We start from the raw sequence: 56035 nt of genomic DNA on the forward strand, positions 1-56035 counted from the left end.
AGTTGTTTTTTCCCTCCCCCCCCCCCCCTCCCCCCCAACCACCCCCGCTCCCACAGGGAGATTGGGTTTCACCTTGGCATTTGTGACCATCCGAGGGATTTCAGGGGTCAGGTACTCTCGCGAATCTTCAACTCGAAGCCCATATCCTCAACCGGTCGCGCCACGCTGTTGCCGGCCATCAACGTCAACATCTGCTCCGCCGCACGCCGGCCGATTGCCTCGCGCGGGGTGTTGATGCTGCTCAGGCGCGGCACCATGTGCTCGGACATCGGCAAGTCATTGAAGCCGAGAATCGCCACCTGCTCGGGGATCCTGATCCCGTTGCGCAACGCTTCCAGCAGCGCACCCTGCGCGAGGTCGTCGTTACCAAAGAAGATCGCATCGACATCCGGATGCGCCGCCAGCAGTTGCAGGAACAGCTCACCGCCCAGGCCAACAGACGAGGAACGTGGGGTCAGCACTTCCAGATCCGGGTCGTAGCGACCGGCCTTTTGCAGGGCTTTGCGGAAACCTTCGCCGCGCAACAAAGTGCGCTGATCGAGTTGTGCGCCGATGTAGGCCAGACGCTTGCGCCCACGAGAGAGCAAATGTTCGGCAGCGGTTTCGCCGGCATTGAGCTGGGAGAAACCCACGCAATTCACCCCGGCGGCGCTGTCCAGTTCCATCATGTACACGCAGGGAATGTTGCTGGCCTCGATCATCCGCCGCGAACTTTCAGTGCGGTCGAAGCCGGTCAGCAGCAAACCGCGCGGCTGATAGGCCATGTAGTTGCGCAACAGGTTTTCTTCTTCATCGCGTGAGTAGTGGAAGTTGCCGATCAGCACTTCGAAGCCCTTGGGCGTGAGTACCCGATGAATGGCTTCCAGCGTATCGATGAACAACAGGTTGGACAGCGACGGCACCAGGACCACCACCGAATGGCTCTGCGCCGAGGCCAGTGCGCGGGCGGCAGGGTTGACCACGTAGTTGAGTTCGAGCGCGGCTTTCTGCACTTTTTCCACCAGTTCGGTGGCCACGGTGCTGACTCCGCGCAGAGCGCGAGAGGCGGTAATCGGGCTCACGCCGGCGAGGCGGGCAACTTCATTAAGGGTGGGACGGCCGGTGGTGCGAGTGTTTTTATCGTTTTTAGGGGTGGTCATCGGGCGGCTTGCCAAACAAAAATCAAGGCACTAAGGTAGCGCTGTCCTGATGCAGCTGCAAATGCGTAAGCGAGGTCCTGCCTGATCTCGCTTTTTGGCGTTGGGGCGCAAACCTGCTGCAACCCAAAAAAACGACAAGAAGGCGTCGGCAACTTCTGCCTGTGCACTAGAGTCATAGCTAGCAAAGGTAGCGCTGTCTGCGCGCTGAGGTGTTATATGAGTCATCCCATCACCGCCCTGGTCATCATGGGCGTTGCCGGTTGCGGCAAGACGTGCGTCAGCGAGGCCCTGTGCCAATTGAGCGGCGCCACTGCCATTGAAGGCGATACTTTTCATCCGGCCGCCAACATCGAAAAGATGAGCGCGGGGATCCCCCTGAACGACGACGACCGTGCCGGCTGGCTCGACAGCCTGTGCGATGAACTGCGCCGTGTCGACGCCCTTGGCGAGCGTCCGGTGCTGACCTGTTCGGCCCTCAAACACAGTTATCGCGAAGTGCTGCGCAGTGCCTTGCCGGGCCTGGGCTTCGTGTTCCTGGAGCTGACCCCGGAAGTGGCCGCCGACCGTGTATCGCATCGCCCGGGCCACTTCATGCCGGCGACGCTGATCGAAAGCCAGTTCGCCACCCTCGAATCGCCGGTCGGCGAGCCGCTGACCCTGGCGCTGAATGCTTCGATCCACAGTGTTGAAGAGCTTGCCGCGCAAGCCCACGTCTGGTGGCAGGCCCATGGTCTGAAACAGGCGGTATGAGTGTGTTCATGCAGATAGCGCAGTCCTCACGATTTCTGTTCAACCCGCTTTAATAACAACAACAAGCCAGGAGACACCCCCAATGTTTGGCATGTCCCACGACACGTTTCTGCTGCTTGATGCAGTGGTCACGGTAATCGGGCTGATTGTCCTGATTACCAAGTTCAAGATTCACCCCTTCATCTCCCTGACCATTGCCGCTGCCTTTCTCGGCCTGACGTCCGGCATGCCGATCGGCACCATCATCAAGGCGTTCCAGGACGGCTTCGGTGGCGTGCTCGGTTTCGTCGGGATCATCCTCGCGCTGGGCACCATGCTCGGCAAAATGATGGCCGAATCCGGTGGTGCCGATCAGATCGCCCAGACCCTGATCCGCGCCTTCGGCAAGGAAAGGGTCCAGTGGGCGATGATGTTCGCCGCGTTCCTGGTGGGTATTCCGCTGTTCTTCGAAATCGGCTTCGTGTTGCTGATTCCGTTGGTGTTCATCGTCGCCCGGCGTACCGGTGTGTCGATCATCAAGATCGGTATCCCGCTGCTCGCTGGCCTGTCTGCGGTACACGGTCTGGTGCCCCCGCACCCGGGCCCGCTGCTGGCGATCGGGGTATTTGGCGCCGACATCGGCAAGACCATTCTCTACGGTCTGATCGTCGCGCTGCCGACCGCAATCATTGCCGGTCCGATCTTCGGTACGTTCATTGCCAAGCATATTCCCGGCACGCCGAATCAGGACCTGGTCGATCAACTGGCCCGTGAGAACGACGAGTCGGCCAAGCTGCCAAGCTTCAGCATCACCCTGATCACCGTGCTGCTGCCGGTGTTCCTGATGCTGCTGAAAACCTTCGCTGACGTGGCGCTGCCGGACGGTCACTTCTTCCGCACCTGGATGGACATGATCGGTCACCCGATCTCCGCACTGCTGCTGGCGTTGCTGCTGTCGCTGTACACCTTTGGCCACAAGCAGGGCATCGGTTCGCAGCAGATCCTCAAGTGGCTGGACGCGAGCCTGGCGCCGACCGCCGCGATCATCCTGATCATCGGTGCCGGTGGTGGCTTCAAGCAGATGCTGGTGACCAGCGGCGTGGGCGACGTGATCGGCCACATGGCGGTCAGCGCGCAGATCTCGCCGATCCTGCTGGCGTGGCTGGTGGCGGCGGTGATTCGTATCGCCACCGGTTCGGCCACCGTGGCGACCATCACTGGCGCGGGCATCGTGGTGCCGGTGGTGGGGATGATCCCGGGCGTCAACCGTGAACTGCTGGTGCTGGCCACCGGCGCCGGCTCGCTGATCCTGTCCCATGTGAACGACGCCGGTTTCTGGCTGGTGAAGCAGTACTTCAACATGACCGTGGCCGAAACCTTCAAGACCTGGACCGCGATGGAAACCATCCTGTCGGTGGTTGCGTTGGGCTTTATCCTGCTGTTGTCGCTGTTCGTCTAAGCAGCTTCTTGCAGACACAAAAAAACCGCAGCGATGCGGTTTTTTTGTGGGTGACGGTATCAGGCTCAATACATTACCCCTGTGGGAGCGGGCTTGCCCGCGAAGGCGTCGTGTCAGTCGACATCAATGTTGTCTGAACCACCGCATTCGCGGGCAAGCCCGCTCCCACAGTGTGACGTGTTGTCAGACGGCTTTCGGTGCTAATCCATCCGCCCGGAACATCCCGCGAATCCCGCGCACTGCCTGACGAATCCGGTCCTGGTTTTCGATCAGCGCGAAGCGCACGTGATCATCACCATACTCACCAAAACCCACCCCCGGCGAGACGCAGACCTTGGCCTCGGCCAGCAGCTTCTTGGCAAATTCCAGCGAACCGAGGTGCGCATAAGCTTCGGGAATCTTCGCCCAGACGTACATCGAAGCCTTCGGGTTCTCGACCATCCAGCCCAGCTCATGCAGGCCTTTGACCAGCACGTTGCGACGCTGGCGATACTGCTCGGCGATGTCGCGCACGCATTGCTGATCGCCTTCCAGCGCGGCAATCGCCGCCACTTGCAGCGGAGTGAAAGTGCCGTAGTCGTGGTAGCTCTTGATCCGCGCCAGCGCGTTGACCAGCTCCGGGTTGCCGACCATGAAACCGATGCGCCAGCCGGCCATGTTGTAGCTTTTGGACAGGGTGAAAAACTCCACCGCGATGTCCTTGGCGCCGGGCACCTGCATGATCGACGGGGCTTTCCAGCCGTCATAGACGATGTCGGCGTAGGCCAGGTCGTGCACCACCAGTACGTCGTACTGCTTGGCGAGGGCGATCACCCGTTCGAAGAAATCCAGCTCCACGCACTGCGCGGTGGGGTTGGACGGGAAGCCGAGGATCATCATCTTCGGTTTCGGGATCGAGCCACGGATGGCCCGTTCCAGCTCAGCGAAAAAGTCTACGCCGGGCACCAGCGGTACCGAACGCACCTGGGCGCCGGCAATCACTGCGCCGTAGATGTGAATCGGGTAGCTCGGGTTCGGCACCAGTACCGTGTCGCCCTGATCCAGGGTCGCCAGCATCAAGTGCGCCAGGCCTTCCTTGGAACCGATGGTGACAATGGCTTCGCTTTCCGGGTCGATATCGACCGCGTAGCGTTCCTTGTACCAGTTGGAAATCGCCCGACGCAGGCGCGGAATGCCCTTGGACGTGGAGTACCCGTGGGTGTCTTCGCGCTGTGCAACCTGCACCAGTTTTTCGACGATGTGCGGCGGTGTGGCCCCGTCGGGGTTGCCCATGCTCAAGTCGATGATGTCTTCACCACGACGCCGCGCGGCCATCTTCAGCTCGGCGGTGATGTTGAAAACGTAAGGGGGGAGTCGATCAATGCGCGCAAAGCGGCGCGGCGAACCTTGTTCAGCCATTGTTGCCTCGGATAACGTAAGCGCCCGGAACCGTCCGAGCGACGCTGGTCACTGCGGTGACCTGTGGCGGAAGATAAGGGCAGCGATGGCGGACTGTCCAGCGTGCACGACAATAATTTTTCCAAGGAAATGCTTAATGGAATTCACCAGCGGCTTCTTGCTGAGCCTCTCGCTGTGCCTGGATATCGGCGTGGCCAACATCGCAATGATCACGTTGGCGATGCAGCGCGGATACTTTCAGGGCTTCGCGCTGGGCCTCGGCACCTGCGTCGGCGACCTGATCTACGCGGTGTTGGCGCTGGCCGGGATGACCGTGCTGTTGCAGTACGAAATCGTGCGCTGGGTGCTGTGGATCGGCGGGTCGGCGCTGCTGATCTACTTTGCGGCAAAGATGATCTATTCGGCTATTCACCACGAGGCGCAGTTGGCGGCGACGGCGGAAGTGGGGCAGAACTCGCATCGCAAGGAGTTCTTTCGCGGGATCTTCCTCGCCATGTCCTCGCCAAGCGCGATTCTGTGGTTCGCCGCGGTTGGCGGCACCTTGATCGCCCGCTCCGGTGGCGGCGGCCCGCTGAGCTCGGCGTTGTTCCTCGGCGGTTTCCTCTGCGCCGGGCTGCTGTGGTCGGCCGGTCTGTGCTTCGCCGCGAGCCACGGCGGCAAGCTGCTGGGTGACAAGCTGTTGCGCTATTCCTACATGGCATCGGCGGCGATCTTCTGCTATTTCGCGGTTTACGTGATCGTATCCGGTTATAACGAGTTCGTTGGCTCCGGGGCCGCCGACCAGTTGCACGCCCTGTAACATTGCGAATCGGGTTTGGCTTCTATACTCAGCAGCCGAACCCCTTCTTTTGTTCCAGGAGTCGAGTCATGGATGAGCAAAAACGCGTCGAAGTGGCTGAACCTCGCTTCGAACATGGACACTTCCTGCTGATCGCAGGATTTCGTGGTCGATTTACCCAGGACACCGCCAAGGACATCCCCGCGCTGTGGGAAAAGTTCTTGCCGCACCTGGGAAAGATACAGGGACAAAAAAACGAAGTGACCTACGGCGTCTGCAGCAATTTCGACGGCAAGGGTGGCTTTGATTACATCGCCGGGGTGGAAATCAGCAAGCTTGATGACCTCGACCAGAAGATCTACCAGTGGGTTGAAGTGCTGCCCCGGCAGTACGCGGTGTTCGAGCACAAGGGCCCGCTCGATCAGTTGCCGCAGACCCTGCAATACATCTACAAGACCTGGCTGCCGACCTCCCACTACGTGGAACTGAATGCCCCGGAGCTGGAACGCTACAGCGCCGATTTCAATCCGCGACTGCACACCGGCAAACTGGAAATCTGCGTGCCGGTCGATACCAAGGCCTGAGCCATAAAACATGAGGCGGATCACTGATCCGCCTCATGTTTTCAACCGCGTTTACCCTTGCCCACCCGTCGCGCCCGCAACAGGTCAATGCCCAGGGTGATAAAGCCGAAGGTACTGATGCCCAACACCATCAACAGGCCGATTTCAACGCTGCTCATAAGCGGTTCCCCTCAAGGGTGATCAGAGACACACCGCAGAAATAGCTCGCCGTCCGCACGAAGAAAAGCGCTTATACGCAGGCTTTACGCCGCCCGTGCGGATCGATATGAACACCTTATTCCTTTATGCTTTGCGCACTTTTCTCCGCTGATTTTCGAGCTGCCATGAACACCGTCATCCGCAACGCCACCGCCGCCGACCTGGATCGCTGCTACGCCATCGAAACCGTTGCCTACGAAGGCGATGAAGCCGCCACCCGCGAAAAGATCGCCACGCGCATTGCCACTTGGCCAGAGGGTTTCATCGTCGCCGAAGTGGACGGCGTGGTCGCCGGTTTCATCAACTCGGGCGCGGCGTTTGAGGTGCAGATGTCGGACGAGGCGTTCAAGGAACTGATCGGCCATGATCCGAAGGGCCCGAACGTGGTGATCATGTCGGTGGTGGTGCACCCGGACTATCAGGGGCAGGGCCTGGCCAAGCGGCTGATGGCCGACTTCATCGAGCGCATGCGCGGGATGGATAAAGCGACGATTCATCTGATGTGCAAAGAGAAGCACATTCCGCTGTATGCCGGGTTTGGCTTTGCCTATATCAAGCCGTCGGAGTCAGACCATGGCGGGATGGCGTGGCACGAGATGATCCTGACCCTATAAGCCAACACCATTCAAAACTGTAGGAGCTGCCGAAGGCTGCGATCTTTTGATCTTGCTGTTAAGAAGATCAAGATCAAAAGATCGCAGCCTGCGGCAGCTCCTACAAGGGGATCACGTACTTTTTTCGGTCGTGGGCAGGCCGTAACATCGTCGTGCATCCCTTGATGATTTTAGAAAAACAGCCCCATGCGCCGCTCGTACCCGATCCGGCCCTTGTACGCTTCGCCGCTGTCGACGAAACCGTATCTGGCGTACAGCGCAATCGCCGCGTCGTTATCGGCGTCCACCGACAGTTCCAGCCCCTTGATCTCCGGCCATGCTTCGCGTGCCACGTCGGCCAGCGCTTGCAGGCAGGCCTTGCCGTAACCCTTGCCTTGCGCGCGGTGATCGACCTGCAAGGCGTGCAGGGTGGCGCTGTGTTCATTGGCCCAGGCCGGCAGCACGGGCGGGCGCTTGAGCAGCAGAAACGCCACCGGCACCTGATCGGCCAGCAGCGCGAAACCCTTTACGCCAGGACCGGGTTTGGACAGCAGCGTGTGCAACGCGCCGTGAATGTCGCCGGAGAATTTGATCTGCTCGGGATGAATTTCAATCGCCTCGACTTGCTGACGCTGCAAGGCGTTCAGGCTGTCGTACGGCACGAGTTGGGCTGACACGGGAATTTCCTTTTTCCTACAAAAGATGAGCCTCGGATTCTAGCGACTTTGTGTCCGGCGCAATTTATTTGTTTGGCCTGTCGATCAGCACGTCGACCGAACGACTAAGGATGTGCCCACGAACATGGACGGCACCGTTCGATCCGATGAGCGGCGCCACGCTGTTCGATGTGCAGCCCTGATCTTCAGCCATAGTTGATCCGTTCGATTCAGGAGAAAACCATGAAGTATCTATGCCTGGTCTACAGCGATGAGCGCCTGCTGCACACCTCGCCCGACAGCCCGGAAGACGCCGAATGCTGGGCCTACGCCGAGTCGATTCAGGGCAGCGGGCGGATGGTCGCGGCCGAAGCGCTGGAGTCGGTGCAGACCGCGACCACGGTGCGTATGCGCAACGGCAAGCTGTCGATCACCGATGGCCCGTTCGCTGAAACCAAGGAGCAACTGGCCGGGTTTTACCTGATCGACGCCAAGGATCTGAACGAAGCGATTCAGGTCGCCGGGCATATTCCGGCGGCCCGGGTCGGCAGCGTCGAAGTGCGCCCGGTCCGGCAGTTGAATGTCTGACGTCCGGGCGCGGGTCGAGCAGGTCTATCGCGAAGACTCGCGGCGGATTCTGGCGACGCTGATTCGTCTGCTCGGCGATTTCGACCTCGCCGAAGAAGCCTTGCACGAGGCGTTCTTCGTCGCGGTCGAGCGCTGGCAGCGCGATGGTGTGCCGGACAATCCGCGTACCTGGCTGGTGTCCACTGGGCGCTTCAAGGCCATTGATGTATTGCGCCGCCGTGCCCGCTTCAAGGCCTCGCAGCCGCTGTTGCTGGCGCAGCTCGAAGAACTGGAGCAGGCCGACTGGAGTGGCGAAGACGTGGAAGACGACCGCCTGCGGCTGATCTTCACGTGCTGTCACCCGGCGCTGGCGGCGGATGCGCAAGTGCCGCTGACCCTGCGTGAAGTCTGCGACCTGACCACCGAGGAAATCGCCCGCGCGTTTCTCTCGGCACCGGCGGCGATTGCCCAGCGCATCGTGCGGGCCAAGGCCAAGATTCGTGATGCGAAAATCCCTTATCAAGTCCCCAGCCTGAGCGAGTTGCCCGAGCGCCTCGACAGCGTGCTACGGGTGATTTATCTGGTGTTCAACGAAGGCTATTCGGCGTCGATGGGGGCGGAGGTGACGCGTGAAGAGCTGACCCGCGAGGCGATTCGGCTCGGGCGGTTGCTGATGGAGCTGCTGCCGGAACCGGAGGTCATGGGCTTGCTCGCGCTGATGCTGTTGCACGAGTCACGTCGGCCGGCGCGCACTTCGCCCAGTGGTGAACTGGTGCTGCTGGATGACCAGGATCGTTCGCACTGGGATGCCGGGTTGATCGCCGAAGGCTGCGCGCTGGTGGAGCGGGCGCTGACCACCCGACGCTTCGGGCCGTATTGTCTGCAAGCGGCAATAGCGGCGGTGCACGCCGAAGCGCCGTCAGCGGCGGAAACGGATTGGCAGCAGATAGTGGGGCTGTATGACGTGCTGTTGCGGGCGTCGCCGTCGCCGGTGATCGAGTTGAACCGTGCGGTGGCGGTGGCCAAGCGCGATGGGGCGTTGGCGGGGCTGACGCTGATCGAGGGGATCCTGGATCGCGGCGAGTTGCAGGATTACCACCTGGCACATTCGGCGCGGGCGGAGTTTTGTCGGCAGTTGGGTCGGGTGGAGCAGGCGCGGGCGGCTTATTTGCGTGTCCTGGAGCTGACCCGGCAGGAGCCGGAGCGGCGGTTTATCGAGGGGCGGCTTCGCGAACTGGATTGATCCGAGATGTTCATTCGCAGTGCCGGCCCTTTCGCGAGCAAGCCCGCTCCCACAGTTGACCGCGTTCCAACTGTGGGAGCGGGCTTGCTCGCGAAGGGGCCAGTGCAGCCGACCTCAAACCATCAGGCCTGCTGCCGGGTCGCAGCCAGCACGATCTCGCGAATGCACACGCCCTGCGGCTGCTCATACGCATAGGCAATCGCCGTCGCCACATCCTCGGCACTCAATACCGTGCCGCCCATCTCCTGCTTCCACGCCTGATAGCCGGTCTTGATCGCCTCATCGGTGGTGTGGCTGAGCAATTCGGTCTCCACCGCACCCGGTGCAATGGTGGTCACGCGCACGTTGTGCGGCGCCAGTTCTTCGCGCAGGTTTTCCGACAAACCATGCACCGCGAACTTGGTGCCGACATACGCGACGTGATTCGGGAAAGTCTTGCGCCCGGCCACCGAGCTGACATTGATGATCGTACCGTGCTTGCGTTCGACCATCCCGGCGACGACGGCATGCACGCCGTTGAGCAGACCCTTCACATTGACGTCGAGCATCTGCTCCCACTGCGCCGGATCCTGCTCGCTCATCGCCCCCAGCAGCATTACGCCGGCGTTATTGATCAGCGCGTCGGCCGGGCCGAACTCTGCTTCTGCTTCGGCGACTGCCGCGAGCAGGGCGGTGCGATCAGTGATGTCGACCTGACGGCTGAGGCTGTTCGGCAGCTCCAGTGCCTCCAGGCGTTCAATACGCCGCGCCAGCAGCAGCAACGGATGCCCGGCAGCGCTGAAACGGCGGGCGGCGGCTGCGCCAATCCCCGAACTGGCGCCGGTGATGATGATCAAGGGCTTGCTCATACGTGAACTCCTGAAATAAGAAAATCAAATGACTGAATGCTGGGCGCAGTATATTTAGCGCGTTCTCGGCTGAAAAATGCCTTATTCCTCTGTCTGTCATCGGAATCACCTATGGATATCCGTCACCTCAAAGCCTTCCTCGCGGTGTTCGAAGAACGCAATATCACCGCAGCGGCACAACGCTTGTTCATCAGTCAGCCGACCCTGTCGGTGACCATCAGGCAGCTTGAAGAAGAACTCGGCGCGACGCTGTTCGTGCGTCAACCGCGTGGGGTCGAGGTCAGCGCGGAGGCGCGGTTGCTGTACCCGCAGGCGCGGCGCATGGTCGCTGAGGCCGAAGCCTTGAGCCGGATGTTTCGCGGCGGCGAGAACCGTGCGCCGCTGACCCTGGGCATCGAGGGCGACATCGCCGCCAGCCACATCGAAGCCTTCGTGCGCATGGCCCATCAGGCCTTGCCGAATCTGCTGCTGACGCTGGAGGAGGGCTGTCACGGTGACGGGCGGCTGGCGGTGGAGGAGATGTGCTGCGAGGACGAACTGTTCCTGCCGCTGTGGGAAGAACCCTATGTGATGGCGCTGCCGCTGGAGCATCCGATGGCGGTGGCGCAGGCCGGATGGGCGCCGATTGAAGACTGGATCACCTGCCCGCAACATCCGTCGCATCAGCGCTTGATGGCGTTGTACGGACGTTCGCCGGAGGCGGTGGCGGGGCATGCCGGCTCGTTGCAGCAGGCGCTGCACATGGTCGCGGCGGGTGTCGGCGTGGCGATGTTGCCGCAGTCGCTCGTCAGCGGGCATGCACGGGTGGTGGTACGTGCGCTGCACTTGCCGGCGCCGACTCGCCGGGTCGGCTTGTGCTATGCGGCGCAGGCGCTGGAGTTGCCGGCGATGCGTGGGTTGCAGGGGTATTTTCAGGAGAATCGGCCGGTGGACATTGCAGCGGCCTGACCGATCGCTTTCGCGAGCAGGCTCGCTCCCACATTGGATCTGTGGTGTTCACAAAATCCTTGTGGAAGCGAGCCTGCTCGCGAAGGGGCGCACCACCTATTCCAGCATCTTGCTCAGTAGCCAACTTCCCGCCGGCCCCGGCGGATAAGTCCGCGACCACAATGCATCGACATACACCGGCCGCGGCCAGCCACGCACCGTCAACTCCACCAGCGTGTCGTTGCCGAAGCGCGCCACCAGCCAGCGCGGCAACGCCGCCCAGCCGAAACCCATTTCCGCCATTTCCATCAGCATCAGGTAACTCGGCGCCGACCACACCCGGCCCTTCGCCCGGCTGTCATAGGGATTGACGATGGTCGCCAGGCGCAACTCGCGATGCTGCTCCAGCACTTGCTGGTCGACACATTCGATGCCGGTCAACACATGATCACGTTTGACGAACAGCGCCAGGTCCGTGCGCTCGGCGACGGTCGAGGTCACCAGATCCGGCGGATAGGTGTCCTGCATTTCGGCAAACGCCAGGTGCGCGCGGCCACGCTGGACCAACTCGATCAGGTCGTCGCACTCGGCGATCAGGCATTCCAGTTCCAGATCCGGATAGCGCTGTTCGAAGCCGACCAGCGCCGCCTCGAAACGTGCCGATTGATAGGTGTCGGAAATCGCCACGGTCAGCTTCGGCTCGACGCCTTCGGCCAGTTGCCGCGCGGTCATTTGCAGACGACTGGTGGCCGCCAGAATCGCCTCGGCCCGTTGCAGCATCACATGACCGGCCGGGGTCAGCGTCGGTTTGCGGCTGCTGCGGTCGAACAGCACCAGATCCAGATCGATCTCCAGGCTAGCCACTGCCGCACTGATGGTCGACTGACTGCGCCCCAGTTTGCGCGCCGCCGCCGAAAACGAACCTTGAGTGGCCGCTTGGACAAACGCCAGCAGCACTTCTTGCGAAGCCATGAACTATCGCCTTGATCGATGGTTATTGGTTATGAAGTATCGGTGTGAGGGCCGATCATGGCAACCTTCTTCACTCAAGGAGTCAGGCCATGACGGCTAACAAATCCATTGTTGAACGTATCTTTCAGGCCATCGGTTTCGAGTTTCTGGCGATCCTGATCTGCACGCCGTTGCTGGCGTGGATCATGGACAAGCCGCTGTTGGACATGGGCGCCGTAACCGTGCTGATTGCTCTGCTGGCGCTGGCGTGGAACGTGCTGTTCAACGGTTTTTTCGACCGCATGCTCAAGCGCCTGAACGTCGCGCACAACGCCTGGACGCGGGTGGTCCACGCGCTGTTGTTTGAAGGCGGGTTGATCGTGATGGGCGTGCCGCTGATTGCCTGGTGGCTGTCGGTCAGCCTGTGGCAGGCGTTCTTGCTGGACATCGGCGTGCTGCTGTTTTTCCTGCCATACACCTATGTGTATCACTGGGGGTATGACGTGGTGCGCGAGCGGTTATTGATGGCCCGTGCTGCTTAAGTCTGGAACACAACCTGTGGCGAGGGAGCTTGCTCCCGCTCGGCTGCGCAGCAGTCGTAAACCCGATAAACGCGGTCTGTCTGTCAGACCGCATTGGCCGGTTTTGGGGGGCGCTTCGCACCCCAGCGGGAGCAAGCTCCCTCGCCACAATGTTTGGGTTTAGAGGAACATCCCGCCCGATGCCTCGACTCGCTGCCCGTTGATCCACTGCGCGCCCGGCGCCAGCAACATCGACAACGCACCACCAATATCATCCGGTTGCCCGGCGCGACCCAGTGCGGTGTTGCTCGCGACCATCGCGTTCAACGCCGCGTTGTCGCGCACCGCGCCGCCACCAAAATCGGTCTCGATCGCGCCCGGCGCGAGAATGTTCACGCCGATCTGCCGCGCGCCCAGCTCCTTGGCCTGATAGCGGGTCAGTACTTCCATCGCGCCTTTCATCGCCGCGTAGGCAGCGTAGCCCGGCAGGCTGAAGCGGGTGAGGCCGCTGGAGATGTTGATGATGCGCCCGCCATCGTTAATCAGCGGCAGCAGTTGCTGAGTCAGGAAGAACGGCCCTTTGAGCTGGATGTTCATCAGCAGGTCGAATTGTTCCGGGGTGGTCTCGGCGAACAGCGCGTGGACACCGATCCCGGCGTTGTTGATCAGGAAGTCGAAGCGCGGACGCTCCAGTTGCTGCAGCGCTTGCGCAACCCGCGAGGCGAAATCGGCAAAGGTTTCGCTGCGGCCGACGTCCAGTTGCAGCATCACGGCTTTGGCGCCGCGTTGTTCCAGTTCTGTAACCAGTGCCTGGGCTTCATCGGCGCGGCTGTTGTAGGTGCCGATGATGTCCACGCCCTGCGCGGCGAGGTGCAGTGCGGCGTTCTTGCCAAGGCCTCGGCTGGCGCCGGTGATCAATGCGATTTTGCGGCTCATGTGAAATCCTCGATTGCGGTGAGTGGTGATGAGCAAAGTTTATTTATCCGCCATTGGGTGATAAACAGACTGAAACCGGAATCACTGATCGACTCCGCCGAACAATCAACGGGTGTCCTGATGAACAAACTGGAACTGCTGCGCACCTTCGTCCGGGTCAGCGAACTGTCGAGTTTCACCCTCGCCGGGGAGAGTCTCGGGCTGCCACGCTCGACCGTGTCCGAGCACGTTCAGGCCCTGGAAACCCTACTCGGCACACGCTTGCTGCAACGCACCACGCGCAAAGTGCAGGCGACTCAGGACGGCCTGGTGCTGTACGAACGCAGCAAGGATCTGCTGTCGCACATGGACGAGATCGAGGGTCTGTTTCGTCAGGATCCGGCATCGCTCATCGGGCGGATTCGCGTCGACATGCCGAACATTCTCTCGCGCCGCTTGATCATGCCGCTGCTGCCTGAGTTCATGGCGCGCCACCCGAATCTGGAATTGGAGATCAGCAGCACCGACCGCCGCGTCGATCTGCTCAGCGAGGGCTTCGATTGCGTGGTGCGCATTGGCGCGCAGCCGGATCAGTCGGTGGTGGCGCGGCATCTGGGCGACTTTCCGATGATCAACTGCGCCAGCCCCGCTTACCTCGAACGCCATGGCGTACCGCAGACGCTGGAGGATCTGGCGCAGCATCGGCTGGTGCATTACGTCGGCGTGCTCGGGTCGCGTTCCGAAGGCTTTGTGTATGAACAGGACGGACAGGTGCGGCGCCTGCCGATGGCCGGCAGTGTCACGGTCAACAGCACCGATGCCTATGAGTCGGCGTGCCTTGGCGGTTTCGGCCTGATCCAGGTGCCGCGCACCGGCATGCAGCCGCATCTGGACAATGGTGAACTGCTGACTGTGCTGCCGCAATTCACGGCGCCGGCGATGGGCATTTCAATCCTGTATGCGCGGCAACGGCACTTGCCGCTGCGGGTGCGGGTGTTCATGGATTGGTTGGGGGAGGTGATTCGTTCGACGCTCTAGCCAACAACACAAATCCAAATGTAGGAGCTGCCGAAGGCTGCGATCTTTTGATTTTGCTTTTTAAAAACAAGATCAAAAGATCGCAGCGTGCCGCAGCTCCTACAGGGGATTTGTGGGGTCAGAAAATCTGGGTGAACAGCCAGTACAGGCTGCCCGACAGCAGAATCGCCGCCGGCAAGGTCAGCACCCACGCCATCAGCAGATTGCGGATGGTCTTCATCTGCAAACCACCGCCATTGGCAACCATGGTCCCGGCCACGCCCGATGACAGCACGTGAGTGGTCGACACCGGTAAACCGAACATGTCCGCCGCGCCGATGGTCAGCATCGCCACGGTTTCCGCCGAGGCGCCTTGGGCGTAAGTCAGGTGGGTCTTGCCGATCTTCTCGCCGACCGTCACCACAATGCGTTTCCAGCCGACCATGGTGCCGAGGCCCAGGGCGATGGCCACGGCGATCTTTACCCACAGCGGAATGAAGCGCGTGGCGTTGTCGATCTGCTGCTTGAACAGCTGCAGTTTGTCAGTGGTGTCGGCGTCGAAGTTGCCGACCTTGTTCTTGTCCATCAGGCGGATGCTTTCGCTGGCCAGGTACATGTCATTACGCACGTTGCCCATGGCTTCGGCCGGGACTTTCGACAGCGAGCCATAGCCTTTGACCTCTTCGCCAATGTGTCCGGTGAGGGCGGCGAGGGCGGGGATCAGTTGCGGGGTGGCTTGCTTGCTGCGCACGTAATCGGACAGCACCGGGCGCGGATCGACCGGGGCTGGCAGCGGGGTATTTTTCACCAGCGCTTGCTGGGTGACTTCGGCGACGGCAGCGAATTGCAACGCCTGATCGGCCGGCATGGTGCGGTTCAAGGCGTAGGCCATCGGCAAGGTGCCGACCAGAATCAGCATGATCAGGCCCATGCCTTTCTGCCCGTCGTTGGAGCCGTGGGCGAACGACACGCCGGTGCAGGTGGCGATCAGCAAACCGCGAATCCACCACGGTGGCGGGTTGTTGCCTTCCGGCGCCTTATACAGCGCGCGATTCTTGATGAAGGCACGCATGGCCAGCAGCAACAGCGCCGCACAGCCGAAGCCCACCAACGGCGACAGCAGCAGGGCGTAACCGATCTTAGTCGCCTGCGCCCAGTCCACGCCGCTGGTGCCGTCGCGCCCGTGCATCAAGGCATTGGCGACGCCGACGCCGATGATCGAACCGATCAGCGTGTGGGAAGAGGAGGCCGGCAGGCCCAGCCACCAGGTGCCGAGGTTCCACAGGATCGCCGCGATCAACAGGGCGAAGATCATCGCGAAACCGGCGGACGAACCGACCTGCAGAATCAGCTCCACCGGCAGCAGGGCGATGATGCCGAACGCCACCGCGCCGCTGGACAACAGCACCCCGAGGAAATTGAAGAACCCCGACCAGACCACCGCCACATTTGGCGGCAGCGAGTGGGTGTAAATCACTGTCGCGACCGCGTTGGCGGTGTCGTGGAAACCGTTGACGAACTCAAAGCCCAGCGCAATCAGCAGCGCCACGCCGAGCAGCAGAAACGGGGTCCAGGTGGTGACGGTGGTGCCCAGCTCATGCATGTCGTGCATCAGGCTGTAAGCGGTGAACAGCATCCCCATGGCGAGCACCGCGAAGAACACCACGTAAGTGAACGGCCCGGGTTTTTTATCAAGTGCCGGCCGGCCGCCGTGGGCGGACGTGGGGCGGGCGGCGGTCAGGGAGGGAGTAGCCATGAGCGGACAATCCTGAGCGAGGGAAGGAGTGTCGGTCATGATCGTTGCTAAATATTACAGAGAGACTGCGGCAGGTCAGTGTTTGGGTTTTTAGCTCCACCACTGATCTGAAGGCTGAAGCAGATCCCTGTGGGAGCGAGCTTGCTCGCGAAAGCGGTGTGTCATTCAACAATGATGGTGCCTGATATTCCGTTTTCGCGAGCAAGCTCGCTCCCACAGGGGAACTGTGCTGGACATCAAGTTTGGTGGTTAGTAATCCCCACGTTTGCGAAACGCCCAACGCCCGGCAATCGCGGTAAACGTCACCACCAGCGCCACCAGAATCCAGAACCCCTCCGGATCACCTGCCAGCGGCACGCCCCCCACGTTCATCCCGAAGAAACCGGCGATGATGTTGATCGGCAGCGCCAGCACCGTGACCACGGTCAGGGTGAACAGGGTGCGGTTGCTCTGTTCGTTGAGGTTGGCGGCGATTTCTTCCTGGAGCAGTTTGATGCGCTCGCCGAGGGCGGTGAGGTCGTTGATGATCAGCGCGAACTCCTCGGTGGATTTGCGCAGCTCCTTGACGTCCTCCTTCTGCAGCCACGGCGGCGGACGGTTGAGCAGGCGCAGCAGCGAACCCGGCTCCAGCGCCAGCAGCCGTTGCAGGCGCACCAGCACCCGACGATTGGCGCCGAGTTCGGCGCGGTTGGTCGACAGGCGTGAGGAGAGCAATTCGTCCTCGACCTGATCGACGCTCATGCTGGTCTTGCGCACGATCTGCGTCAGCACTTCGCCCTGATCGCGCAACAAGTGCACCAGCAGTTCCGACGGCGAGCGAAAGCATTCGCCGGCCTTCACCGACGAACGCAATTTGTCCACCGAGTGCAGCGGTTGCAGGCGTGCGCTGACGATCAGTTTGCTGCGCACGCAAACCCACAGCGTCGACACGTCCGAGGAAACCATGCTGCTGAGGTTGAACACCACGTCGTTGACCACTGCCAATAACGCCGAGTCGACGTGCTCAATGCGTGTCGAACGCGAACCTTCGTGCAGCGCCTCGAAAAACTCTTCGGGCAATTGCAGATGACTTTTCATCCAGCGCTCGCACGCGGCGTGCGCCAGGTTCAGGTGCAGCCAGAGGAATTCATCACTGTCGCTGTCGTCTTGCAGACAACGCAGGGCGGTCGCTGAGTCGACTTCGCGGCCACGTTCACCGGGACGAAAACGGAAGCCGTAAAGCAAACCGAACAAATCAGGATCGCGATGACTGATATCGAGGCTGTGATTCATGGAGGCTCGCTGCGAGGAGGGGGTGTCGGTCGCGGAATGGCAGGTTCACTGAGCCGCATCATCGCAATCACGCATGACGCTTGTGTGACTGCAAAATGACAGTGATCGTGATCATTACCGGCAATCCTGTGGGAGGGGGCTTGCTCCCGAATGCGGATGATCATTGAGTGATGATGTGGATGACACGCCGCTTTCGCGAGCAAGCCCGCTCCCACCCTGTGCCATGGTCGATCACAGTCTCTTAATTCACCTACCAATGGTCGGATTTTCTTCAAGAAGCGCTCTGGTACGCCGATCACGCTTAGGTTACGTTGCGCGCGCTTGGCCATGAGCCAAGGCTCGCCGACACGGATGTCCGGCAAAATTCCACGCCTTACCGGGCGTGCCTCATCCCTGTCCTGAGTATCTCGCGATGCTGCAAAAATCCCTGAGAGCACAAATTCTCGCCCTGCTGAGCGGCAGCCTGCTGGCGATGCTGTTGATCGCACTGGCCTGCTTTCACTTCCTGTCCAACGGCGTGCAGAACTACAGCCAGTTGATCGCCGGCCCGTTGCACACCTCGCAACTGATCGACGAGGCCAACCTGCAATTCAAGGTGCAGGTGCAGGAATGGAAAAACGTCTTGCTGCGCGGCAAGCAACCGGCGGACCTGGCCAAGTACTGGGGCCAGTTCGAAGATCGTCAGCGCGATGTGCAGAACATTCTCGGTGAACTGGCCGGCCAGAAAGGCCTTGAGCCGGCGCTGAAAACCCGCATCGAACGTCTGCGTGAAGAGCACCGCCAACTCGGCAGCGCCTACCAGAAAGGCCGCGATGCCTACGTCGCTGCCGGTGGCGATCCAACGGCTGGCGACAGCGCCGTCAAAGGCGTGGACCGCGCCACCAGCGATCAGATGAGCGAACTGGTGGCCGAGTTGCGCAAGCAGGGTGATGTGTTGTCGGCCAGCATCAGCGAAAGCGCCGACCGTACTGTGTTGCTGGGGATTCTGGTGATGCTCGGTTCCGGTCTGCTGATCGGTTTGCTGAGCCTGTGGCTGGTCAACCGCAACCTGATCGACCCGATCCGCAAGCTGATCGATTACGTCACCCAATTGAGCCGTGGGCGCCTCGCCGAACGCGTCGCCAACGACCGTCAGGACGAGTTGGGCAACCTTGCCGCTGCGGCGAATACCCTGCGTGATTTTCTCGCCGAAACCTTCACCCAACTGCAACGCAGCGCCAGTGATCTGGACAGCGCCAGCGGCGAGCTGAACGCCATCGCTACAACCATGGCCGGCGGTACCAACGAGCAGTTCAACCGCACCGATCAGGTGGCCACGGCAATGAACGAAATGTCCGCCACCGCCCAGGAAGTGGCCCGGCATGCCGCCGATGCGGCGCGGGCTGCCGACGATGCCGACCAGTCCGCCCAGCAGGGTGAAAAGGTCATGCAGAGCACCATCCACAGCATCACCCGGATGCGTGGCGAAATCGCCAACACCGCAGAGGTGATCCGTCGTCTGGAAGCCGACAGCGGGCGCATCGGCAAGGTGCTGGAAGTGATTCGCGGCATCGCCGAACAGACCAACCTGCTCGCGCTCAACGCAGCGATTGAAGCGGCACGGGCCGGCGAGGCCGGGCGTGGTTTTGCGGTGGTCGCCGACGAGGTGCGCAACCTGGCGCAGCGTACGGCGGAGTCGATCATCGAGATCAACCAGATCATTCAGAACGTGCAGACCGGTGCCGTGGACGCGGCGCAAGCGATCGAAAGCGGTCAGACGCGCAGCGACGAAAGTGTCGAGCAAGTGACCCAGGCCGGCGCCATGCTGGAGCGCATCACCCACGCCGTGGAAGCGATCCGCGACATGAACCGCCAGATTGCCACTGCTGCCGAAGAGCAAACCTCGGTGGCCGAAGACATCTCGCGCAACCTGACCGAGATCACCTCGATCGCCAGCACCAACCTCAACAGCGTGCAGCGCACCGAAAGCGCCAGCCAGAACCTGCATGGCCTGTCCGGGCAACTCAATGAAGTCACCGCGCGCCTGAGCGCCTGACGTCAGCCGACGTGTACCGGTTCGGTTACCGAGTCGGTACACAGTCGATCTCAAATCCGTGCGACTGCCGCCGATGGCCGGTTATCTATAACCGGCATTGGAGCCATCCCATGGTCAGCATCACCTCTGTTTCAATCAATCAGACCGTCACCACCGCCACCAGCAAAACCAAGATCAGCGACGCCAGTGACGACACCTCAACCAGTGCAACCAGCAGCGCGGGCGTCAGTGCCGATACCAGCAAAGTGGCGGCCGGCGGGGGCGCGGCTCCGGCGGGCGACAGCAGTTCCGACAGCAGCGGTGAGTCGGATTCGGTGAAAGAACTGCGCAAGCAGATCGCCGAGCTGCAAAAGCAATTGCAGGAACAGCAGCAGGCGCTGCAAGCGGCTCAGGCCAAGCAGGAAGACGCTGATGCCAAGGCTGCCGACGTGGCCTCCGCCGAGTCGCAAATCTCCAGCACCTCGGCGTCGTTGCAGACCGCGACGGCGGCGTTGTTGCAGGCGTTGCAGGATTCCGGGTCGAGCAGCTCGGGTTCGCTGGTCAGCACGTCGGCCTGACAACTGCGAACCACTGCAGAACCAATGTGGGAGCGAGCTTGCTCGCGAAAGCGGTGTGCCAGTCGCCTCATGTGTGGCAGACACAACAGCTTCGCGAGCAAGCTCGCTCCCACAGGGATCCAAGGTGTGCTTTTCAGGCAGTGGGCAGGCTGAAGGTGAACAGCGTGCCGCTTTGGGCGGTGGACGCGACATGCAAGCGCCCGCCGTGGGACTGGGCGATCTGGCTGGCGATGTACAGACCCAGCCCGAGGCCGGCCTGGGGCGCGCTGCCGGCAGGGCGCGAGTAGGGGTGGAACAGGTGCGGCAGGACCGCATCGGGAATATGCCCCTGATTTTTCACCGCCAGCATCAACGCACCTTGCTCGACCTGAGCGATGACTTCGATATCCCCGGTCGGGTCGCCATGGGCCACGGCATTGGCCAGCAGATTCGACAGCAGCTGGGCAATCCGTCCACGGTCGCAGCGCACACCCTGCAAGTCGCCAATGGACGCACTGATCGTACGTCCGGGATGCACGTTGCGGATCTCCGTCACCACCTGCTGCACCGCTTCGGTCAGGTCCGTGCAGGGCTGGATATCCACCGGAATGCCTTTGCCCAATCGTCCGCGAGCAAAGTCGAGTACGTCATCCACCAGCCGCGTCGCCCGTTGCGCACTGCCGAGGATATTACGCACCCGCACCTCGATGGCCGGATCCGGGTGCTTGCGCAGAAGCATTTCGGCGCCGGCGCTGATGGCGAACAACGGGTTGCGCAAGTCATGGCCGAGCACGGCGATGAACTGTTCTCGCAGCTCGGCGGTTTCGCGCTCCTGCAACAGCGCTGTTTCGGTGCGTTGCGCGTTTTCTTCTGCTTCGATCTGCAACGCGAGCATCCGCGCGAAAGACTCCATGGTGCTCTGGATGGTGCTGGACCTGAGCTGCGCCGGGATCGGATCGAGGGCGCAGATGGTGCCGAAGAACCGTCCGTCAGTGCGGAACACCGGCACCGAAATATAGCTCTCGAATTTGTACAGGCGCGGGGTGTGGTGATCACGGTAAAGCGGGTCTTCGCTGGCTTTGTCGATCACCACCGAGACATGTGACTGGCGGATCTCGTGGCACAGGGTGGTGACCACATCCAGTTCGCCGCCGACTTGCAGGCCGAATTCCAGTTGATCGAGCACCGCACACGTGGTCCACGAGTCCTCGGTGACCCGCGCCACGGCGGCAAAACGCATCCCGGTCAGTTCGCGGATCACCTGAAGGATGGCCGGCACCGCGCTAATCCGCCCGATGGTGGCGATGTCTGTTGCTTTGCTCTGCCCCATGCCATCGTTCCCGGCTGCGTTGGTTGATTGATTGGGGGCCATACTAGCGGTCTGATGGCGGTTTTGGCATCCCTTCAGGCTGCATCCGCGTGATTTGCCGGCAAACGGACGCAAAAAAGCCGCACGATCGGTGATCGTGCGGCTTTCGGGTGGCGGTGTATCAGGTGTCTTGCTTGTTGCTCAGAACCTTGCCGGTGGTGGCATCGAAGTCGACGTCAAACTCTTTGCCATCGGCGGTTTTCAGCTCGACTTCGTATTCGTAACCGTTGAAGTGGTTATCCAGGTCGGTGTCGGTGATGGTCGCACCCGGGTGCAGTTTCAGCGCTTCGGCGTTCATCGACTCCAGCGACTTGATCTTGCCTTCCTTCACCAGTTGCGGGATCTGGTCGACGCGCACATCAGCCTGGGCCAGGCCAGCGGTCAGGGTCAGAGCAGCGGCGGTGAACAGGGCAGTCAAAGTTTTCATCGTTTCGTTCCTTGGGTATCGAATGGGGTTGATCTGTTTCAGTGGGGCCAGACTAACCAGCGCAACTTAATTCACCCTTAATTGGCCTTGTTCGATTGCGTCGTTTGTTCAATTGCCGTTCGCCGCGCGCTCGCATGCTGTGCCTTCGATCAACGGAGGTGCACATGAAACGCAGGGTTGCCGGGTTGTACGCGCCAGTGTTCTGGGGCGGATTCATCGGGTTCGGAGTTTGGGTGTCGGAGGTGTCGACGTTGTGCTTGTTGCCGCTGTTTGTCAGCGCGCTGCTCGTTTCGTTTGTTGCCGAATGGTCGCTGCCCTATGAGCCGGGCTGGAACCATCCGGCCGGTGACCGGCGCCGCGACATCCTGCACGCATTAGTCAACGAAGCACTGAATGCACTGGGCCTGCTGGCATTGCCGGGCCTGGTAACGCTTTTTGCGATTGACGGCGCATGGCCGCGGGAGTGGCCGTTATGGCTGCAGCTGGCGCTGGCGATATTCATTGCCGACGCCGGGATCAGCCTGATGCATTACGCCAGCCATCGCGTGGCGTGGCTATGGCGGCTGCACGCGGTGCATCACAGTGTCGAGCGACTGTATGGTTTCAACGGTTTGATGAAACATCCGCTGCATCAACTGCTGGAAGCGACGTCGGGGCTGCTACCGTTGCTGGTGCTGGGCATTCCCTCGCAGGTCGCGGCGTTACTGGCGTTTGCCGTTGCCATTCAACTGCTCTTGCAGCACTCGAATGTCGATATCCGCATGGGGCCACTGCGCTGGATTTTCGCCTGGGCGCCGCTGCACCGCTTTCATCACATGAAGTACGGGCGGGCCGGGGACGTCAATTTCGGGCTGTTTTTTACGCTGTGGGACTGGCTGTTGGGCACCGGTTTCTACACCCCGGACTATCAGATCCGCCAGGGTGATCTGGGAATTGGCAGCCGCCCGGATTTTCCCCGTGACTACGCCGCGCAATTGCTTGATCCGTTCGCGACGGTCACGTTGAGTCGCGAGCCAGTGGTGCCGCCAGCGTTGCGCCGTTGAGTCAGTCCAGCAGCTGCAAGTCGATACGCCGCAACGCTTGACACGCGGTGACGCCGAAGAGTTTTTTCACGCTGCGCGAGAAGTGCGCCGAATCGGCAAACCCCGCCGAATGTGCCGCAGCGGTCACCGGGCTGCCCAGCAGAATCGCCGCCATCGCCAGGCGCAAGCGGCGCCACAGCACCAGTCGGCGCACCGGCAGACCGACCTGACTGACGAACAGCCGCTGCAACTGACTCAGCGACACATGTGCGGCGTCAGCCACGGCGCGCGCCGCGACTTTGTCGATCAGCGAAGCATCGATGGCAGCCAGTGCGCGTTCGATGCGTGGATCGCTCAGCGATCGGCGCGGACATTGGCGTATCGCGCGATCAAGTGCGGGCAGCGACAGTTCGGCGGCAGACAGTCGATCGACAAGCGTCTGCGCATCAAACAGCAGCGGTTCGGCGTAAACGGTAAACAGCGGATCCGGCGCGTCGACTATCGCGTGGCGCACATTGGAAGCAATCAGCAGCGGGGAGGCGGTGACAGGCGTGCCGTCCAGCAGCACGGTGGCCGGACGCTCGGGAGCGAGGATGATCTGGTGGGCGTAGTGGGAATGGGGCGCGGTGCGCCCCGACACTCCGTGGATCAGGCCATAGTCGTGCCCCAGCCAGAGGCGGCCTGTCCACTCGGTGTGCGTGTTCACTCAGAACCCGTTGTTCTTCAACACCTGATCAACACTGGCCGCCGCCGGGCGCTTGTAGAACTTCAACAGTTCGCTGGCGCGGTTGGTGAAGATGCCGTCGACACCCGCCGCCATGACTTTCTCGAAGTCCACCGGCTCATCGACGGTGTAGACGTGCACCAGCATGCCTTGGTCGTGGGTGTATTTATTCATCCACGGTTGCACCAGATCCGAATAGCTCTGGTCGCCGCCCTTGGTCAGCTTGGCCGACGGGCCGGTGCCGATGGCGCCCTGCGACTTGGCGAAATCCACCCATTGTTTGAATTCGGCTTCGGACTTCGGCTCTTGCTTGCCGTAGAACACGTTCTTGTCCTTCTCGCCGGACTCGGCAAAGGTCACTTTCGACTTCGGCTCGATGCTGCCTTCGCCAACCCACAGCAGGAGGATTTTCGGCACTTGCGGCATTTCCTTTTGCAGCAGTTCGAGGCTGTTTTTCTCGAAGGTCTGCAGGATCACCTTGCCTTTGCCCTGGCCGACGCCGAGTTCGCTCTTGGCCAGCTTCGAACCGGCCGGGCTCAGCCAGCCGCGATCCTGCAGCTTCTCTTTGAGGTCATGCTCGATGCCGGGAAACAGCTGCGGCTCCTTGGTTTCGATGTACAGGCCCGGCTTGTGCTGCGGGTTGGCCTGGGCGATGTCGATGATTTCGTCGAGGGTCAGGATCTTCAGGCCGGCGTAGGTCGGACGCGCGCGATCCGGGTAGGCCTTGTTGTACCAGCTGCCGGCGTCGAGGGTTTTCAGTTCGGCCATGGTGAAGGCATTGGCCGGGCTGTCTTTGCGCTCAGGGAACTTGCTGGCGACATCCGTGGTGCGTTGCAGGTTGTTGTCGTGCAGCGCGAACAACACGCCGTCCTTGCTGCGTTGCAGGTCCATTTCCAGGTAATCGGCGCCGAGGTCGCGGGCCAGTTTGTAGGACGCCGCAGTGGACTCCGGTGCATCGAAGGATGCGCCACGGTGGGCGATCACGGCTGGATGCGGGATGCCATGGGCGGCGGCCAGCGCGTCGATGTTGGTCTGGGCGGCGGCGTGGGCCTGGCCGAAACCGAGCATCAGGCTCAGCATGAGAGCGCTTTTGGTGAAAGTGGCGGGCATGTTCGAGTTCCTTTCGCAGGGCATTTTCAAAGACGTACCTTTTAACAACTGAATCGATTGCGTGCTATCGCCAGACCGACATAAACGTATTAAAAGCGATTTTTCCTGCACTTTTGTGGCGCGGTTTGCAGTACGCTTGCCCGTGGCAGACGCCCCGGCAGAGGGCGGGCCGAGTCTGTTGCCCTGCGTGTAAACCATCGATGATTTTTCGTGAGGTTTACCATGCGCATCACTTCCCAACTCATCTGTCAGGCCGCCGATGACCTCAAGGGCTTTGTCGGCCTCAACCGCAAGACCGGCCAGTACATCGTGCGTTTCAGCGAAGATTCGTTCGGCATGGACGTGGCCGATGACGGCATCATTCCCACCAGCGAATTTGTCTGGGCGCGGGTTTCGGATACGACCATGACCCTGAAACGCGAGCTGATCCAGTTGTTGCTGGATCAGAACATTGATGACCGGATCAACATCACCGAGCCGTTGCGGGTGTACATGAGCAAGGTTGAGGTGCCGGAGATTGTGGCGGTGCGCAGTCTGGTGAAAGGCTGAAGTTTTGTAGTGGCTGTTGCGGCCTCTTCGCGAGCAAGCCCGCTCCCACATTGGATCTGTGGCGTTCACAAATTCCTGTGGGAGCTGGCTTGCTCGCGAAGAGGCCAGTCAGCACGCCGCCATCGTCACTGCCCAAACCGATACTCCCGCTCCACCCGACACACCCGCGTCTGAAACTTGGAATACCACTGCGCCCGCCCACGCGCCTGAATTACCCGGTGCTCGGGATGCTCGCGCCAGGCCAGAATCGCCGCCTCGCTCTGCCAGTACGAAATGGTGATCCCGACCCCGTCTTCCCCGCGAATCGAATCGATGCCGAGAAACCCCGGTTGCTCGCTGACCAGTTCCATCATGCGCTCGGACGCCGCGGCGTAACCGTTGTCACCCTCGGTGCGGGTCGAGGTGAAAATCACGGCGAAACAGGTCTCGTCCGGCTTCATGGGCGCAGCTCCACGCACGCTTCGACGAACGCCCGCACCAGTGGCGGGATCTGCCCCTTGAGCGCGGCGCGTTCCGGCTGGAACAGCGTGGCGACAAAAAACACATGGTCTTTCAATTCGATCGCCCGCAAGTCGCCCGCCGAATCGTGCCCCACGGCGTGTAGCTGATGAGTCAGCAATTCTCGTTCGAACTGCGGATTCACACCGTAGCGACAGCGATAGCCTTCATGAATCTCCGACGTTTCGTACGCCTTGGCAATCAACGAGCCGGCGACCAGATGAATGCTGTCCACCGCTTCCACCAATGAACAGGTCAATGGCGTGAGCACCGCTCGCTGCGAGTCCGGCGACGTTTCACCATGCTCGGCATCGGCCCAGCCCAGCACGTTGCGGGAAAATTCCAGCACCGCATGCTGAAAACCGCCGCAGGTGCCGAGGAAAGGGCGCTGTTGTTCGCGGGCAAAACGGATGGCCCTGAGTGCGCCAGCTTCACTCTTGTAGGGACTGGCCGGGACGCACCAGAAACCGTCGAAGTTTTGCAGCGGAGCATCGGCGTGGATCTGCTCGGTGGGCAGCCATTCGAATTGCACATCGCGGCCGCTCTGCTCGGCGATCAGGCCGAGGGCAACGGGGATCGCCTGGTGGGCGGTGACTTGGGGGTCGTGATCGCCGATCAGGGCGATGGAAATGGCGTCCATGGGATTTCCTTGATTTGAGTGAGTGATGAATCTCTGTGTGCAGTTGTCGATCACCGGGGCTCACTATAGATTGGCGTTCACGCATTCAATATTGGCGTTTCCCCAAGTGATCAATGCAGCGACGCACTATCGGCTCGACTACGCGGATCTGGCGCTGATCCTCGCTTTGGTGCGTGGCGGCTCTCTGGCCCGGGCGTCGCAGTTGCTCAGGGTCGATGTGTCGACGGTGTTTCGCGCGGTGCGTCGTCTGGAGTCAGCGCTGGGTCAGCAATTGTTCGAAAAGAGCCGCGCCGGTTACCTGCCAACCACCCTCGCGCAGACTTTGGCCGAGCAGGCCGAACGCGCCGAGCAGGCACTGGAAGCGGCGCGGATCGGCGTGGAGCAGGGCGGCGAAGTGGTCAGCGGCACGGTGCGCCTGACCTGTACCGATTCGGTGCTGCAAGGTCTGCTGCTACCGGCGTTGGCGCAGTTCATGCCGAACTATCCGGCGCTGACCATCGAGCTGAGCACCACCAACGATTTCGCCAACCTCAGCCGCCGCGATGCCGACATCGCCCTGCGCCTGACGCGTACGCCGCCGGAGCACCTGGTCGGACGGCAATTAGCGAAGGTTTCCTACCGGGTCTGCGCCAGTGCGCGTTACCTGCAAAACGTTGATGCGACGGATCTGGCGGCGCTGACCTGGATTGCTCCGGACGAGTTTTTGCCCGATCACCCGACTGTCGCCTGGCGGCGCCAACAGTTGCCCGGCGTGATCCCGAGTTATCGCTGCAACAGCATGCTTTCGGTCACTGAACTGGTGCGTGCCGGGCTGGGCGTGGCGGCGTTACCGGACTTTCTGATGACCGAGGGTCTACAGGCCTTGAGCGAACCGCTGCACGGTTATGACACCGCGCTGTGGTTGCTCACCCGCCCGGACTGCCGGGCGTTGCGCTCGGTGGTCACGCTGTTCGATGAACTCGGGCGGGCGCTGCGACTGGCGTGATCAGGGCTGGCGAGTCTGGCAAATGTGTTCGTGCAACTCGCGGGTCAAACCCTCAATGCGTTCGGTCAGGCTTTTGGTCATTTTGGTGAGCTGGGTGTTCTGCTCCAACAACTCGAGCAGTTGCGCGGTGGTCTTCGCCGCCTGCGCCTGACGTTCGGTGTTGGCCTCCGCCAGCGCTTCGCGGTGCTGTGCATCGGCATCCGCTTGCGCCTTGTCGCGCGCGGCCTGACGGGTTTGTGCCAGCAGAATCAACGGTGCGGCATAAGCCGATTGCAGGCTGAACGCGAGGTTCAGAAGAATGAACGGGTAAACGTCGAAGGTGGTGACGCCCGTCACGTTGAGTGCAACCCATAACAGCACGATCAGGGTTTGCGCGCCCAGAAACGTCGGCGTGCCGAAGAATCGCGCGAACGCCTCGGCGCGCAGGGCGAACTTGTCGTTGCCGAAAGTCGTGTTCAAGTGGGCGTGAGTGCGGTGGAAACGCAGGTGATCGACTGGGGCAGCAGCGGGCGTGTCAGTTTTTTCTGTGGTCATGATGGGCTCGGCAGGATTTGGGACTGAAGATCACTATAGTCCTGCATCAAGGCTGACGGCCCCTTCGCGAGCAAGCCCGCTCCCACCCTGGAACGCATTTCCCTGTGGGAGCGGGCTTGCTCGCGAAGGCCGCGACTCGGTCTAAAGACTCAGCACCGCGATCAACCGGGCGCCCGCTCATTGGCAAACATGCTCCCACCCTGGAACGCATTTCCCTGTGGGAGCGGGCTTGCTCGCGAAGGCCGCGACTCGGTCTAAAGCCTCAGCACCGCGATCACCCCGGCGCCCGCTCATTGGCAAACATGCTCACCGCCTGCACCGCTTCACTGGCGCCATCGCGAATCTGCAGAATCACGCTGCCGGCCTGATCCGCCAGTTCAACGCCTTGTGCTGCCCGCCCTCGGGTGCCTTCCATGCTTTTGATCGCCTGGCGGGTTTCGCTCTGGATCAAACCGATCATGCTGGAAATCTCCGCCGTCGAGCCGCTGGTACGCGCCGCCAGTTGCCGCACCTCATCCGCCACCACCGCAAAGCCGCGGCCCTGATCCCCGGCGCGCGCCGCTTCAATGGCGGCATTGAGCGCCAGCAGGTTGGTCTGGTCGGCAATCGCGCGGATCGTGTTGACGATCGCCGTGATCTGCTCCGAGCGTTCGCCGAGTTGCGCGATCAAGGTCGACGACTGTGCGATGTCGTCAGCGATCTCCCGCATTTCACTGGCCGCTTGCTGGATCACCTGGGTGCCTTGCTCGGCGACTTTCCGGGTTTCCACGGAGATGTGATAAGCCGCGCTGGCGCTGCGGGCATCCTGCTCATGTTGCTCGACGCGGGTGGTGACGTCCGTGGCGAATTTCACCACTTTGCACAGGCGCCCGGAGGCGTCGTACACCGGGTTGTAGTTGGCCTCGAGCCACACAGTCTGCCCGCGCTTGTCGACGCGCTCGAACTGACCCTGAAACAACTCACCCTGGTTCAGCCGCCGCCAGAAATCCTCGTAAGCGCTGCTGTTGACCAGCTCCGGTCGGCAGAACAAGCGGTGATGTTTACCCTTGAGTTCGGCGAGTGTGTAACCCATACGCGTCAGAAAATTCTGGTTCGCTGTGAGAATACTGCCGTCGAGGTTGAATTCGATCACCGCCATCGCCCGGTCGATTGCCTGAAGCTTGGCGTTGGCCTCGCTTTCCTGCTGCACCTTGGTCGTCACGTTCATGGCGAACTTGACCACTTTGACCACGCGCCCCGACGCATCCTTGATCGGGTTGTAGTTGGCTTCAAGCCAGATCGGCTGCCCCTTGCTGTCCACGCGCTCGAAGGTGCCGGACTGGAACTGGCCGTTTTTCAGGCGCGACCACAATTCGGTGTATTGCGCGCTACGGCCAAACTCCGGGGTGCAGAACAAGCGATGAGGCTGGCCGATCACCTGTTCGGCGCGGTAACCCATGGTTTTGAGAAAGTTGTCATTGGCCTTCAACACCACGCCATCGAGGTCGAACTCGATCACCGCCATGGAGCGGTTGATGGCTTCGAGCAGGCCATTCTGTTCGGTGATGGTGTGTTGAAGGTCGTTGAGAGCGGACTGATGGCGATTGAAGAACATGTGAGCAGTACCTGGAAGTAGGGAAAGACGAGGTTTGTGTCCCTGTTTCCGCGCTGGCAGAGCAAATGCCGGATGAACATTTGCCATTAACTGCAAAGTGCCAGCATCCAGGCTGACGCGCCAATCTTATACAAACTAATTAGTCTTGTACAAGAAAGTGCGCGCCAACATATGTAGAGCTTTTTCAAAGGCTGAATTGGCTGGCGTCGTTTGAGCTCGGTCGACCCAGCGCCACGCTGATCGTGTTGCGCCCCGTGTGTTTGGCGGTGTACAGCGCCTTGTCGGCGTCATCCAGCCAGGCAATCGCATCGGTGTAGGAAGGCTGAAACCGCGCCAGGCCGATACTCAGGCTGACCCGCAATTCCGGCACATCGGGATGACGGTACTGGTGCAAGGCCTGGCGCAATTGTTCCATCCGCGCCTCGGCCTTGAGCAGTGGTTGGTCGGGCAGGATCACGCAGAACTCGTCGCCGCCATACCGGCCCGCCGGTTCACCTTCGGCCAGCAGTTTGAGTTCACGGGCCAGATGGCGCAGCACGGCGTCACCAATGATGTGCCCGTAGTTATCGTTGATGGTCTTGAAGTGATCGATGTCGATCAGCGCCAGAATGTCCGGGACGTGCTGCTGCTGGCAGCGCTCGAATTTGCTGTGCAGCAGATCTTTCCAGGCGCCGTGATTGAGCAGCCCGGTGAGGCTGTCGGTGCGGCTCAGGGCGCTCAACGCTCGTTTGTGCTGGGCGAGTTTGATCGCCAGTTGATAAGACACCATGCCCAGTGCCAGCGGATAAAGGGTGAGCATCGGCAGGCAGGCCCAGACCTGGATCTGCGTCATGGTCAGGCTGAACTTGAAACCGAAAATTGCCCAGCCCAGCAGCACCCCGGCGAACTGGGCGAGTGCACCGAATACGAACAGACGTCGGCCCCCGGCGGCGACATTGTTCATGGTCATCATCGACAGGATGGTCACGGTGGTCAGCGGGTTGAACTGAAAACACGCGGTCCAGAAGCCGCCGCACAACGAGTCGTACAACAGATTGCGACGTTCGGCGTGGTAGGGAAAGTTCGAGCGGGTCGAAACCTGAAAGGCCAGATGCGGCCAGATAAAACCGTTGAACACCAGCAGCGCCCATAGCCAGGCCGGCATGTGCAGCGGATACAGTGCTGCCGCGACGCTGAAAAAGCCGACGCCCAGACCGATGGCCCTGGGCAGGTAGATGCGTCTGGCGAATGACAAGCCTTTGCCGCGTTGGTTTTCCATGATGTCCTGCGCCAGATTCATCCTGAAATACTTTGCAGTGTCTTTTTCAGGCTGACCGTTCGTCGGTCAAATGTCGGACATTGTCATTTATTCCAGCGGGAATAATCAGTGTCCTTCCGAGCCATTTAATCGCGGTGTCCGCAGGAGAGGGGCGGTCTAGAGATGGTATCGCGCCAGAAACATCTCCATTGCCGACTCGGCCACGGCTTGTTGTGTTGCCGCATCCAGCGGCGCCTGGCCCATGGAAATCTGTGGCCAGAAACCAAACGACTTCAACAGCCCCTGCACCTGCTGCGCGGCGAATTCCGGATCAACGGCTTTGAGCCGACCATCCGCCTGAGCGGCGCGAATCCACACCGTCAAGCCTTCTTCCCGCTCGCCCATGCGCGCCACCATATCCTGCGCGCGCTCCGGAGAATGGATGGTGGCGGCAATCGCCACCCGCGCCAGACCGAGAAAATTGTCATCGGCCATCATCTGCAGTTTAGCCAACAACATCTGCTGCAGTTGCTCGCGCAGCGGCTGATCCGGGCGATAGGTCACGGCCTGTTCGGCAGTGATGCGTGCCCAGAGCTGGTTGAGAATTTCGGCGAACAGTTCTTCTTTGCTCGGGAAATGGTTGTAAACCGTGCGCTTCGACACCCCGGCGGTGGCCGCGATCTTGTCCATGCTGGTGATCTCGAACCCGTTGGCACGGAATTCGGCAATCGCCGCCTGAATGATGGCTTCGCGTTTGCGGTCGGTGAGGCGCTTTGGAGCTGTCATAAGTACGCTTCGGCAGAGAAGGGGGGGGAATTACACTTGGCAGTTTACTTGTCATCCGGTTTGATGCAACCTAGAAACTACACCGCCCAGTGTAATGTTGCGTTAATCCGCGCAACCTAAAAACCAGACAGTTCGGCTGATGCGTGCGTGCCTTGGCCATTTATCGTCCCACCGTGAAAAACCGTGAATTGCGCGGTTTTTCTGGAGTCTCTCAGTCATGGCCAACCCAGAATTCCCTGCGGATCAAACTTCCACGCCTGAAGCCTCTCGCCAGGATCAAGGACTGTTCCGTAACCATGCGCCGGTGCAACGCGAAGGCCTGCGCAAAATGCTGCGGATCATGTGGAACATGATCTTTCACAAGCCACGCAATACCCGTCCCGCCGCGGCGATCCCGGTGCATGCGCTGACGCGTGAAGACCTGCTGGCAGCCCCCAACCACAGCGTCTACCGCCTCGGACACTCGACCTTGCTGCTGAAGCTGCGCGACAAATTCTGGATCACCGATCCGGTCTTCGCCGAGCGCGCCTCGCCAGTGCAATGGGCCGGCCCGAAACGCTTTCACCAGCCGCCGATCAGCATCGACCAGTTGCCGCCGATCGAAGCGGTGATCCTGTCGCACAACCACTACGACCACCTCGATTACCAGGCGGTACTGAAACTGGCGGCTAAAACCAATTACTTCCTGACCCCGCTGGGCGTCGGCGATACCCTGATCAAGTGGGGCATCGACGCCGGCAAAGTCCGTCAATACGACTGGTGGCAGGGCACTGAAATTGCCGGTATCCGCTTCGTCGCCACCCCGTCGCAGCATTTCTCCGGCCGTGGCCTGTTCGACGGCAACAGCACCCTCTGGGCCTCGTGGGTGATGATCGACGGCGACACGCGGATCTTCTTCAGCGGCGACAGCGGCTACTTCGACGGTTTCAAACGCATCGGCGAACAGTACGGCCCGTTCGACCTGACCCTGATGGAAACCGGCGCCTACAACGTCGAATGGCCGCACGTGCATATGCAACCCGAAGAAACCCTGCAAGCCCACATCGACCTCAAGGGCCGTTGGCTGTTTCCGATTCACAACGGCACCTTCGACCTGGCGATGCACGCCTGGCACGAACCGTTTGATCGCATCCTGTCACTGGCCTGGGAACGCAGTGTTGCGATCACCACGCCGCAAATGGGCGAGGCGTTCAACCTGATGCAGCCGCAGCGCGGGAGTGCGTGGTGGTTGGCGGTTGAAGGGGAGAGTGAGGGCGTGGTTCAGAACGCCTGATGAGTTAAAACCGGTTCGCCTCTATAGAGGCGAACCTTATTTTTCGAGATTGTTTTCCGACATCAAGTCCCCATAGCTCACCAACGTGGAAACGTTTATGTCGCGGAATTTCCCCCGGAGAATCTCTTCCAGACTTTCCGGATTCAAACCAAGTCTTTGAGCTACGTCGGCTTTGCTCATGGGAGCTGTTTCGATGAGTGCAGCTAATCGTGTGACATGCCGGGCCTTATTTTGCATGTCACCCGCATCCACGCCTTCCAGATCCTTATAAACGCAACCTTTGCTTTCTTCGATTTCACTCAATTTCCACGTCCTTATTCAGCCATCGCATAATCCTCACGCCCCACTGCTTCCGATGGTGCGCCCATACTCGCACTGCGACCCGGCGCAAACCCCGGAAAGAACACCAACCCCTGCGCCTCAAACCGATACGCGAGCGCCAGCCGCGCCGCATCCGCCACGTCCTGCTGCGCTTCAAACCGCTGAATATCGTCCACCGCAACCTGCGCCTCGCGCGACAGCTGTTCCACGCTCCAGCCCAGCATCGCTCGGGCCTGGACGCAGTGCGTCGGGGTGAACTGGAAAAGGGCTATGCGTTCGAGGATGTGGTTCATCGCAAGAGAGGCCATGGTGTGCTCCGGGCTCAAGAGTGCTGATTGAAAATGTACTGTGTTTTTGTACAGTTGTTTTCGGCCGGGATCAAACGCATTTTTTGATTTGCCCTAATTCGCCGCCTCCAACCAGACGGACGGTGCCTGTCCGAGGATGCGCCGGAACATCGTCGAGAACGCCGCCGGGCTTTCATAACCGAAATCCAGAGCGATCCGCGTCACCGCCTCACCGGCGGCCAACCGCGCCAGCGCCAGCACCACGCAGGCCTGTTGCCGCCATTGGCTGAAGCTCAACCCGGTCTGCTGCCGAAACAGTCTGTTGAAGGTGCGCAAGCTTATGTGCAACTGCTCGGCCCAGTATTGCGGCGACTGATGGGCGTTCGGCTGAAGCAGAAAGGTCTGACACAAAGCCAGGAGCTTTCCGTCAGTCGGCAGCGGAATGTGCAAGGGCAGGGGCGCACTGCGCGCCAGTTCATGCAGCAGCAGGTCGATCAATACCCCGTCGCGTCCTTCGAGGTCATAAGTCAGCGGCACTTCCACGGCTTCCATCAACAAGTGCCGCATCAACGGCGAAACGCTGATCACCTGGCAGCGCCCACCCAAGTCCACCGCCCCCGGCTCGATGTACAAACTGCGCGTACTCACGCCGAGCATCAGCACCTCATGCGCCACTCCCGGCGGAATCCACACTGCCCGTTGCGGCGGCACCACCCAGTTGCCGTCATGGGTGCGAACCTGCATGACCCCGGTCGCGCCGTACAACAATTGCGCCCGTCGATGCGTATGAAATGGCAACAGATGGCCGTGGGAATAATCCGTACAGATCGCCACCACCGGGCGCGGAGTGTCATCCAACTGACTGATCGAAATATTGCGCATCGAGGGCGTCCCGGTGATTGGCGTAAACGCAAACATTATTGGCTGAGTTGCTGAAGCAGGCCAAGCCGCGTCGCTCTATCGTCGACAGCTCGCCATCACCGGAAGACGCGCCATGTTCTACCTACTGCTGACTCTCTTCGGCTGCCTGACCGGCGTCACCGCCGTCCTGTTCGGCTTCGGCGGCGGCTTCGTCGTCGTGCCGTTGCTCTATCGCATGCTCAGCGCCAGCCACGGCACCGACGACCCCATCGGCCAATCGGCCATGCACATCGCCGTCGCCACTTCGACCTGCGTGATGATCGTCAACGCCCTGATCGCCACCGACAAACACCGCCGGGCCGGCAACCTGATCCGCCAATACCTGTGGCCCCTCGGCGGCTTCATCGCCCTCGGCGCGATCATCGGCGCGATCGCCGCGGTGTGGGTCAGCGGCGAGGTCATCCGCTACGCCTTCATCGCCTACCTCGGCGTGACCATCATCGACTGCCTGCTCAGACGCGGCTTCCTCACCCGCAGCGAAGGCGTCATCCCACGCCGACTCAGCAGAACAGAAACGTCCGCCGGCGGTGTAGGCATCGGCGCCATCGCCACGTTCCTCGGTGTAGGAGGAAGCGTCATGACCGTGCCGCTCCTGCGCCGCTGCGGACTGAGCATGTCCCAGGCCACATCCATGGCGAACCCGTTGAGCGTGCCGGTGGCAGTGGCCGGAACGCTGACCTACATGGCACTGGCCGGTTTCAGCAAGATGGATCTGGGCGCATGGTTTGTCGGGTATGTGGATTTGCTGGCGTTTGCGGTGCTGACGGCGGGGTCGTTGGTCGGGATTCGATTGGCCACGCCGTGGATCGGGCGGATACCGGATCGGGTGCATGCTTGGGTGTATATCGCACTGCTGATCATCGTGATGTTGGGCATGCTGCTCAAGTAGAGCCTCGATTCCTGCGCGCATCCTCTGCATACTTCGCAGCCTCATTCATTCAGGGATCGATCCATGCTCAAGGGACTGCTGCGCCTGGCGCCATACGCTGCGGCGCTGTTCACACTGATTTCCACCACCACCCATGCCGAAGATGGCAGGCGCGTGTTCACCGGTACGCTGGGCAAGATGCCGATTGTGGTGGAGCTCAACACCACGCGGCAGGACGAAGTCACCGGCCGCTACTTCTACGAGAAGTATCACCGCGACCTGGAACTCAGCGGCTCGCTGCAGAACAGCACGTTGAACCTGGTTGAAGGCAACAACCGCTATGGCGACGACAAACCGCTGCCAACCCTGAAGTTGAAATCCACCGCCAATGGTTGGCAGGGCGAATGGCAAAACCCCAAGGGCAAGAAGCTGCCGGTGCAACTGACCGAAGCCAAACTTCCTGCGCCGAGCGCAACTACGCTGCCCTTTATTGCCACTTTGCCGAAGAGCGATCCCTACGAGTATTTGCGCTTGCAGGGACTCAAGCTCAAACCGGAGAAGAAAGAAAACTTCATGGGCTACGACCTGCAATGGTGGACGGAGCCTGAGTCGAAGATATCGTTGTTCAGTGTCGAGTCTGGCTATACGAAAGAAGAGCAGCAGCGGATTAATAACCACCTGCTCGGACGGCTCTGGACTGAAGTCATCGACTATCACCGCTGCATGATGAATGGCGGGGAATACGCCGAGTTCGATCAAGGTGCTGCCCCTGAGTTTCTCTCGCCGGACGTGGTCAGCCTGGACATCTCCACCGGTTACAGCTGCGGCGGTGCCCACCCGGATTTCGGCAGTTCGCCAATCAACCTGGACGTCCACACCGGCGAATTGTTGAAACTCAAAGATGTGCTGTGGATTGGTGAACCGAATAGCGCGGCCACCGAATACGATCAGATGAAAGTCATGGCGCCGTGGCTGGTCAAACAGTTCACCACGCTCTATCCCGAAGAGATGAAGAAGCCCGCCGAAGACGACGGCAATTGCGATTACACCGATGAAAGCGTCTGGGGCTATTCCAACTGGCACTTCACGCCGAAGGGGATTTACCTGGGCGCTTACTTCGCCCGTTACCAACGTAACTGCGACAACCCCGATTGGTCAGTGCTGCCGTACACGCTGGTCAACCAGCACCGTGGTGCAGCCAAACTGCAATTGCCCAAAGGCTAACCGTCACGCCAACCCCGGCGCCTCCCGCACAATAAAGTGATCCAGGTTCTCAATGTTGGCACTGAACACCCCGAACGTCTGTTCGGGGTTCTTCTTGCTCGGCACCTGCTTCAACTCCGGCGTCACGCCATAGAAGAAACAGAACAACTCCTTGTCGCTGTCGATCGCGTGCTTGATCTCTTCCAGAAACGCCTTGCGCTTGCGGTAGTTGTCGATCAACTTCTTGCTCAGATACACGTTCACCGAATACGGCTTCTTCTTCGCCTCATCCGCCTGCTTGAACCAGACCTTCTGCTCGAAATCGATGCGAAAACTCTGGGTGTAATCCTTGATCTCCTTGATCTTGCCCCAGTAAATCAGCCCCTTGTTGTCCGTCAGATACTCGATCTTCTTGAAGAACGAGCCATAAGGCGCCGTGTGCTCGCCGATCTTCAACGGCATACGCTTGAGCAACTCCTTGTCGGCGAAGTTCGACACAAAACACTCCACCGGGTGCGCAAACACACTGGTCTTGTCCGGCGCCGTCTCACGCCCCGGCGACTCCTTGGAACTCACCTGCGCCACCCGCACCGGATCATCCCGCAACACATCCGCCGCCCCCGCCGGCGCAGCAGGCTTGCGCACATATTCACGCCGCGTCAGCAACAACTCCGACGGAAAATGCTCCTCCCGCCCGTCATCCACTTCGCCATCCGCCGTCTCAACCCCGGACGCCGACGCCTTCAAACTCACATACGGACAACCCGCTACATGCTGCGTACCGGGCAAGTTCTTGAAGTGCGGCGTGCGCACGTAATTCACGTTCTTGGCGTTGAACGTGCCCAACTCGTTGGAGGCATCAAACGCCGAACGACAGGCATCGTTGGGGCACTGGAATTGCTCCTTCGCGGAGTCGAACGCCACCGTCTCATCGAAATTGAGATCGCGAACGTCATAGATCGACAACTTGTCGTCGAGGCTGAGGCAGTAGGCGAGATCGAATTTCATGGTGGGGCTCGGATCCTTGAGTGGGGGAGGGGTATTAATAGCGGGAGGCGCGGCGGGTTGCACTGATTGTTTTCAGGATGATGCGGAATCTGTGGGAGTGAGCCTGCTGGCGATTCCAGGCATCAACCAGATTTCAATCCTCACCCCGCCACTGCGGGCAGCACATCACCCCTGTGGCGAGGGAGCTTGCTCCCGCTGGGCTGCGAAGCAGCCCCAAGATCAGCCAATACGGGTAGTCAGATAAACCGCGATTATTCCTTTTCGAGTCTTCCAACGTTGTCATACAGCCAAGCAGTGAAAGCCTCTCTGTCGTCAGAATGGTGGCAGCGTCGATGACAGTTTGGGCACAGCGCTACGGTGTTGGTCTTGAAGTCCGTCCCGTTGTCCGACAAATGCTTAACGTGGTGAACCTCAAGGTAAGGTTCTCCATTCATTTCAAACGGACCTGGTTGTCCACATCCCTCACAGATACCCTTGGCGTTGAACAGAATCCAATCTTTGACTTTGGATATGCGGGCGTAGGTTTTGGTTGTCCTGACGATTTGCTGAGGTATCTGCACACCCTCTGGCTCACTTACGAAATCACGTTGTTTCGCTCGTTGTACATTTCGAAGTGATGATTCTTCTTGCGTGGAAGGTGTACCGGAATCCAGCGTAATGAGGCCTTTCGATTCTAGGATTTTGATCAGGCGCGCAGTAATCCCTGAACCGAGATTCACCTTTGGTTTGTAGCTAGAGATCGTTTTCAGCCCAAGATCTTCGAACAGAGCGGTAATGTTCTGCAGTCGATAGTCAATTGACTTGGTGTTTCGCCCGGCGAGTACGCCGTTCTGCAGACGCTTGTGCTCCAAGGACTTATTAAATTTTTGATCATTTGGGTAGCGAGCCTGAATATCGAGATAGCCATCAACCGAAGCTCCAAGCTCCTCATCCGTCCAGCCACTATTTTCCTTTTCCGTATCCATAAAATCGCCGAGGGTTGAAAACCCTCGGACGATACTGAGTGGCCATTACTGCTGTCTACGAAAATTCCTACAAAAAATAGCGACGGATCTCGCATGTAATCCTACAAGCGCATCGTTTACCCCATCGAATGCTTCGACGACTGAAACGCCTGAGCTACCCTTCGCCACCAAGGCTTCGTGGCCAACGCTTTTCGTGGTGTCTGATCGCTCAACAGATAGGGCATGTCTCGCAGCCGAATCCAACACTCGTTCTGCCAATGCAACAGACTCAACGACATCTCCGGCCAATCCAACAAACTCAACATCGGCCGATCTGAATGTCCCAAGTGTTCTGCATCGCGCAAGGCTGGCACCACCTGATGAGTCAGCCACTCACGCAACAACCGATTCCCGGGCACGTAGTGATACACCAATAGAGCGTACACACCGGATTCGCTGAGCATTAGTTGCTTTTCGGGTTGCCGGAAATACTCGATCCACAAAACACGACGCTGATCCTTGTCCAGTTTGTTGACCATGCGTTCGCTCAAATGGATACCCATCAAACGGCCGATATCGCGGGCGCAGAACCATGGTTGATTTTCAAGGAGAAGGGCGTGGAGAGAGAGGTTGTGGCGGGTGAAGAGTGTGGGATTGTGTGAATCAGACATGATCTACCTCCTGATGCGGAAGCAGAATTTCAGCAGTGAAGCTGTAGGTGATTTCCTTCAATGAGAAGGGAAAAGTCTTAGGCATATCCATTACCTCTACTTGATAGCTTTCTTAGGGCTAAGGCGCCGGGAGTTAAGAAACCCCAAGTAGAAGGCCGGACATATTCCCCTTACGGGTCTTGTATTAGCCCACTCCCGACATAGCAAAGGTTTTTTCACGCCCACGAGAAATCCATAGGCACAAAAAAGCCGCATCTTTCGGGAGCGGTCAGGCCGCTACTTGAGGCGTTTCTTAGGCGCCGGAGCAAAAGAGGATATGGATCAAAAACCTTCTGGTCAAGGCTTGAAATATCAAGTTGTGTTTGCGCGAATTGGGGGGGCGAAACTATTTGCTCTAAGCTTTTGATTGCGTTAGGGATGGGGTGGTTTTTTGTAAAATGTCCGTTGTTTAGTTGCGGAAGCTTTAGGTTTTACGGTTTTTTTTCAGATTTGGACTTTAACTCTGTGCATATTTGGTCAATTTTTTCGGTTGTAACTGTTGGAGCGATAACTAACCCACTTTCGCTGATTTCAGCTAGCCAAAAGTCTTTTACTTTGAAAATGTATCGGTTATCTTCTGTTTTTGTAACCTCTTGCCCATATTTCTCCCGAAAAATCTTAACCAGCGTTTCGATTTTGCTTTGCCTGAGATTACTGAGTTCTTCGGTGGTTGGTATGGGCGTTGAGGCCTTAATTGCTTCTGAAATGGGGTCGTTTAATTGAAAGAGTACGTGGGAAACTAAGCTGTGTTTTTTACATTCCAGCTGATAATAAGTGGCGGAAGAAAAAAGCTGGTCAATAATGTCTACATGTATCCAGCCACCTTTCTTAGGTTTTGCTGAGTCTTTATACACTTCTTTTACTTTTTCAAAATCTTGAAAAACTCCAATTTCCCTAAAACCTTTGGGGAAAGGAGTGTCAGGCGAAAATCTTTCTTCTTCTTGAAGTTTAAGGATTTTTTCGTTCTTTTGAGCTATTTCATTTGAAAGTGATTGCTTGCTTTTTTTGAGGGTGCTGATTTCTTTGTCGTTGTTATTGTTTGTAGTTTTTAGGAGCTCGATTTTTGCCTCTAGTTCGCCAATAGTATTTATGTTTTTCTTTTCATAGATGGGGACGATGACACTGATAAAGAAAACACATGTGGATGCGCAACTAACACAGGCAATTACGAGTGGGTGATTTTTCCAGTCCAATACCGATTTTCCTTGGGTCTATTTAACTGGGGACGTGAGATAGCTCACGTCCTTCGTTATATAAAAACTTAATCCCAGCTCAACGCACCACCAGTCTGATACTCAATCACTCTCGTCTCAAAGAAATTCTTCTCTTTCTTCAAGTCCATAATCTCGCTCATCCAAGGGAACGGGTTAGTCGTCCCTGGGTACTCTTCTTTCAAACCAATCTGCGACAAACGACGGTTGGCGATGAACTTCAGGTAGTCCTCCATCATCGCCGCGTTCATACCCAGTACGCCGCGAGGCATGGTGTCGCGCGCGTATTCGATCTCCAGCTGCGTACCCTGCAGGATCATCTGGGTCGCTTCTTCCTTCATTTCGGCATCCCACAGGTGTGGGTTTTCGATTTTGATCTGGTTGATCACGTCGATACCGAAGTTCAGGTGCATGGATTCGTCGCGCAGGATGTATTGGAACTGCTCGGCGACGCCGGTCATTTTGTTGCGGCGGCCCATGGAGAGGATCTGGGTGAAGCCGCAGTAGAAGAAAATGCCTTCCAGTACGCAGTAGTAGGCGATCAGGTTGCGCAGCAGTTCTTTGTCGGTGTCCGGGGTGCCGGTTTCGAACTTCGGATCGGAGATCGAGCGGGTGTACTTCAGGCCCCAGGCTGCCTTTTTGGCGACCGACGGGATCTCGTGGTACATGTTGAAAATCTCGCCTTCATCCATGGCCAGCGATTCGATGCAGTACTGGTAGGCGTGGGTGTGGATCGCCTCTTCGAAGGCCTGGCGCAGGATGTACTGGCGGCATTCCGGGTTGGTGATCAGGCGGTACACGGCCAGCACCAGGTTGTTGGCAACCAGGGAGTCGGCGGTGGAGAAGAAGCCGAGGTTGCGCATCACGATGCGGCGCTCGTCGTCGGTCAGGCCTTCCGGGTTTTTCCAGAGGGCGATGTCGGCGGTCATGTTGACTTCTTGCGGCATCCAGTGGTTTGCGCAGCCGTCCAGGTACTTCTGCCAGGCCCAGTCGTACTTGAAAGGTACGAGTTGGTTGAGGTCGGCGCGGCAGTTGATCATGCGCTTTTCGTCAACGGCGACACGGGCGGAGGCGCCTTCGAGTTCGGCGAGGCCTTCGGCGACGTCGAGGGAATCCAGTGCAGCCTTGGCGCGGGCCACGGCGGCCGAGTCGTCGGCGGTCACGGCGCGGGCTTCCAGCGCTGCGGCACCGCCGGCGCTGTCGAGGCGGTCCATGTTGGCTTCAGTAGCGTGGCCGGCGTTGGCGCCTTTCACGGTTGCTACTTCACTGTCTTCTTTGTCGAATTCGTCCCAGCTCAGCATGACGTGTCGTCTCCTGCGTGAGGGCCTGTCGCCCCGTGTGAAACCTGATTGGTTGGTTGTTCACACGGTCGTACAGACCGCGTTGGATCTTAAGGAATCGTTTTTTGCAGCAGCTAAGGCAGGCAATAAAACAGAATTTTGTACGGGTTTCCGAGAGCCTCTGACGGGCGCAGATCAGCGTTGACGCTGCTGCGGGGCTTCAGAATGGCTTTTGTTCCCTGTAAGGGAATATTGCTGACCCGATTAGGGCGGCATTATAGGGAAAAAAACACGGCTGTGCTGAGGCGAATCCGCGCATGGAGCGGTCGAGGAGGCTGGTTTTTCGATGAGAGTGCGGGTTTACAGGGCTTTGCCGGGGATAGATTTTTTTTCGTAAAAATCTCGCGATTGTGGATTTGCTCAAAAAACGAACAAAAAAACCGGTTTTTCACTACATCTAGTGTTTTGCAAGCATTTTTGACGACTCCAGACACAACTGAGCCCGACCGAAGCCGGGCTGGAATCGACCCTCAAATGAGGCGCTGAGCGGTCCGATTCGGTGCAGTCTCACTCATCAATTGGTGCAGCCGTTACCCATGACGCTGTAGCGCAGGATGTGACGCTGACCCTTGGAGTCGTCGTATTCCATTTTCATCGGAACAACTTCGCAGACGTTTGGAACTTCGCTCATGGAAACTACGTTGGCGATGTCCAGGTGAGTCGAGTAAGTGTATTCCTCGATAGCCGGTTGTTGCTGTGCGACATCAGTCGGGACCTCGTCTGCCATGGCGGTTGCGCACAGACTGCTGAGGGCCAGAACCAATAAAGCTTTCATTTCAGATTTACCTTTTTGAGGTCGAGTGGGGTCACGCAACCTTTTTAGGGTTGCGTGTGGAACTTCATCACTTGGATAAGTTGATTAACGGCCTTCGTGGGGGCTGTAACGTTGTTAATCGGTTTGCCTTGTCGGCGATGCGGATTTTAGGGAGGTGGGGTGGGGGTAAACAGGTGGGGTTTTGATAAACACTTTTCGCGGTTTTGGTAACAATCGCCGCAAAACACCAAAAATCCCCTGTAGGAGCTGCCGAAGGCTGCGATCTTTTGATCCTGTTTTTAAAGGGCAAGATCAAAAGATCGCAGCCTTCGGCAGCTCCTACAGGGGTGGGGGTCTTGAGGGCGCAGGGCTTGTTACTACCATCGTCGAATGGTTCTATGGACCCGGCCCGGCTACAACGGGGTCATACAAAAACAACTATTACACCGAGGTAGGAAAGATGAGTGCGGCTTCTCTGTATCCCGTTCGTCCCGAGGTTCTGGCCAATACGCTGACTGACGAGGCGACCTACAAAGCCATGTACCAGCAGTCGGTCGTCAACCCTGACGGTTTCTGGCGCGAGCAAGCCAAGCGCCTCGACTGGATCAAGCCTTTCACCACGGTGAAGCAGACGTCCTTTGACGATCACCATGTCGACATCAAATGGTTCGCCGACGGCACCCTGAACGTTTCCTACAACTGCCTTGACCGTCATCTGGCCGAGCGCGGCGATCAGATCGCAATCATCTGGGAAGGCGATGCCCCTTCCGAAAGCCGCAACATCACTTATCGCGAACTCCATGAACAAGTCTGCAAACTGGCCAACGCCCTGCGTGGTCAGGACGTGCATCGCGGCGACGTGGTGACTATTTATATGCCGATGATCCCCGAAGCCGTGGTCGCCATGCTGGCCTGTACCCGGATCGGCGCGATTCATTCGGTGGTGTTCGGTGGTTTCTCGCCGGAAGCCTTGGCGGGACGGATCATCGACTGCAAATCGAAAGTGGTGATCACTGCTGACGAAGGCATCCGTGCCGGCAAGAAGATCTCGCTGAAAGCCAACGTCGACGATGCGCTGACCAACCCGGAAACCAGCAGCATCCAGAAAGTCATCGTGTGCAAGCGCACCGGTGGCGACATCAAGTGGAACCAGCATCGCGACATCTGGTACGAAGACCTGATGAAAGTGGCGGGCACTGTCTGCGCGCCGAAAGAGATGGGTGCCGAAGAAGCGCTGTTCATCCTTTATACCTCCGGCTCGACCGGCAAACCGAAGGGCGTGCAGCACACCACCGGCGGTTATCTGCTGTACGCGGCGATGACCCACGAGCGCGTGTTCGACTACCGTCCGGGCGAAATCTACTGGTGCACCGCCGACGTCGGCTGGGTCACCGGTCACAGCTACATCGTCTACGGCCCGTTGGCCAATGGCGCGACCACCGTGCTGTTCGAAGGCGTGCCGAACTATCCGGACATCACCCGGGTGGCGAAGATCGTCGACAAGCACAAGGTCAACATCCTCTACACCGCACCGACCGCGATCCGCGCGATGATGGCTTCGGGCACCGCCGCCGTTGAAGGCGCGGATGGCAGCAGTCTGCGTCTGCTCGGTTCGGTGGGCGAGCCGATCAATCCGGAAGCCTGGGACTGGTACTACAAGAATGTCGGCAAGTCGCGTTGCCCGATCGTCGATACCTGGTGGCAGACCGAAACCGGCGGCAACATGATGAGCCCGCTGCCGGGGGCGCATGCGCTGAAGCCGGGGTCGGCGGCACGTCCGTTTTTCGGCGTGGTACCGGCGCTGGTCGACAACCTCGGCAACATCATCGAGGGCGAGGCCGAGGGCAATCTGGTGATTCTCGATTCGTGGCCGGGTCAGGCGCGTACGCTGTATGGCGATCATGACCGCTTTGTCGACACCTACTTCAAGACCTTCCGTGGCATGTACTTCACCGGTGACGGTGCGCGGCGTGACGCTGATGGTTATTACTGGATCACCGGGCGTGTGGACGACGTGCTCAACGTCTCCGGCCACCGCATGGGCACCGCCGAGATCGAAAGCGCCATGGTTGCGCACCCGAAAGTCGCCGAAGCGGCGGTGGTCGGTGTGCCGCACGACATCAAGGGGCAGGGCATTTATGTCTACGTCACCTTGAAGAATGGTGAAGAGCCGAGTGAGCAACTGCGTCTGGAGCTGAAGAACTGGGTGCGCAAAGAGATCGGCCCGATTGCTTCGCCGGACGTGATCCAGTGGGCGCCGGGGTTGCCGAAGACCCGTTCGGGCAAGATCATGCGGCGGATTCTGCGCAAGATTGCTACGGCTGAGTACGATGGGTTGGGGGACATCTCGACCCTGGCGGATCCGGGTGTGGTGCAGCATTTGATTGATACGCACAAGACGATGAATGTGGCGTAGGCGTTAGCTCTGTAGAAGCCCTGTCCGGTGATGCCGGGCGGGGCTTTTTTGTGTCTGGGGTGGTGTGGTGGCTGTGCTGGCCTCTTCGCGAGCAAGCCCGCTCCCACAGGTTGATGTGTGTTCTGTCTGGAAGAATGCAATCCAGCTGGGGCTTTTTTGTGTCTTGAGGGTTTGTGGTGGCTGTGCCGGCCTCATCGCGAGCAAGCCCGCTCCCACAGGTTGATGTGTGTTCTGTCTGGAAGAATGCAATCCAGCTGGGGCTTTTTTGTGTCTTGAGGGTTTGTGGTGGCTGTGCTGGCCTCATCGCGAGCAAGCTCGCTCCCACAGTTGATGTGTTTTGTCTGGAAGAATGCAGGCCCACTGTGGGAGCGGGCTTGCTCGCGAAGGCGATCTGTCAGGCGGCGGTGTACTTCGCTGTCGTAATCCAAACCCACCCAACCAATAATTATCGATTTCCTGCGTAAGCCCCTTCCCGCTGTTACCCATCCCCGTCCGAGTAACCAAATGTGTAACCGCCCGCCCCGCAGCGGGGCGAAGGGAAACGCAATGCCCCGTTTTAGAGCCTTAAAACCCCCGGTGAAAAATAAGACACAACGCTGCGCTTGCCGGATTAGAAGGGTTTGCGAATAATAGGCCCGCAATTTGCAGCATAGATCGGTTCACTGTCTTTCGCTCTTGCATGAATTTGCAAGGCTGTCAATGCGCTCAAGCGGGTTTCTCTGTGCATCTGTAATTAGTTGTCGCATTGAAGAAATATCGGCTTCGGGCCTGTCGTTAGAATGCCGATCACTCGCTCATCGTGGCTGACGTTGAAACCCCCGATGGTTTCAATGGGAAATTTCCCACCGATGCTGCGCCGCTTTCCCGATTCACCCATTCGCATATTGGGCTGTCGCTCACTCTGCCGTTTTTGCCCTTTACCGATGGAGTCCCAAGATGAAGAAACTTGTGCTGCTTGGCGCCCTGGCACTGTCCGTGCTGTCGCTGAATTCCTTCGCTGATGAAAAACCTCTGAAGATCGGTATCGAAGCGGCTTACCCTCCGTTCGCTTCCAAAGCGCCGGATGGCAGCATCGTCGGTTTCGACTACGACATCGGCAACGCCCTGTGCGAGCAGATGCAGGTCAAGTGTGTGTGGGTCGAGCAAGAGTTCGACGGTCTGATCCCGGCACTGAAAGTGCGCAAGATCGACGCGATCCTGTCGTCCATGTCGATCACTGAAGACCGCAAGAAATCCGTGGACTTCACCAACAAGTACTACAACACCCCGGCCCGTCTGGTCATGAAGCAAGGCACCGTTGTCAGCGACAACCTGTCTGAGCTCAAGGGCAAGAACATCGGTGTGCAACGTGGTTCGATCCACGAGCGTTTCGCTCGCGAAGTCCTGGCCCCGCTGGGTGCCGAGATCAAGCCATACGGCTCGCAGAACGAAATCTACCTCGACGTGGCCGCTGGTCGCCTCGACGGTACCGTGGCTGACGCCACTCTGCTGCAGGACGGCTTCCTGAACACTGATTCCGGCAAAGGTTTCGCCTTCGTTGGCCCGCAGTTCACTGACGTCAAATACTTCGGCGACGGCGTGGGCATTGCTGTGCGCAAGGGCGACGCGCTGAAAGACAAGATCAACGCGGCCATCGCGGCCATCCGTGAAAACGGTAAATACAAAGCCATCCAGGACAAATACTTCGCCTTCGATATCTACGGCAAGTAACACGTCTCTGCGACAAGTCAGAAATGGCGCAAGCAACAGGATCTCTGCGGTTTGCGCCATTTTTTCATCCCAACTTTCGAGGACCTGAATCATGTTGAAAGGCTACGGGGCTGTCATCCTCGATGGCGCATGGCTGACGCTTCAGCTCGCCTTGTCGTCCATGGCCCTGGCCATCGTTCTCGGGCTGATCGGCGTCGCGTTGCGCCTGTCGCCGATTCGTTGGCTGGCGTGGCTGGGCGATCTGTATTCCACGGTGATCCGCGGGATTCCCGACCTGGTGCTGATCCTGCTGATCTTTTACGGCGGTCAGGACTTGCTCAACCGCGTCGCGCCGATGCTCGGTTATGACGACTACATCGACCTGAACCCGCTGGCCGCCGGTATCGGCACCCTCGGTTTCATCTTCGGTGCGTACCTGTCGGAGACGTTCCGTGGCGCGTTCATGGCGATCCCCAAGGGCCAGGCCGAAGCCGGCATGGCCTACGGCATGAGCAGTTTTCAGGTGTTCTTCCGGGTGATGGTGCCGCAGATGATTCGTCTGGCGATCCCTGGTTTCACCAACAACTGGCTGGTGCTGACCAAGGCCACCGCGCTGATTTCGGTAGTCGGTCTGCAAGACATGATGTTCAAGGCCAAGCAGGCGGCGGATGCCACCCGCGAGCCTTTCACCTTCTTCCTCGCAGTGGCGGCGATGTACCTGGTGATCACCAGTGTCTCGTTGCTGGCGCTGCGTCACCTTGAGAAGCGCTACTCGGTAGGCGTAAGGGCGGCTGATCTATGATCTTCGACTACAACGTCATTTGGGAGGCCATGCCGCTGTACCTCGGCGGCCTGCTGACCACCCTCAAACTGCTCGCGCTGTCGCTGTTGTTCGGTCTGTTGGCGGCACTGCCGCTGGGCCTGATGCGCGTCTCCAAGAACCCGATCGTCAATGGCGCCGCGTGGCTCTACACCTACGTGATCCGCGGCACGCCGATGCTGGTGCAGCTGTTCCTGATCTACTACGGTCTGGCGCAGTTCGAAGCAGTACGTGAAAGCTTCTTGTGGCCGTGGCTGTCCAGCGCGACGTTCTGTGCGTGCCTGGCGTTCGCGATCAACACCAGCGCCTACACCGCCGAGATCATTGCCGGCAGCCTCAAGGCCACGCCTAACGGCGAGATCGAAGCCGCCAAGGCCATGGGCATGTCGCGCTTCAAACTGTACAAGCGCATTCTGTTGCCATCGGCCCTGCGCCGGGCGCTGCCGCAGTACAGCAACGAAGTGATCATGATGCTGCAGACCACCAGTCTGGCGTCCATCGTGACCCTGATCGACATCACCGGCGCGGCCCGTACCGTCAACGCGCAGTACTACCTGCCGTTCGAGGCGTACATCACCGCCGGCGTGTTCTACCTGTGCCTGACCTTCATTCTGGTGAAGCTGTTCAAGCTGGCCGAGCGCCGCTGGTTGAGCTACCTGGCCCCGCGGAAGCACTGATATGGAACGCATCGACCACGTATTGCCGTGGAGCCACTTGGGCAGCGAGCGCAAGATCTCGGTCTTCCGCTTCGGTCAGGGCGAGCGCAAGGCTTACATTCAAGCGAGCCTGCACGCTGACGAACTGCCGGGCATGCGCACCGCCTGGGAGCTGAAAAAGCGCCTCGGCGAGCTCGAAGCCCAAGGCCTGCTCAACGGCGTGATCGAGCTGGTGCCGGTCGCCAACCCGCTGGGCCTCGGCCAGTTGCTGCAAGGCAATCATCAGGGGCGTTTCGAGGCGGGCAGCGGCAAGAATTTCAACCGTGATTTCGTCGAGCTGAGCGCGCCGGTTGCGGCGGCGCTGGCCGACCGTCTCGGTGACGATCCGCACGCCAACATTCGCCTGATCCGTCAGGCCATGGCTGATCATCTGGCGGCACTGCCCGAAGCGAGCAGCCAGTTGCAAGGCATGCAGCGCGTTTTGCTCAGCCACGCCTGCACCGCCGACGTGGTGCTCGACTTGCATTGCGACGCTGAAGCCGCGCTGCACATGTATGCGCTGCCGCAGCACTGGCCGCAGTGGCGCTCCTTGGCGGCGCACCTGAATGTGAAGGTCGGTTTGCTGGCGGAAGATTCCGGCGGCAGCTCCTTCGATGAAGCGTGCTCGTTGCCGTGGTTGCGTCTGTCGCGGCAGTTCCCGGACGCGCAGATTCCGCTGGCGTGCCTGGCGACTACCGTCGAACTCGGCGGTCAGGCCAATACCGACCGCGCGGATGCGGTGGCCTGGGCCGAAGGCATTCTGGCGTTCCTTGCCGAGCAGGGCCTGATTACGGGCGAGTGGCCGAAACCGGCCAACGAAGCGTGCGAAGGCATGCCGTTCGAAGGCACTGAATTACTGTTGGCACCGCACCCCGGTGTGGTGAGTTTTCTGCGTAAACCCGGCGAGTGGGTTGAAGCCGGGGATGAGATTTTCGAAGTGATCGACCCTGTGTCCGATCGGGTCAGCACGGTGTGTGCTGGTACGTCCGGGGTGCTGTTTGCCATTGAACGGCTGCGCTATGCCCAACCCGGTTTCTGGCTGGCCAAGGTGGCGGGGCGCGAAGCGCTGCGTCACGGGCGCTTGCTCAACGACTGACTGACTGTTTTTGTGAGAACCGACCGCATGTACAAACTTGAAGTCCAAGACCTGCATAAACGCTATGGCAGTCACGAAGTGCTCAAGGGCGTGTCCCTGAAAGCGGCAGCCGGCGATGTGATCAGCATCATCGGCTCCAGTGGCTCCGGCAAAAGTACTTTCCTGCGCTGCATCAACCTGCTTGAGCAGCCGCACGCGGGCAAGATCCTGCTCAACAACGAAGAGCTGAAGCTGGTCGCCAACAAGGACGGCGCGCTGAAGGCCGCTGATCCGAAACAGCTGCAGCGCATGCGTTCGCGCCTGTCGATGGTGTTCCAGCATTTCAACTTGTGGTCGCACATGACCGCGCTGGAAAACATCATGGAAGCGCCGGTCCACGTACTCGGTGTTTCCAAGGCTGAAGCGCGCGAGAAGGCCGAGCACTACCTGAACAAGGTTGGCGTGGCCCATCGTAAAGACGCGTTCCCGGGGCACATGTCCGGTGGCGAGCAGCAACGTGTGGCGATCGCCCGTGCGCTGGCGATGGAACCGGAAGTGATGCTGTTCGACGAACCGACTTCGGCCCTCGACCCGGAGCTGGTTGGCGACGTACTCAAAGTGATGCAAGCCCTCGCTCAGGAAGGCCGCACCATGGTCGTGGTCACGCACGAAATGGGCTTCGCCCGTGAAGTGTCGAACCAGTTGGTGTTCCTGCACAAAGGTGTGGTGGAGGAGAGCGGCAACCCGCGCGAAGTGCTGGTCAATCCGCAATCCGAGCGCTTGCAACAATTCCTGTCGGGTAGCCTCAAGTAATCGCTCCCGTTATGCACCAAATTAGGTCATGCTTCGCGACCTGAAGACTTGCTCGGCCCTCTGTGGGAGCGGGCTTGCTCGCGAAAGCGGTGTTTCAGTCGACATCATTGGTGTCTGATCTACCGCATTCGCGAGCAAGCCCGCTCCCACAATGGATCTGCGACAGTTTCGATTACGGGCTAGCATTGGCCCATGCCTTCATCACCGTTTTTCGTTTCGGATTGCCCGCCCATGACTGCCCATCGAATTGGTTTCCTGATTTGGCCCAGCACTAAAGCTCTGACGCTGGCGCTGGCGGAGGAGGCCTTGCGTGTTGCTCAGCGGGTGCATCCGGAGGTGGTTTACGAGCTGTCGTTCCTGCAGGCTGAAGCCAGCACCGAAGCCACGGCCGAAGGCGCCTGGCAACTGCCCGGCGAGGCCTGGACCGGCAAGCTGGAAAACTTCCAGAAGCTGTTCCTGCTCGCCGACGAGCCGCCGACCACCCTGGCCCCGGCACTCAGCAGCGCGCTCAAGCAACTGGTGCGTGCCGGTTGCGTGATCGGTGGTCTGTCGGCAGGCGTGTATCCGTTGGCGCAACTCGGTCTGCTCGACGGTTATCGCGCGGCCGTGCACTGGCGCTGGCAGGACGATTTCGCCGAGCGCTTCCCGAAAGTCATCGCCACCAGTCACCTGTTCGACTGGGATCGCGATCGCCTGACCGCGTGCGGCGGCATGTCGGTACTCGACCTGCTGCTGGCAGTGCTGGCCCGCGATCACGGTGCGGAACTGGCCGGTGCGGTCTCCGAAGAACTGGTGGTCGAGCGCATCCGCGAGGGCGGCGAGCGTCAGCGCATCCCATTGCAGAACCGCCTCGGTTCCAGCCATCCGAAGCTCACGCAAGCCGTGTTGCTGATGGAAGCCAATATCGAAGAGCCGCTGACCACCGACGAAATCGCCCAGCACGTGTGCGTGTCCCGTCGACAGCTGGAGCGGATCTTCAAGCAATACCTCAACCGCGTGCCGAGCCAGTACTACCTGGAACTGCGCCTGAACAAGGCCCGGCAGATGTTGATGCAGACCAGCAAGTCGATCATCCAGATCGGCCTGTCCTGCGGTTTCTCCTCGGGGCCGCATTTCTCCAGCGCCTATCGCAACTTCTTCGGCGCCACGCCGCGGGAAGATCGCAACCAGCGGCGCAGCAGCAGTCCGTTCGAACTGTCGTCGGTGCCGCCGGAGCGCGGTTGACGCGTCCCGGCCAATTGCGCTGAACATCACTCGTCGGCTTCGGATTCTTCGGACGTCGACACCTCCATTTCCGCCCGGTCGATGACAGCCTCCACGCCAAAGTCGATGCGGTATTTTCTGAAGTAGGCGATCAGCCGTTGAATGCTGATTTCAGAGAGCGGGTTGTCCCGCAGGTTGATTTTGTCTGCGCGCTCCTCGGGCAGTTCGAGGATGTCGCTGGGGATATCGCTTATAGCGTTGCCATCCAGCGCGACGACATCCAGATGTTCGAGCTGCAGCAAGCCACGGGGCAGGCCGGTAATGCCGGTGTTGTCCAGCAGCAGAGTCGACAGGTCGCTCATCTGGCTGACATCCGGAATTTCTCCCAGTGGGTTGTCGCTCAGATCCAGATGATCCAGGCGCTCCATTTGCGCCAGCTCCAGAGCCGTTTCACGGGTCAGGGTGATGTGGCATTCCGAGAGCGACAGGTAGCTGAGGTCGGCCATCCGGAATATCGCCGCAGGAATCTGTTCGAGCCGAAACTGGTAGAGCGTCAGCGCCTTCAGGTTGGGAAAGGTTTGCAGAAACTCCGCAGTGCCAGAGGTGTGTCCCGGTCGGCTCCTCATGTAGAGATGCGTGAGGTGGGAAAAGTCGGCGTTGAGCGCGGGCAGATCACCGGTGATGGTCATGGACAGGTTCAGGTCGTAGAGCGGTTGGCTGTCCTGATCAAAATCATCCTGTTCGGTTTCCCGGCGCCAGCTCTGTTCGATGCGGTTCTTGAATTCGAGGCGCGCTTCCTGCTCGTTCAGTACCTCTTCGAGGGTAAAGGGTTCGCCACTGATCGGATGCAGCAAGGGGTGTTCGGTGCTCCAGTCGGCGAGGCTGTCGCTCATGTTGCGAAACTCGGACTCGCGGCGCGTCAGCTCGACTCGGCCCTCAGCCAGCGTGCCGGGCAGCAGGTAGAAGAGCTCGCTGGCCTGTTCCTGATCCATCTGGGTGTACAGCGCTTGCACGCGCTGCAGGTCGGCGGACTCGGCCAGTACGCCGAAGTCCTGACGGGTTTGATTGAAGTGATGTTTGATCCGTTCGCGGTCTGCGGCACCGATCGGGTTACCCCCGAGGTCGAAGCCCTCCGGAATGTTGTTGGGCAGTTCGAAAAGTGCCGGGGGTAACGCTTCGATCGCGTTGTCATTGAGCAATGCGGTGCGCAATTGCTGGCGCGACAACAGGCCGGCCGGCAGCGTCGAAATGCCGGTTTCCGAGACGTCGATGTAACTCAGCCTGGCCATTCTCTCGACGTTGGGCGCAAGGCCCAGCGGGTTGTGGAACAGGTCGAGGATTTTCAGATTTGTCTGGGCTGCCAGTGTTGCTTGAGTTTCGGGCGTCAGGGTAATGCCGCACTCGCTGAGCACCAGTTCGCGCAGTTGCGGTGAACGGTTGATGGCTTGCGGCAGTTCGCCCAGAGGCATGCTGCGCAACACCAGGCGCCGCAGGCCGGAGAAGTTGTTGAGGAACCCGTGTACCCCCCGAGTGCCGGCGACACCTTCGATCGTCAGGTAATCCACGTGACTGAAATTGACCTCCACTTGCGGCAGCTCGCCGAGAATCGGATGGGACAGGCGCAGGTCGATCGTGTGTTCGGTGTCTTCCGGCAGCACCACCTGTTGCTTCCAGCAGTCGATGAGGTCGACGCGCATTTGCCGTCGGCGCTGGCGCTGGATGGCGTACTGCTCGGTGTTGAGCTGGACCCCGGTTTCCGGGTGCACTTGGGGCACCGCATCGACCCACGGATCAAGGACTGCGACCAGGCGCTGACGCTCGGTGATCAACCGGTACAGCTCGCTGCGCGGACCACTCGGGTGGCGTTGCAGGCGGGCGACAAATTCTTCCAGCTCTTCCGGAAGCAAGTGCGGCAGCAGCCAGTGCGCGTGTGCTTGCAAGGTCGGCGTGTCGGTGGGCATGCGCCGATGGCCGGTGGCGCCTCCGCGCAAGCGCATGATCGTCGGGTCGTAGGCGGGTTTGCGGTTCGGGTTTTGTGCGAGCAGTGCCAGTAGCGTTTCCCGGGGCAGCAAGTGTTGGCGAATCAGCTGTTCGAACTCGGTCATTTCGCCAGTGCCGATGTTCAGCGCCGAGCGCTCGGTGTCTGGCAAGGCTTGCAGCAGGCTGGAGGACAGTGAGCCGGAGGTGCGAAGTGGTTGGTCGGTCTCATCGAAGGGCTGATAGTCACCCTGTTCAGTCAGCACCAGTGTCCTGCGAATGGTAGCGCTCTTCGGGCCAATGCTGTCGAGCAGGCGCCCGTCGCGGCTGTAATGCCTGACCTCAAGGCGCAACGAATCCGACCAGCCCGGCAGGCGAGGCAGTGTGTGCAGGATCAGGCGATCCGTGTCGAGATTGTGCGCTGCGGCTTTCAGCGTCAGGCCCTCCAGGGCTCGGCTTGCGCGCACTTGCAGGCCAGCCTCCTGAGTCAGTTCGACCAGGCGCGGGGATAGCGTCGAGCGCTGCAGTTGCTGGCACTCGGCGTCACTCGCGGTTTCGACGATCGCCTGGGCCAGATGCCTGGGCAGGCCGGGTTCGGCATCCATCAATGCCTGGGTCAGCGCGCCGGCACCCCGTTGCAGTTGGCGATAGCGATCTTCGAACAGGCGTTGGCGCTGCTGTTGCGCCAGTTCGGCAACGGTGTGGCGCAGGCGCGTGGCACCGGCCTCTGGCGTGGGGGCCGGTGCCTGCGGGGCTTCGCCCAGCAGTGTGTTTCTTTGTGCAGGGGTCAGACGTTGCAGCCAGGTTTTCAGCAGGTCGCCATCGTCCAGCCGTGTTCCTTCAATCTGGATGAATGGCACATCGGCGACGGGACTGCGCCACAGGGTTCGCCCCTGGCGATCAATCAGTTTCAGGCCGCAGTCGGCGGGCCAGTGGCCGTGGTCAAACAGCAGTTGCAGTTGGCTGGCGGGATCGGCCTTGAGGTAGTCCTCGGCACGGTGGCTGCCGACCTGTTCGATGAACAATTGAAGGTCCTGGTCGATCTGCCAGCGTTCGAGCGTGTCGACCAGCAGCGGTGGCAACTGACCTAGCTCGACATGCATCTGGCGCAAGGCGTTTTCTTCGCAGCCGCTGATGTTCAGCAGACGTTCTTGCAGCTCTGCGGGAAGACGCTGCATCAACGGGCTGCTGCGGCTCAGCACGGTGGCGCGGTCCCAGCCCAGTGGCTGGTCGAGTTCGGTTTGCCAGGCGCCGGCGGCGTTGTGCCGCAGGGCCGGTTTGTAGGCCTCGGGACGCGTCGGATGGTCGATGCGATGCGCGCCCGTTTCGGCGGCGCGGCTGACGGCATAGCGCTTTTGTCCCAGGGGCAGCAGGGTCTTGCCTTGGTGGTGTTGCAGGCCCAATGCGTCGGTTTGCAGGTCTTTGGGCAAGGCGCCGGGCAATTCGTAGGGGCGCAGGTCGGGCTTCCAGTAGAGGGTCTTGCCATTCGCGGCCTTCACCGGAATGAAGCGGTCGATGAACTTGACGACATCGCTCGGCAGCAGCGCGCGAAACTCGCCGGCCGTGAGGACGCCTCCGGCAGCAAAGGTGCCGACTTGCACAACGGATTCCACGGCGCCCATGAAGTGCCCGAGGGCTTCACGTGGCAGTGCTTCAGCCCAGTCGACGATACTTTCGAACGCCTCGTCGAGCATCTGGTAGGCGGTGTAGGCGAGCATCAGTTCACCGAGAAACGGCACGAATGGCAGGGCAACGAAAGCGACGATATTGAGCAGGGTCTGGGCGATTTCGGTGAAGGAATCCCAGAGTGCCCAGCGCGCTTTGCGATCGACCGTGGCGGTCGAAACGGCGACGACTCGGGCATCGTTGAGCATTTTGTCGAGCTTGCGTTGGTATAGATAGGTGAACAGCTCAGCGCGAATCGGGGTCGCGGCTACTTGCAGGAGCGGGCGTTCAGTCGAGGTCTCGCGCCAGGTGGGGCGTGGGTCGCCGGTTTGTACCGGTTGCCAGGTAACAGGGCCGAGGAGGTTGTTCAACCGGCCGAAAAAATGACCGCGCTCGGCATGCTCGATAAAGCGGCTGAAAAAGGCCTGGTATTGCGGATCGCGCAGGCGCTGGGCCAGCTCCTCGGTGAAGGCGCCGGTGCTGGCGTACTCCTTGACCGGGTGCAGCGGGTCATCGGGAATGTACACCACCACCCGCGCTGGCGCGTTTGCTGCTTCAAGGTTCGGCGCGAACAGCACGATGCCGGTCAGGCTGGCGTCCAGCATCGTCAGCGCATGGCATTGCCACGCCTGACGATTGAGGCGCAAATGCTGCAAGCCATCGAGCAGGCCGAGAAACAGGCGATGCACATCGGCACCGAGGTTTTTTTGCATGTAGGCCATCTGCAGGGCAGCGACCAGCGCGGCTTTTTCGCTTGCGTAGACTCTGGCTTGCAGCACCGCCGCGACCAGCGGATTGCTCAAGCCCAGGTTGTCTTGCAGATACACGCTGTAGCGCCGGCCGATATCCAGTTCGCGGCACAGGCGGGTGAAGGCGATGATCGGCATCGACTCAAGCATGCCCGGCAATATGCGGAACCGGCCTTCGGGTGAAGGCTGGCTGATATAGGCCGAAGCGGGTTCGAAAGCGTCATCGGTGGTCTCGCTGCTTTCAAAATTGTGCAGCGCGGCGTCCAGCAGCGAGACGGTCCAGGTGCGCGCGGCGCCCGATTTGATTCGCAGCCACGGAACATGAGCTGGCAGGTACAGGCGCAGGAAAACCTGTCTGACATCCAGCAGCAGGCCAAAGCGTTTTTGCAGCTCGGCGCGCAGTAACGGTTCGGCGAAGGTTTTGGCGTCTTGCAGGCGGGCGAGGCTTTGCTCGACTCGGTTGTGTGCAGTCCAGTGCGCGGCATTCAGCGCGCGC

Annotated in this window: 53 protein-coding genes and 2 pseudogenes (1 of these 55 cut by a window edge); 25 read left to right on the forward strand and 30 right to left on the reverse strand. The window is 59.9% G+C overall.

Annotated elements, in window-relative coordinates; genetic code table 11:
* Positions 1-107: 107 nt before the first annotated feature.
* Positions 108-1139, reverse strand: coding sequence for an HTH-type transcriptional regulator GntR (gntR, locus tag AC27VU_RS23760; RefSeq protein WP_045122601.1), 1032 nt, complete (start codon positions 1137-1139; stop codon positions 108-110).
* A 216-nt stretch (positions 1140-1355) separates the two neighbouring features.
* Here gntR and AC27VU_RS23765 point away from each other — a divergent pair, with 216 nt between their 5' ends.
* On the forward strand, positions 1356-1889 hold the full coding sequence (locus AC27VU_RS23765) for a gluconokinase (protein WP_003227379.1): 534 nt from the start codon (positions 1356-1358) through the stop codon (positions 1887-1889).
* Between the two features lie 82 nt (positions 1890-1971).
* Positions 1972-3327, forward strand: coding sequence for a GntP family permease (locus AC27VU_RS23770; RefSeq protein ID WP_201136783.1), 1356 nt, complete (start codon positions 1972-1974; stop codon positions 3325-3327).
* Between the two features lie 183 nt (positions 3328-3510).
* Here the strand turns inward: AC27VU_RS23770 and alaC are convergent, their stop codons facing one another.
* A complete protein-coding gene (gene alaC / locus AC27VU_RS23775) occupies positions 3511-4725 on the reverse strand; it encodes an alanine transaminase (protein WP_003227374.1) in 1215 nt (404 codons plus the stop codon).
* A gap of 136 nt (positions 4726-4861) precedes the next feature.
* On the opposite strand from alaC, the gene AC27VU_RS23780 reads away from it, so the two are divergent.
* The 3 genes from AC27VU_RS23780 to AC27VU_RS23790 all read left to right on the forward strand — a co-directional run bounded on the left by AC27VU_RS23780 (position 4862) and on the right by AC27VU_RS23790 (position 6899).
* Complete coding sequence (locus tag AC27VU_RS23780; RefSeq protein ID WP_262142121.1) at positions 4862-5524, forward strand: LysE family translocator; 663 nt, start codon at positions 4862-4864, stop codon at positions 5522-5524.
* A 68-nt stretch (positions 5525-5592) separates the two neighbouring features.
* Positions 5593-6087: a GyrI-like domain-containing protein gene (locus tag AC27VU_RS23785; protein WP_003227370.1), complete on the forward strand. Its 495-nt coding sequence runs from the start codon at positions 5593-5595 to the stop codon at positions 6085-6087.
* A gap of 323 nt (positions 6088-6410) precedes the next feature.
* The gene (locus AC27VU_RS23790; RefSeq protein ID WP_488725032.1) at positions 6411-6899 is read left to right on the forward strand and encodes a GNAT family N-acetyltransferase; all 489 of its coding nucleotides are present in this window, start codon (positions 6411-6413) and stop codon (positions 6897-6899) included.
* Positions 6900-7069: 170 nt separating this feature from the next.
* Here the strand turns inward: AC27VU_RS23790 and AC27VU_RS23795 are convergent, their stop codons facing one another.
* Positions 7070-7555 (reverse strand): GNAT family N-acetyltransferase, encoded by a 486-nt coding sequence (locus AC27VU_RS23795; protein WP_103486042.1) that lies wholly within the window; start codon positions 7553-7555, stop codon positions 7070-7072.
* Between the two features lie 222 nt (positions 7556-7777).
* Here AC27VU_RS23795 and AC27VU_RS23800 point away from each other — a divergent pair, with 222 nt between their 5' ends.
* Complete coding sequence (locus AC27VU_RS23800) at positions 7778-8122, forward strand: YciI family protein (RefSeq protein WP_003227360.1); 345 nt, start codon at positions 7778-7780, stop codon at positions 8120-8122.
* Positions 8115-9344, forward strand: a complete 1230-nt coding sequence (locus AC27VU_RS23805) for an RNA polymerase sigma factor (protein ID WP_488725033.1) — start codon at positions 8115-8117, stop codon at positions 9342-9344. The genes AC27VU_RS23800 and AC27VU_RS23805 overlap by 8 nt, the downstream gene beginning before the upstream one ends.
* A gap of 122 nt (positions 9345-9466) precedes the next feature.
* On the opposite strand, the gene AC27VU_RS23810 is transcribed toward AC27VU_RS23805, so the two are convergent.
* Positions 9467-10192, reverse strand: a complete 726-nt coding sequence (locus AC27VU_RS23810) for an SDR family oxidoreductase (protein ID WP_400507368.1) — start codon at positions 10190-10192, stop codon at positions 9467-9469.
* A gap of 111 nt (positions 10193-10303) precedes the next feature.
* On the opposite strand from AC27VU_RS23810, the gene AC27VU_RS23815 reads away from it, so the two are divergent.
* On the forward strand, positions 10304-11140 hold the full coding sequence (locus AC27VU_RS23815; protein WP_488725034.1) for a LysR family transcriptional regulator: 837 nt from the start codon (positions 10304-10306) through the stop codon (positions 11138-11140).
* Positions 11141-11236: 96 nt separating this feature from the next.
* Here AC27VU_RS23815 and AC27VU_RS23820 read toward each other — a convergent pair whose 3' ends face one another.
* On the reverse strand, positions 11237-12091 hold the full coding sequence (locus tag AC27VU_RS23820) for a LysR family transcriptional regulator (RefSeq protein ID WP_103486046.1): 855 nt from the start codon (positions 12089-12091) through the stop codon (positions 11237-11239).
* 89 nt (positions 12092-12180) lie between these two features.
* On the opposite strand from AC27VU_RS23820, the gene AC27VU_RS23825 reads away from it, so the two are divergent.
* Entirely contained in the window at positions 12181-12612 is a 432-nt protein-coding gene (locus AC27VU_RS23825; protein WP_201136792.1) for a multidrug/biocide efflux PACE transporter, read from the forward strand.
* A gap of 159 nt (positions 12613-12771) precedes the next feature.
* On the opposite strand, the gene AC27VU_RS23830 is transcribed toward AC27VU_RS23825, so the two are convergent.
* Complete coding sequence (locus AC27VU_RS23830; RefSeq protein ID WP_400507373.1) at positions 12772-13527, reverse strand: SDR family NAD(P)-dependent oxidoreductase; 756 nt, start codon at positions 13525-13527, stop codon at positions 12772-12774.
* A gap of 120 nt (positions 13528-13647) precedes the next feature.
* On the opposite strand from AC27VU_RS23830, the gene AC27VU_RS23835 reads away from it, so the two are divergent.
* Entirely contained in the window at positions 13648-14544 is an 897-nt protein-coding gene (locus tag AC27VU_RS23835) for a LysR family transcriptional regulator (RefSeq protein WP_488725035.1), read from the forward strand.
* 118 nt (positions 14545-14662) lie between these two features.
* Here AC27VU_RS23835 and AC27VU_RS23840 read toward each other — a convergent pair whose 3' ends face one another.
* From AC27VU_RS23840 to AC27VU_RS23850, 3 genes and pseudogenes are all read right to left on the reverse strand, one after another.
* Positions 14663-16279, reverse strand: coding sequence for an inorganic phosphate transporter (locus AC27VU_RS23840; protein WP_115989069.1), 1617 nt, complete (start codon positions 16277-16279; stop codon positions 14663-14665).
* Between the two features lie 127 nt (positions 16280-16406).
* A pseudogene (locus AC27VU_RS23845) lies at positions 16407-16496 on the reverse strand (metal ABC transporter ATP-binding protein); the annotation flags it as partial.
* A 32-nt stretch (positions 16497-16528) separates the two neighbouring features.
* Positions 16529-17551: a transporter gene (locus AC27VU_RS23850; RefSeq protein ID WP_103486050.1), complete on the reverse strand. Its 1023-nt coding sequence runs from the start codon at positions 17549-17551 to the stop codon at positions 16529-16531.
* Positions 17552-17963: 412 nt separating this feature from the next.
* Between AC27VU_RS23850 and AC27VU_RS23855 the strand changes: the two genes are divergently transcribed.
* Together AC27VU_RS23855 and AC27VU_RS23860 are read left to right on the forward strand one after the other, a co-directional pair.
* The gene (locus AC27VU_RS23855; RefSeq protein ID WP_400507380.1) at positions 17964-19586 is read left to right on the forward strand and encodes a methyl-accepting chemotaxis protein; all 1623 of its coding nucleotides are present in this window, start codon (positions 17964-17966) and stop codon (positions 19584-19586) included.
* A 110-nt stretch (positions 19587-19696) separates the two neighbouring features.
* Positions 19697-20143, forward strand: coding sequence for a hypothetical protein (locus AC27VU_RS23860; RefSeq protein WP_003227342.1), 447 nt, complete (start codon positions 19697-19699; stop codon positions 20141-20143).
* Positions 20144-20276: 133 nt separating this feature from the next.
* On the opposite strand, the gene AC27VU_RS23865 is transcribed toward AC27VU_RS23860, so the two are convergent.
* The gene (locus AC27VU_RS23865) at positions 20277-21452 is read right to left on the reverse strand and encodes a GAF domain-containing sensor histidine kinase (RefSeq protein ID WP_488725036.1); all 1176 of its coding nucleotides are present in this window, start codon (positions 21450-21452) and stop codon (positions 20277-20279) included.
* A 160-nt stretch (positions 21453-21612) separates the two neighbouring features.
* Complete coding sequence (locus tag AC27VU_RS23870) at positions 21613-21918, reverse strand: PepSY domain-containing protein (protein WP_007963131.1); 306 nt, start codon at positions 21916-21918, stop codon at positions 21613-21615.
* Positions 21919-22082: 164 nt separating this feature from the next.
* Here AC27VU_RS23870 and AC27VU_RS23875 point away from each other — a divergent pair, with 164 nt between their 5' ends.
* Entirely contained in the window at positions 22083-22961 is an 879-nt protein-coding gene (locus AC27VU_RS23875; protein ID WP_488725037.1) for a sterol desaturase family protein, read from the forward strand.
* A 1-nt stretch (position 22962) separates the two neighbouring features.
* Here the strand turns inward: AC27VU_RS23875 and AC27VU_RS23880 are convergent, their stop codons facing one another.
* The gene (locus tag AC27VU_RS23880) at positions 22963-23646 is read right to left on the reverse strand and encodes a helix-turn-helix domain-containing protein (protein ID WP_003227335.1); all 684 of its coding nucleotides are present in this window, start codon (positions 23644-23646) and stop codon (positions 22963-22965) included.
* Positions 23647-24774, reverse strand: coding sequence for a glycerophosphodiester phosphodiesterase (locus tag AC27VU_RS23885; protein WP_201136798.1), 1128 nt, complete (start codon positions 24772-24774; stop codon positions 23647-23649).
* A 222-nt stretch (positions 24775-24996) separates the two neighbouring features.
* Between AC27VU_RS23885 and AC27VU_RS23890 the strand changes: the two genes are divergently transcribed.
* Entirely contained in the window at positions 24997-25323 is a 327-nt protein-coding gene (locus AC27VU_RS23890; protein WP_003227331.1) for a DUF2025 family protein, read from the forward strand.
* A gap of 125 nt (positions 25324-25448) precedes the next feature.
* Here AC27VU_RS23890 and AC27VU_RS23895 read toward each other — a convergent pair whose 3' ends face one another.
* Both AC27VU_RS23895 and AC27VU_RS23900 read right to left on the reverse strand, forming a co-directional pair.
* Positions 25449-25763 (reverse strand): antibiotic biosynthesis monooxygenase family protein, encoded by a 315-nt coding sequence (locus AC27VU_RS23895; RefSeq protein WP_262142108.1) that lies wholly within the window; start codon positions 25761-25763, stop codon positions 25449-25451.
* Positions 25760-26461 carry a CTP synthase C-terminal region-related (seleno)protein gene (locus tag AC27VU_RS23900; RefSeq protein ID WP_488725038.1) on the reverse strand — a complete coding sequence of 234 codons (702 nt, stop codon included), beginning with the start codon at positions 26459-26461 and terminating at the stop codon, positions 25760-25762. Before AC27VU_RS23900 ends, AC27VU_RS23895 begins: the two co-directional genes overlap by 4 nt.
* Positions 26462-26504: 43 nt before the next feature.
* Between AC27VU_RS23900 and AC27VU_RS23905 the strand changes: the two genes are divergently transcribed.
* The gene (locus AC27VU_RS23905) at positions 26505-27446 is read left to right on the forward strand and encodes a LysR family transcriptional regulator (RefSeq protein ID WP_488725052.1); all 942 of its coding nucleotides are present in this window, start codon (positions 26505-26507) and stop codon (positions 27444-27446) included.
* On the opposite strand, the gene AC27VU_RS23910 is transcribed toward AC27VU_RS23905, so the two are convergent.
* The 5 genes and pseudogenes from AC27VU_RS23910 to AC27VU_RS23930 all read right to left on the reverse strand — a co-directional run bounded on the left by AC27VU_RS23910 (position 27447) and on the right by AC27VU_RS23930 (position 31597).
* Positions 27447-27980 (reverse strand): DUF1003 domain-containing protein, encoded by a 534-nt coding sequence (locus AC27VU_RS23910; RefSeq protein WP_488725039.1) that lies wholly within the window; start codon positions 27978-27980, stop codon positions 27447-27449.
* A gap of 274 nt (positions 27981-28254) precedes the next feature.
* Entirely contained in the window at positions 28255-28749 is a 495-nt protein-coding gene (locus AC27VU_RS23915; protein ID WP_371851402.1) for a methyl-accepting chemotaxis protein, read from the reverse strand.
* A gap of 51 nt (positions 28750-28800) precedes the next feature.
* A pseudogene (locus AC27VU_RS23920) lies at positions 28801-29661 on the reverse strand (PAS domain-containing protein); the annotation flags it as partial.
* 97 nt (positions 29662-29758) lie between these two features.
* Entirely contained in the window at positions 29759-30832 is a 1074-nt protein-coding gene (locus AC27VU_RS23925; RefSeq protein ID WP_201137090.1) for a diguanylate cyclase, read from the reverse strand.
* 156 nt (positions 30833-30988) lie between these two features.
* Positions 30989-31597, reverse strand: a complete 609-nt coding sequence (locus AC27VU_RS23930; RefSeq protein ID WP_103520091.1) for a TetR/AcrR family transcriptional regulator — start codon at positions 31595-31597, stop codon at positions 30989-30991.
* A gap of 217 nt (positions 31598-31814) precedes the next feature.
* On the opposite strand from AC27VU_RS23930, the gene AC27VU_RS23935 reads away from it, so the two are divergent.
* A complete protein-coding gene (locus tag AC27VU_RS23935; RefSeq protein ID WP_488725040.1) occupies positions 31815-32870 on the forward strand; it encodes an MBL fold metallo-hydrolase in 1056 nt (351 codons plus the stop codon).
* 36 nt (positions 32871-32906) lie between these two features.
* Here AC27VU_RS23935 and AC27VU_RS23940 read toward each other — a convergent pair whose 3' ends face one another.
* The 3 genes from AC27VU_RS23940 to AC27VU_RS23950 form a co-directional block, all read right to left on the reverse strand.
* On the reverse strand, positions 32907-33173 hold the full coding sequence (locus tag AC27VU_RS23940; protein WP_247868474.1) for an XRE family transcriptional regulator: 267 nt from the start codon (positions 33171-33173) through the stop codon (positions 32907-32909).
* An 11-nt stretch (positions 33174-33184) separates the two neighbouring features.
* On the reverse strand, positions 33185-33499 hold the full coding sequence (locus AC27VU_RS23945; RefSeq protein ID WP_488725041.1) for an XRE family transcriptional regulator: 315 nt from the start codon (positions 33497-33499) through the stop codon (positions 33185-33187).
* Between the two features lie 93 nt (positions 33500-33592).
* Positions 33593-34360 carry an AraC family transcriptional regulator gene (locus AC27VU_RS23950; protein WP_488725042.1) on the reverse strand — a complete coding sequence of 256 codons (768 nt, stop codon included), beginning with the start codon at positions 34358-34360 and terminating at the stop codon, positions 33593-33595.
* A gap of 112 nt (positions 34361-34472) precedes the next feature.
* On the opposite strand from AC27VU_RS23950, the gene AC27VU_RS23955 reads away from it, so the two are divergent.
* Positions 34473-35288: a sulfite exporter TauE/SafE family protein gene (locus tag AC27VU_RS23955; protein ID WP_488725043.1), complete on the forward strand. Its 816-nt coding sequence runs from the start codon at positions 34473-34475 to the stop codon at positions 35286-35288.
* 63 nt (positions 35289-35351) lie between these two features.
* Entirely contained in the window at positions 35352-36491 is a 1140-nt protein-coding gene (locus tag AC27VU_RS23960; RefSeq protein ID WP_488725044.1) for a hypothetical protein, read from the forward strand.
* Positions 36492-36494: 3 nt separating this feature from the next.
* On the opposite strand, the gene AC27VU_RS23965 is transcribed toward AC27VU_RS23960, so the two are convergent.
* The 6 genes from AC27VU_RS23965 to AC27VU_RS23990 all read right to left on the reverse strand — a co-directional run bounded on the left by AC27VU_RS23965 (position 36495) and on the right by AC27VU_RS23990 (position 42458).
* Positions 36495-37478, reverse strand: coding sequence for a hypothetical protein (locus AC27VU_RS23965; RefSeq protein ID WP_488725045.1), 984 nt, complete (start codon positions 37476-37478; stop codon positions 36495-36497).
* Between the two features lie 251 nt (positions 37479-37729).
* The gene (locus tag AC27VU_RS23970) at positions 37730-38443 is read right to left on the reverse strand and encodes an HNH endonuclease (RefSeq protein WP_488725046.1); all 714 of its coding nucleotides are present in this window, start codon (positions 38441-38443) and stop codon (positions 37730-37732) included.
* A gap of 116 nt (positions 38444-38559) precedes the next feature.
* A complete protein-coding gene (locus AC27VU_RS23975) occupies positions 38560-39093 on the reverse strand; it encodes a BRO-N domain-containing protein (protein WP_488725047.1) in 534 nt (177 codons plus the stop codon).
* Positions 39094-39563: 470 nt separating this feature from the next.
* On the reverse strand, positions 39564-40325 hold the full coding sequence (locus AC27VU_RS23980) for a hypothetical protein (protein ID WP_488725048.1): 762 nt from the start codon (positions 40323-40325) through the stop codon (positions 39564-39566).
* A gap of 68 nt (positions 40326-40393) precedes the next feature.
* Positions 40394-41644 carry a ribonucleotide-diphosphate reductase subunit beta gene (locus tag AC27VU_RS23985; RefSeq protein WP_003227292.1) on the reverse strand — a complete coding sequence of 417 codons (1251 nt, stop codon included), beginning with the start codon at positions 41642-41644 and terminating at the stop codon, positions 40394-40396.
* A gap of 553 nt (positions 41645-42197) precedes the next feature.
* Complete coding sequence (locus AC27VU_RS23990; RefSeq protein WP_003227290.1) at positions 42198-42458, reverse strand: DUF2790 domain-containing protein; 261 nt, start codon at positions 42456-42458, stop codon at positions 42198-42200.
* A 439-nt stretch (positions 42459-42897) separates the two neighbouring features.
* Here AC27VU_RS23990 and acs point away from each other — a divergent pair, with 439 nt between their 5' ends.
* From acs to argR, 7 genes are all read left to right on the forward strand, one after another.
* Positions 42898-44853 (forward strand): acetate--CoA ligase, encoded by a 1956-nt coding sequence (gene acs, locus AC27VU_RS23995; RefSeq protein ID WP_488725049.1) that lies wholly within the window; start codon positions 42898-42900, stop codon positions 44851-44853.
* A 936-nt stretch (positions 44854-45789) separates the two neighbouring features.
* Positions 45790-46563 (forward strand): ABC transporter substrate-binding protein, encoded by a 774-nt coding sequence (locus AC27VU_RS24000; protein WP_003227288.1) that lies wholly within the window; start codon positions 45790-45792, stop codon positions 46561-46563.
* Positions 46564-46654: 91 nt separating this feature from the next.
* Positions 46655-47344: an ABC transporter permease gene (locus AC27VU_RS24005; protein WP_003227287.1), complete on the forward strand. Its 690-nt coding sequence runs from the start codon at positions 46655-46657 to the stop codon at positions 47342-47344.
* On the forward strand, positions 47341-48039 hold the full coding sequence (locus tag AC27VU_RS24010; RefSeq protein ID WP_003227285.1) for an ABC transporter permease: 699 nt from the start codon (positions 47341-47343) through the stop codon (positions 48037-48039). The genes AC27VU_RS24005 and AC27VU_RS24010 overlap by 4 nt, the downstream gene beginning before the upstream one ends.
* 1 nt (position 48040) lies before the next feature.
* Complete coding sequence (locus AC27VU_RS24015; protein ID WP_488725050.1) at positions 48041-49153, forward strand: M14 family metallopeptidase; 1113 nt, start codon at positions 48041-48043, stop codon at positions 49151-49153.
* Positions 49154-49180: 27 nt separating this feature from the next.
* The gene (locus tag AC27VU_RS24020; RefSeq protein ID WP_003227281.1) at positions 49181-49945 is read left to right on the forward strand and encodes an ABC transporter ATP-binding protein; all 765 of its coding nucleotides are present in this window, start codon (positions 49181-49183) and stop codon (positions 49943-49945) included.
* 231 nt (positions 49946-50176) lie between these two features.
* A complete protein-coding gene (gene argR, locus AC27VU_RS24025; RefSeq protein ID WP_003227280.1) occupies positions 50177-51169 on the forward strand; it encodes a transcriptional regulator ArgR in 993 nt (330 codons plus the stop codon).
* 26 nt (positions 51170-51195) lie between these two features.
* On the opposite strand, the gene AC27VU_RS24030 is transcribed toward argR, so the two are convergent.
* A protein-coding gene (locus AC27VU_RS24030) for a dermonecrotic toxin domain-containing protein (RefSeq protein WP_488725051.1) crosses the window boundary here: on the reverse strand, positions 51196-56035 show its 3' portion. Its footprint extends 206 nt past the window's final position; the window shows 4840 of its 5046 coding nt (coding positions 207-5046); its start codon lies beyond the right edge, outside the window; it ends in the stop codon at positions 51196-51198.

It is taken from the genome of Pseudomonas sp. 14P5.3.2, from assembly GCF_057799175.1.

Excerpts from the sequence above, each read along its gene's own strand:
- gntR (WP_045122601.1), bottom strand. The coding sequence starts at position 1,139 with ATGACCACCCCTAAAAACGATAAAAACACTCGCACCACCGGCCGTCCC.
- AC27VU_RS23765 (WP_003227379.1), top strand. The coding sequence starts at position 1,356 with ATGAGTCATCCCATCACCGCCCTGGTCATCATGGGCGTTGCCGGTTGC.
- AC27VU_RS23770 (WP_201136783.1), top strand. The coding sequence starts at position 1,972 with ATGTTTGGCATGTCCCACGACACGTTTCTGCTGCTTGATGCAGTGGTC.
- alaC (WP_003227374.1), bottom strand. The coding sequence starts at position 4,725 with ATGGCTGAACAAGGTTCGCCGCGCCGCTTTGCGCGCATTGATCGACTC.
- AC27VU_RS23780 (WP_262142121.1), top strand. The coding sequence starts at position 4,862 with ATGGAATTCACCAGCGGCTTCTTGCTGAGCCTCTCGCTGTGCCTGGAT.
- AC27VU_RS23785 (WP_003227370.1), top strand. The coding sequence starts at position 5,593 with ATGGATGAGCAAAAACGCGTCGAAGTGGCTGAACCTCGCTTCGAACAT.
- AC27VU_RS23790 (WP_488725032.1), top strand. The coding sequence starts at position 6,411 with ATGAACACCGTCATCCGCAACGCCACCGCCGCCGACCTGGATCGCTGC.
- AC27VU_RS23800 (WP_003227360.1), top strand. The coding sequence starts at position 7,778 with ATGAAGTATCTATGCCTGGTCTACAGCGATGAGCGCCTGCTGCACACC.
- AC27VU_RS23805 (WP_488725033.1), top strand. The coding sequence starts at position 8,115 with ATGTCTGACGTCCGGGCGCGGGTCGAGCAGGTCTATCGCGAAGACTCG.
- AC27VU_RS23810 (WP_400507368.1), bottom strand. The coding sequence starts at position 10,192 with ATGAGCAAGCCCTTGATCATCATCACCGGCGCCAGTTCGGGGATTGGC.
- AC27VU_RS23815 (WP_488725034.1), top strand. The coding sequence starts at position 10,304 with ATGGATATCCGTCACCTCAAAGCCTTCCTCGCGGTGTTCGAAGAACGC.
- AC27VU_RS23820 (WP_103486046.1), bottom strand. The coding sequence starts at position 12,091 with ATGGCTTCGCAAGAAGTGCTGCTGGCGTTTGTCCAAGCGGCCACTCAA.
- AC27VU_RS23825 (WP_201136792.1), top strand. The coding sequence starts at position 12,181 with ATGACGGCTAACAAATCCATTGTTGAACGTATCTTTCAGGCCATCGGT.
- AC27VU_RS23830 (WP_400507373.1), bottom strand. The coding sequence starts at position 13,527 with ATGAGCCGCAAAATCGCATTGATCACCGGCGCCAGCCGAGGCCTTGGC.
- AC27VU_RS23835 (WP_488725035.1), top strand. The coding sequence starts at position 13,648 with ATGAACAAACTGGAACTGCTGCGCACCTTCGTCCGGGTCAGCGAACTG.
- AC27VU_RS23840 (WP_115989069.1), bottom strand. The coding sequence starts at position 16,279 with ATGGCTACTCCCTCCCTGACCGCCGCCCGCCCCACGTCCGCCCACGGC.
- AC27VU_RS23850 (WP_103486050.1), bottom strand. The coding sequence starts at position 17,551 with ATGAATCACAGCCTCGATATCAGTCATCGCGATCCTGATTTGTTCGGT.
- AC27VU_RS23855 (WP_400507380.1), top strand. The coding sequence starts at position 17,964 with ATGCTGCAAAAATCCCTGAGAGCACAAATTCTCGCCCTGCTGAGCGGC.
- AC27VU_RS23860 (WP_003227342.1), top strand. The coding sequence starts at position 19,697 with ATGGTCAGCATCACCTCTGTTTCAATCAATCAGACCGTCACCACCGCC.
- AC27VU_RS23865 (WP_488725036.1), bottom strand. The coding sequence starts at position 21,452 with ATGGGGCAGAGCAAAGCAACAGACATCGCCACCATCGGGCGGATTAGC.
- AC27VU_RS23870 (WP_007963131.1), bottom strand. The coding sequence starts at position 21,918 with ATGAAAACTTTGACTGCCCTGTTCACCGCCGCTGCTCTGACCCTGACC.
- AC27VU_RS23875 (WP_488725037.1), top strand. The coding sequence starts at position 22,083 with ATGAAACGCAGGGTTGCCGGGTTGTACGCGCCAGTGTTCTGGGGCGGA.
- AC27VU_RS23885 (WP_201136798.1), bottom strand. The coding sequence starts at position 24,774 with ATGCCCGCCACTTTCACCAAAAGCGCTCTCATGCTGAGCCTGATGCTC.
- AC27VU_RS23890 (WP_003227331.1), top strand. The coding sequence starts at position 24,997 with ATGCGCATCACTTCCCAACTCATCTGTCAGGCCGCCGATGACCTCAAG.
- AC27VU_RS23895 (WP_262142108.1), bottom strand. The coding sequence starts at position 25,763 with ATGAAGCCGGACGAGACCTGTTTCGCCGTGATTTTCACCTCGACCCGC.
- AC27VU_RS23900 (WP_488725038.1), bottom strand. The coding sequence starts at position 26,461 with ATGGACGCCATTTCCATCGCCCTGATCGGCGATCACGACCCCCAAGTC.
- AC27VU_RS23910 (WP_488725039.1), bottom strand. The coding sequence starts at position 27,980 with ATGACCACAGAAAAAACTGACACGCCCGCTGCTGCCCCAGTCGATCAC.
- AC27VU_RS23925 (WP_201137090.1), bottom strand. The coding sequence starts at position 30,832 with ATGGAAAACCAACGCGGCAAAGGCTTGTCATTCGCCAGACGCATCTAC.
- AC27VU_RS23930 (WP_103520091.1), bottom strand. The coding sequence starts at position 31,597 with ATGACAGCTCCAAAGCGCCTCACCGACCGCAAACGCGAAGCCATCATT.
- AC27VU_RS23935 (WP_488725040.1), top strand. The coding sequence starts at position 31,815 with ATGGCCAACCCAGAATTCCCTGCGGATCAAACTTCCACGCCTGAAGCC.
- AC27VU_RS23945 (WP_488725041.1), bottom strand. The coding sequence starts at position 33,499 with ATGGCCTCTCTTGCGATGAACCACATCCTCGAACGCATAGCCCTTTTC.
- AC27VU_RS23950 (WP_488725042.1), bottom strand. The coding sequence starts at position 34,360 with ATGCGCAATATTTCGATCAGTCAGTTGGATGACACTCCGCGCCCGGTG.
- AC27VU_RS23955 (WP_488725043.1), top strand. The coding sequence starts at position 34,473 with ATGTTCTACCTACTGCTGACTCTCTTCGGCTGCCTGACCGGCGTCACC.
- AC27VU_RS23960 (WP_488725044.1), top strand. The coding sequence starts at position 35,352 with ATGCTCAAGGGACTGCTGCGCCTGGCGCCATACGCTGCGGCGCTGTTC.
- AC27VU_RS23965 (WP_488725045.1), bottom strand. The coding sequence starts at position 37,478 with ATGAAATTCGATCTCGCCTACTGCCTCAGCCTCGACGACAAGTTGTCG.
- AC27VU_RS23970 (WP_488725046.1), bottom strand. The coding sequence starts at position 38,443 with ATGGATACGGAAAAGGAAAATAGTGGCTGGACGGATGAGGAGCTTGGA.
- AC27VU_RS23975 (WP_488725047.1), bottom strand. The coding sequence starts at position 39,093 with ATGTCTGATTCACACAATCCCACACTCTTCACCCGCCACAACCTCTCT.
- AC27VU_RS23985 (WP_003227292.1), bottom strand. The coding sequence starts at position 41,644 with ATGCTGAGCTGGGACGAATTCGACAAAGAAGACAGTGAAGTAGCAACC.
- AC27VU_RS23990 (WP_003227290.1), bottom strand. The coding sequence starts at position 42,458 with ATGAAAGCTTTATTGGTTCTGGCCCTCAGCAGTCTGTGCGCAACCGCC.
- acs (WP_488725049.1), top strand. The coding sequence starts at position 42,898 with ATGAGTGCGGCTTCTCTGTATCCCGTTCGTCCCGAGGTTCTGGCCAAT.
- AC27VU_RS24000 (WP_003227288.1), top strand. The coding sequence starts at position 45,790 with ATGAAGAAACTTGTGCTGCTTGGCGCCCTGGCACTGTCCGTGCTGTCG.
- AC27VU_RS24005 (WP_003227287.1), top strand. The coding sequence starts at position 46,655 with ATGTTGAAAGGCTACGGGGCTGTCATCCTCGATGGCGCATGGCTGACG.
- AC27VU_RS24010 (WP_003227285.1), top strand. The coding sequence starts at position 47,341 with ATGATCTTCGACTACAACGTCATTTGGGAGGCCATGCCGCTGTACCTC.
- AC27VU_RS24015 (WP_488725050.1), top strand. The coding sequence starts at position 48,041 with ATGGAACGCATCGACCACGTATTGCCGTGGAGCCACTTGGGCAGCGAG.
- AC27VU_RS24020 (WP_003227281.1), top strand. The coding sequence starts at position 49,181 with ATGTACAAACTTGAAGTCCAAGACCTGCATAAACGCTATGGCAGTCAC.
- argR (WP_003227280.1), top strand. The coding sequence starts at position 50,177 with ATGACTGCCCATCGAATTGGTTTCCTGATTTGGCCCAGCACTAAAGCT.